47 protein-coding genes and 1 riboswitch (1 of these 48 running past the window's edge) are annotated in these 57671 nt (G+C 41.9%); of the genes, 27 read left to right on the top strand and 20 right to left on the bottom strand.

Annotated elements, in window-relative coordinates:
- A protein-coding gene (locus G327_RS0109715) for a pseudouridine synthase (RefSeq protein ID WP_019614579.1) crosses the window boundary here: on the top strand, positions 1-121 show its 3' end. The gene continues 509 nt to the left of window position 1, outside the view; 121 of the gene's 630 nt are visible here — the last part of the coding sequence; its start codon lies off the left edge, out of view; the stop codon is at positions 119-121.
- A gap of 577 nt (positions 122-698) precedes the next feature.
- Here the strand turns inward: G327_RS0109715 and G327_RS26015 are convergent.
- Positions 699-1787 carry a trypsin-like peptidase domain-containing protein gene (locus G327_RS26015; protein WP_019614578.1) on the bottom strand — a complete coding sequence of 363 codons (1089 nt, stop codon included), beginning with the start codon at positions 1785-1787 and terminating at the stop codon, positions 699-701.
- Positions 1788-2237: 450 nt separating this feature from the next.
- Here G327_RS26015 and G327_RS0109705 point away from each other — a divergent pair, with 450 nt between their 5' ends.
- From G327_RS0109705 to ribB, 6 genes are all read left to right on the top strand, one after another.
- Entirely contained in the window at positions 2238-4565 is a 2328-nt protein-coding gene (locus G327_RS0109705) for a methyl-accepting chemotaxis protein (protein ID WP_019614577.1), read from the top strand.
- A 236-nt stretch (positions 4566-4801) separates the two neighbouring features.
- Positions 4802-5188, top strand: a complete 387-nt coding sequence (locus tag G327_RS24365) for a hypothetical protein (protein WP_019614576.1) — start codon at positions 4802-4804, stop codon at positions 5186-5188.
- A 259-nt stretch (positions 5189-5447) separates the two neighbouring features.
- Complete coding sequence (locus tag G327_RS0109695; protein WP_019614575.1) at positions 5448-5840, top strand: hypothetical protein; 393 nt, start codon at positions 5448-5450, stop codon at positions 5838-5840.
- A 396-nt stretch (positions 5841-6236) separates the two neighbouring features.
- Positions 6237-7304: an efflux RND transporter periplasmic adaptor subunit gene (locus G327_RS0109690; RefSeq protein WP_019614574.1), complete on the top strand. Its 1068-nt coding sequence runs from the start codon at positions 6237-6239 to the stop codon at positions 7302-7304.
- The gene (locus G327_RS0109685) at positions 7304-10417 is read left to right on the top strand and encodes a multidrug efflux RND transporter permease subunit (RefSeq protein ID WP_019614573.1); all 3114 of its coding nucleotides are present in this window, start codon (positions 7304-7306) and stop codon (positions 10415-10417) included. The genes G327_RS0109690 and G327_RS0109685 overlap by 1 nt, the downstream gene beginning before the upstream one ends.
- Positions 10418-10533: 116 nt before the next feature.
- A riboswitch (FMN riboswitch) is annotated at positions 10534-10683 on the top strand.
- 103 nt (positions 10684-10786) lie between these two features.
- Positions 10787-11440: a 3,4-dihydroxy-2-butanone-4-phosphate synthase gene (gene ribB, locus G327_RS0109680; protein WP_019614572.1), complete on the top strand. Its 654-nt coding sequence runs from the start codon at positions 10787-10789 to the stop codon at positions 11438-11440.
- 12 nt (positions 11441-11452) lie between these two features.
- Here the strand turns inward: ribB and G327_RS0109675 are convergent, their stop codons facing one another.
- The 5 genes from G327_RS0109675 to rsmC form a co-directional block, all read right to left on the bottom strand.
- Positions 11453-12361: a M15 family metallopeptidase gene (locus G327_RS0109675; protein WP_019614571.1), complete on the bottom strand. Its 909-nt coding sequence runs from the start codon at positions 12359-12361 to the stop codon at positions 11453-11455.
- Between the two features lie 83 nt (positions 12362-12444).
- Positions 12445-13917 carry a glycogen synthase GlgA gene (glgA, locus tag G327_RS0109670; RefSeq protein WP_019614570.1) on the bottom strand — a complete coding sequence of 491 codons (1473 nt, stop codon included), beginning with the start codon at positions 13915-13917 and terminating at the stop codon, positions 12445-12447.
- 266 nt (positions 13918-14183) lie between these two features.
- Entirely contained in the window at positions 14184-15407 is a 1224-nt protein-coding gene (glgC, locus tag G327_RS0109665) for a glucose-1-phosphate adenylyltransferase (RefSeq protein WP_019614569.1), read from the bottom strand.
- Positions 15408-15440: 33 nt separating this feature from the next.
- A complete protein-coding gene (gene glgC / locus G327_RS0109660) occupies positions 15441-16721 on the bottom strand; it encodes a glucose-1-phosphate adenylyltransferase (RefSeq protein ID WP_019614568.1) in 1281 nt (426 codons plus the stop codon).
- A gap of 150 nt (positions 16722-16871) precedes the next feature.
- On the bottom strand, positions 16872-17903 hold the full coding sequence (rsmC, locus tag G327_RS0109655) for a 16S rRNA (guanine(1207)-N(2))-methyltransferase RsmC (protein WP_019614567.1): 1032 nt from the start codon (positions 17901-17903) through the stop codon (positions 16872-16874).
- A gap of 121 nt (positions 17904-18024) precedes the next feature.
- Here rsmC and G327_RS0109650 point away from each other — a divergent pair, with 121 nt between their 5' ends.
- The 10 genes from G327_RS0109650 (at position 18025) to G327_RS0109605 (ending at position 29764) form a co-directional block, all read left to right on the top strand.
- Positions 18025-19938: an EAL domain-containing protein gene (locus G327_RS0109650; protein WP_019614566.1), complete on the top strand. Its 1914-nt coding sequence runs from the start codon at positions 18025-18027 to the stop codon at positions 19936-19938.
- A 580-nt stretch (positions 19939-20518) separates the two neighbouring features.
- A complete protein-coding gene (locus G327_RS0109645; RefSeq protein WP_019614565.1) occupies positions 20519-21397 on the top strand; it encodes a hypothetical protein in 879 nt (292 codons plus the stop codon).
- Positions 21394-22005: a hypothetical protein gene (locus G327_RS0109640; protein ID WP_019614564.1), complete on the top strand. Its 612-nt coding sequence runs from the start codon at positions 21394-21396 to the stop codon at positions 22003-22005. Before G327_RS0109645 ends, G327_RS0109640 begins: the two co-directional genes overlap by 4 nt.
- Positions 22002-22667, top strand: a complete 666-nt coding sequence (locus G327_RS0109635; RefSeq protein ID WP_019614563.1) for a hypothetical protein — start codon at positions 22002-22004, stop codon at positions 22665-22667. Before G327_RS0109640 ends, G327_RS0109635 begins: the two co-directional genes overlap by 4 nt.
- Positions 22660-22986: a hypothetical protein gene (locus G327_RS0109630; protein WP_019614562.1), complete on the top strand. Its 327-nt coding sequence runs from the start codon at positions 22660-22662 to the stop codon at positions 22984-22986. Before G327_RS0109635 ends, G327_RS0109630 begins: the two co-directional genes overlap by 8 nt.
- Before the next feature lie 32 nt (positions 22987-23018).
- Positions 23019-24683: a pilus (MSHA type) biogenesis protein MshL gene (gene mshL / locus G327_RS0109625; protein WP_019614561.1), complete on the top strand. Its 1665-nt coding sequence runs from the start codon at positions 23019-23021 to the stop codon at positions 24681-24683.
- Complete coding sequence (locus G327_RS0109620) at positions 24680-25585, top strand: AAA family ATPase (RefSeq protein WP_019614560.1); 906 nt, start codon at positions 24680-24682, stop codon at positions 25583-25585. Before mshL ends, G327_RS0109620 begins: the two co-directional genes overlap by 4 nt.
- Positions 25582-26694: a tetratricopeptide repeat protein gene (locus tag G327_RS0109615; RefSeq protein ID WP_019614559.1), complete on the top strand. Its 1113-nt coding sequence runs from the start codon at positions 25582-25584 to the stop codon at positions 26692-26694. The genes G327_RS0109620 and G327_RS0109615 overlap by 4 nt, the downstream gene beginning before the upstream one ends.
- Before the next feature lie 8 nt (positions 26695-26702).
- Positions 26703-28544, top strand: coding sequence for a GspE/PulE family protein (locus G327_RS0109610; protein WP_019614558.1), 1842 nt, complete (start codon positions 26703-26705; stop codon positions 28542-28544).
- Positions 28544-29764 carry a type II secretion system F family protein gene (locus G327_RS0109605; protein WP_019614557.1) on the top strand — a complete coding sequence of 407 codons (1221 nt, stop codon included), beginning with the start codon at positions 28544-28546 and terminating at the stop codon, positions 29762-29764. Before G327_RS0109610 ends, G327_RS0109605 begins: the two co-directional genes overlap by 1 nt.
- A 67-nt stretch (positions 29765-29831) precedes the next feature.
- Here the strand turns inward: G327_RS0109605 and G327_RS0109600 are convergent, their stop codons facing one another.
- The 10 genes from G327_RS0109600 to G327_RS0109555 form a co-directional block, all read right to left on the bottom strand.
- Positions 29832-30818: a homoserine kinase gene (locus tag G327_RS0109600; RefSeq protein WP_019614556.1), complete on the bottom strand. Its 987-nt coding sequence runs from the start codon at positions 30816-30818 to the stop codon at positions 29832-29834.
- A 67-nt stretch (positions 30819-30885) separates the two neighbouring features.
- Complete coding sequence (manA, locus tag G327_RS0109595) at positions 30886-32076, bottom strand: mannose-6-phosphate isomerase, class I (protein WP_019614555.1); 1191 nt, start codon at positions 32074-32076, stop codon at positions 30886-30888.
- Positions 32077-32241: 165 nt separating this feature from the next.
- Positions 32242-33522 (bottom strand): hypothetical protein, encoded by a 1281-nt coding sequence (locus G327_RS27050; RefSeq protein WP_026339287.1) that lies wholly within the window; start codon positions 33520-33522, stop codon positions 32242-32244.
- Positions 33523-33614: 92 nt separating this feature from the next.
- Positions 33615-34754, bottom strand: coding sequence for a hypothetical protein (locus G327_RS0109585; RefSeq protein ID WP_019614553.1), 1140 nt, complete (start codon positions 34752-34754; stop codon positions 33615-33617).
- A 62-nt stretch (positions 34755-34816) separates the two neighbouring features.
- Entirely contained in the window at positions 34817-35749 is a 933-nt protein-coding gene (locus G327_RS0109580; RefSeq protein WP_019614552.1) for a DUF1861 family protein, read from the bottom strand.
- Between the two features lie 9 nt (positions 35750-35758).
- On the bottom strand, positions 35759-36823 hold the full coding sequence (locus G327_RS0109575) for a glycoside hydrolase family 130 protein (RefSeq protein ID WP_019614551.1): 1065 nt from the start codon (positions 36821-36823) through the stop codon (positions 35759-35761).
- Positions 36820-38391: an alpha-glucosidase gene (locus G327_RS0109570; protein WP_019614550.1), complete on the bottom strand. Its 1572-nt coding sequence runs from the start codon at positions 38389-38391 to the stop codon at positions 36820-36822. Before G327_RS0109570 ends, G327_RS0109575 begins: the two co-directional genes overlap by 4 nt.
- 9 nt (positions 38392-38400) lie before the next feature.
- Positions 38401-39228 carry a carbohydrate ABC transporter permease gene (locus G327_RS0109565; RefSeq protein ID WP_019614549.1) on the bottom strand — a complete coding sequence of 276 codons (828 nt, stop codon included), beginning with the start codon at positions 39226-39228 and terminating at the stop codon, positions 38401-38403.
- Position 39229: 1 nt separating this feature from the next.
- Positions 39230-40108, bottom strand: a complete 879-nt coding sequence (locus G327_RS0109560) for a carbohydrate ABC transporter permease (RefSeq protein ID WP_019614548.1) — start codon at positions 40106-40108, stop codon at positions 39230-39232.
- Position 40109: 1 nt separating this feature from the next.
- Positions 40110-41384, bottom strand: a complete 1275-nt coding sequence (locus tag G327_RS0109555; protein WP_019614547.1) for an ABC transporter substrate-binding protein — start codon at positions 41382-41384, stop codon at positions 40110-40112.
- A gap of 349 nt (positions 41385-41733) precedes the next feature.
- Here G327_RS0109555 and G327_RS0109550 point away from each other — a divergent pair, with 349 nt between their 5' ends.
- Genes G327_RS0109550 through G327_RS26825 form a run of 3 tightly spaced genes read left to right on the top strand, consistent with a single transcriptional unit; the run spans position 41734 to position 45247 of the window.
- Positions 41734-42768 (top strand): LacI family DNA-binding transcriptional regulator, encoded by a 1035-nt coding sequence (locus G327_RS0109550; RefSeq protein ID WP_026339284.1) that lies wholly within the window; start codon positions 41734-41736, stop codon positions 42766-42768.
- 16 nt (positions 42769-42784) lie between these two features.
- Positions 42785-44149: a phosphohexomutase domain-containing protein gene (locus tag G327_RS26830; protein WP_019614545.1), complete on the top strand. Its 1365-nt coding sequence runs from the start codon at positions 42785-42787 to the stop codon at positions 44147-44149.
- A gap of 27 nt (positions 44150-44176) precedes the next feature.
- Positions 44177-45247 carry an ABC transporter ATP-binding protein gene (locus tag G327_RS26825; RefSeq protein WP_019614544.1) on the top strand — a complete coding sequence of 357 codons (1071 nt, stop codon included), beginning with the start codon at positions 44177-44179 and terminating at the stop codon, positions 45245-45247.
- 249 nt (positions 45248-45496) lie between these two features.
- Here the strand turns inward: G327_RS26825 and lipA are convergent, their stop codons facing one another.
- The 4 genes from lipA to G327_RS0109520 all read right to left on the bottom strand — a co-directional run bounded on the left by lipA (position 45497) and on the right by G327_RS0109520 (position 48691).
- Positions 45497-46465, bottom strand: coding sequence for a lipoyl synthase (lipA, locus tag G327_RS0109535; RefSeq protein ID WP_019614543.1), 969 nt, complete (start codon positions 46463-46465; stop codon positions 45497-45499).
- Complete coding sequence (lipB, locus tag G327_RS0109530; RefSeq protein WP_019614542.1) at positions 46455-47108, bottom strand: lipoyl(octanoyl) transferase LipB; 654 nt, start codon at positions 47106-47108, stop codon at positions 46455-46457. The genes lipA and lipB overlap by 11 nt, the downstream gene beginning before the upstream one ends.
- A gap of 63 nt (positions 47109-47171) precedes the next feature.
- Positions 47172-47441, bottom strand: a complete 270-nt coding sequence (gene ybeD, locus G327_RS0109525; RefSeq protein WP_019614541.1) for a DUF493 family protein YbeD — start codon at positions 47439-47441, stop codon at positions 47172-47174.
- A 92-nt stretch (positions 47442-47533) separates the two neighbouring features.
- Positions 47534-48691 carry a D-alanyl-D-alanine carboxypeptidase family protein gene (locus G327_RS0109520; RefSeq protein WP_019614540.1) on the bottom strand — a complete coding sequence of 386 codons (1158 nt, stop codon included), beginning with the start codon at positions 48689-48691 and terminating at the stop codon, positions 47534-47536.
- 387 nt (positions 48692-49078) lie between these two features.
- On the opposite strand from G327_RS0109520, the gene G327_RS0109515 reads away from it, so the two are divergent.
- The 7 genes from G327_RS0109515 to fliG form a co-directional block, all read left to right on the top strand.
- Positions 49079-49417: a P-II family nitrogen regulator gene (locus G327_RS0109515; protein WP_019614539.1), complete on the top strand. Its 339-nt coding sequence runs from the start codon at positions 49079-49081 to the stop codon at positions 49415-49417.
- Between the two features lie 32 nt (positions 49418-49449).
- Entirely contained in the window at positions 49450-50667 is a 1218-nt protein-coding gene (locus G327_RS0109510; RefSeq protein ID WP_019614538.1) for an ammonium transporter, read from the top strand.
- Positions 50668-50842: 175 nt separating this feature from the next.
- A complete protein-coding gene (locus G327_RS26485; RefSeq protein ID WP_019614537.1) occupies positions 50843-53671 on the top strand; it encodes a bifunctional diguanylate cyclase/phosphodiesterase in 2829 nt (942 codons plus the stop codon).
- Positions 53672-53774: 103 nt separating this feature from the next.
- Complete coding sequence (locus G327_RS0109500) at positions 53775-54350, top strand: LPP20 family lipoprotein (protein ID WP_019614536.1); 576 nt, start codon at positions 53775-53777, stop codon at positions 54348-54350.
- A gap of 109 nt (positions 54351-54459) precedes the next feature.
- Positions 54460-54789 (top strand): flagellar hook-basal body complex protein FliE, encoded by a 330-nt coding sequence (fliE, locus tag G327_RS0109495; RefSeq protein ID WP_019614535.1) that lies wholly within the window; start codon positions 54460-54462, stop codon positions 54787-54789.
- 35 nt (positions 54790-54824) lie between these two features.
- Positions 54825-56546: a flagellar basal-body MS-ring/collar protein FliF gene (gene fliF, locus G327_RS0109490; protein ID WP_019614534.1), complete on the top strand. Its 1722-nt coding sequence runs from the start codon at positions 54825-54827 to the stop codon at positions 56544-56546.
- Between the two features lie 73 nt (positions 56547-56619).
- Positions 56620-57671 (top strand): flagellar motor switch protein FliG (fliG, locus tag G327_RS24355; RefSeq protein WP_019614533.1); only part of this gene is annotated, 1052 nt, incomplete at its 3' end.

Below are 57671 nucleotides of genomic sequence, written 5' to 3'. Positions count from 1 at the left end.
TGCTGTGGGCTTTGCTACATTAAGACTGGTAAGAGTTCGAATTGGTGACATCCATATCGATAGCATGATTGCCGGTGACGTTGTCACGCTAACAAATTTTGACGCTACACTTAATCACTAACGCTTCAAGCATTAAACCCGTACCAATCTTTGGTCGTGTAACACCCTCAATGAGAGTAGTGCCTTTGCAAAAAATGCCGGGCTCACGCCGAGACCAGAATTAACGAAAAAATTAATTAAACCCCATAAGAGATATGCTGATGTATATCAGGGGACTCTGATAGTGAACATTTTAGCTGTCGCCATATTTCTTTTCTATCGAAAACGAGTAATGCTATGAACCAGTGGAAACGTTATTTCTAATATACTTCTGACCTTAAAAGGAGCGTACTAAATTCAGCCTGATTTTTATCGTTGAGGTATTAATGGGGGGGGCGTAAACCTGCCTAAATCGTATTAAAATCAAAATAACCAAAGCCAACTGAAACAATGTATTAAGTATACAACACTAGCGGTATAACCAGCGGCATTGGGATTCAAAATCGCTTTTCTTCGGAAGTGACGGTTCAAGTCCGCCCTCGGGCGCTATGCATTAATAACTTGATTTTGCAGTTTTTTGTATGTGCAGTTTGATAAATTTATCTGTTTAATAGCCTCTTTCCCGGGTTATCTTGTAGGTGATACATTAGCTTTTTACTTTAATTCACCTCATCAGCAAATTCACTCTCGACAATTGATACCGGAATAGCATAACCAAATACTTCAGATCCGAGCGTACTACCTGCGCGATAAACTGCAGTATTAATACCGACCACATCGCCTTTGGGCGTAATTAACGGGCCTCCGCTGTTTCCTGGGAGTATCTGGGTATCAGTGACAATATTTCCACTTTCCCGGCCCATGATTATTCCTTTACTGACATAGTCTTTAAAACCCAGCGGGCTGCCGATTGCATAAACGTCCATCCCTTGAGTGTAGCTATCCGAATTTTTAAGAAACGGGGTCTTGTAGTTTCCGGTTAACTGAAGCAGCGCTAAATCAAATTCAGGGCTTAGCTTGATCAGCTTAGCCTGCAGCTCGGTATTGTCTTTGAGAATAACTTTAAAGGTACTGGCTGCTCTCGACTGTCTGATATTACTTTTCTGCTTCGATAATGCTTTTTTGGCTTTGGTATAGTCATCAGTAATTTTATTCTGTTCTTTTTCCTGATCATGGTAACGTTTTAAATAATAATTGTATGTTTCGTGCATATCAGCTTTATCTGTTTTATGTGCCCCGGCAATGCGTTCTTTGTAATCATCCAGCTTTTTTTTGTAGTTTTGCATTTCTAATTTTTTTTGTTTTAAGTATTTCCCGGCTTCTTCTATTCTCTGCTCATCGGATTTTATATTTTTCTGTTCTAACTTCCAGTATTTTGTCGCAGTAATACGTACAACATGTTTGTTAGTAATAATATGACCCTGCTCGCTGATGAAAAATCCAGAGCCTGATCCTGTCAGCGTTTCTATTTTCACAACGGAAAGGGTTGCTTTTTCGATATCATTATTCGGCTTAATTAAATCGCTTAAATGAACCAGTAGATCTTGAGCTGTTTTTTTTCTGCTCGACACAGCAGTTGTTTCTGCCTGGTCAACGTCAAGCTGTTCAGCATTTTTATCTTTGCCGGGAGGCACGTCTGTAAAATGCCATTTACCTTGTCCATCTTGATAGCGGTATATTTCAGCATGGCTGCTTACTGTGTATAAAGAAATCAATATTAATAAGGCTGATACAATACGCTGGGGCATTTTAACTCTTCTCAAATTCATTCCGGCTCAATAAAAACATATTAACTTTCCTCGGTTTTTAACCAATATGGAACATTATCAACCAATATATGCTAATAAGACAAACAAATAATAATCCAGCTGTTTCCTGCTTCTGTAAAATCACATTCATTGATGAATCAAGTACCTTAAAAACAATCATGCCTGCCGGATAAAGTTAATATAAAAATTCACTGTTACGGCGAACAGCTGCTCATGTCTGAATTTATACAAAAACTTGACTTTTGATTTACATAACTAAAAGTGTTTGATTTTAAAGCTTAATTATTAAATCTTAAAGAAGAGTTAAAGAGTAGTTGTGGGTAAGGAGCAATTATTTTACGTATTACTCTAGGTGTTTTTAACAATTCACTAACAATGTCTCAGCATTATCCTACATTTACAGATACGTACAATTGAAGGATAATGCTCATGAAACTTAAACAAAAGGTGATCATTGGTGCCGGCACATTGGCGGCAGTTCCGGTGATTATTGCCTGTGTTACGATTGGTATTACTGCATCGAATAATAGTGAAGATGCTTTAAAAGAGGCTGCGCAGGAACAGCTTGTTGCTGTTCGGGATCTGACTAAAGGGCGTATCGAAGATTATTTCAGTACCATTCGCAAACAGGTACAAACACTGTCCAATAATGGGATGACTATTGATGCGATGCAGTCATTCAAAGAAGGCTTTGTTAATTATAAATATGAAGTCCCTGTGGATCTGTCTGACTTTAAAAAACAGTTATCGGCTTATTATCAGAACGACTTTTCGAACGAATATAAAAAACGTAATAATAATCAACGCCCGGATGTCTCTTCCTGGCTGGCAAAACTAGATGATGATTCGCTTGTCCTGCAGTATAAAATGATAAAAGCGAATCCGAGTCAGCTAGGAGAAAAAAACAATCTTAACGATATGGGAGATAACTCTTCCTATAATCAGGCTCATAAAAAATATCACCCTGTTTTTAATTATTTTCTGCAGAAATTCGGTTATTACGATGTATTTCTGGTTGATTCCGATTCCGGGGATATTATTTATTCTGTATTTAAAGAGCTTGATTATACGACCTCTTTGAAAAACGGCAGCTATGCGGATAGTGCGATTGGTGAAGTATTCCGCAAAGCTAATCAGGCGACGTCCAGTGATTTTGTTGCGATTGCTGATTTTGCATCTTACCCGCCTTCTTATCAGGATCCTGCTTCTTTTATCGCCTCTCCAATATTTAATGACGGTGTCAAAAGCGGTGTATTAATCTTTCAGATGCCCATTGATAATATCAATAATATTATGACTCATCATCAAAAGTGGGCTGAAAGTGGTTTAGGAGAATCAGGTGAAACCTATCTGGTTGCGCAGGATAAAACATTACGCTCAATGAGCCGTTTTTTAATTGAAGATAAAGCGGGATATGTTAAGGCATTATCTGAATCCGGTGTAGCACAGAGCACGCTTGATGCTATTTCAACTAAGGGGACTAGTATCGGATTACAGCCTGCCGCTACTCCCGGAGTGACTAAGGCACTGTCTGGAAATTCCGGTTTTGATATTTACCCCGACTACCGGAATGTGCCGGTACTTTCAAGTTATGCGCCGGTTCAAATTGAAGGGCTGAACTGGATTATTATGAGTGAAATTGATGAGGCGGAAGCATTTGCCCCGGCTTATGTGCTTACTAAAAGCATATTTATGTTGTCAGTCACCATTACAGTGCTGCTGGTCGCCGTAGGCCTGGGTATTGGCATTGCTTTTGCAGTTGCTACTACCAAACCGATTATTAAACTTAGTCAGATGATTAATGAGATTGAGAAAAACTCGGATCTGACCAAAAGAATTGACATTAAATCGAATGATGAAATTGGTATGGCTGCCGAATCATTGAATCTTATGATGGAAAAGTTTCACACCGGTATTCTACAGGTCTCTCGTGCCTCTCTTGATATTGCCAGTGCATCGGAACAAACTTCGGCGGTAACCAGTCAAACCGGGCAGATTATTTTTGAGCAGAAGAACCAGACCGAGCAGGTTGCCACCGCGATTAATGAGATGAATGCTACTGTGCAGGAAGTCAGCGTAAATATAACCAAGACAGCTGAAGCCGCTGGTGAAGCAAATGATGAAACGGTAGCCGGCAGCCAGATGGTGAATCAAACGGTTGCGGATATTCAGGAGCTTTCTGATTTTATTGAAAATGCAGCCGGTGTGATTCACCAGCTTGAAAAAGACAGTGAAAATATAAGTACGGTAATGGATGTTATTAGAGGTGTTGCAGAGCAGACCAATCTGTTAGCGCTGAATGCGGCCATAGAAGCGGCCCGTGCGGGAGAGCAGGGACGGGGGTTTGCAGTTGTCGCCGATGAAGTGCGCACACTGGCCGGGCGCACCCAGCAGTCTACTGAAGAAATTCAGCAGGTGATTGAGAAGCTCCAGTCTGGTTCGCTTAAAGCGGTTGAAGCAATGGATGTCAGCAGTACTAAAGCACTTGCGGTTGTTGATCAGGCTAATCAGGCCGGCAACTCATTAACAGTGATTGCCAGTGCCGTAGCGCGTATTAATGATATGAGTACGCAGATAGCTAGTGCAGCGGAAGAGCAGAATGCTGTTAATGAAGATATTAATCGTAGTATTGTCAGTATTAATGATATGGCGGAGCAGACATCAGAGGGGGCTGTGCAGACAACGGCTGCCAGTGAAAAACTTGCTGAACTGGCTGGTGATCTGAAACTGCTTGTGGATCAGTTTAAAGTTGACTAAAAATTATATTGTAACTTTTATACTCATCCATGCTTACTAAATTACCTGATCTGTAGTCGCGTTATACTGCTGCCTATGACATTATCTTTTGATTTTACCTCTATCACTCTTAATTATTGAGCATAATTAAGAGTACTATCTGTTACGTAACTCCTATTGATTGATCTGCCATAGATGTCGGGTTGATTCCTGCATGGTAAACTGTCTTTCTGATTGGAAAAGGAATTCGGATTGAGATGAAGGATCATGGCGTTTTTAAGTTAGCTCTAGAAAATAACATTTTAATTGTGGAAGGTCGCGGACCATGGAATAAAGAAGCGCTGAAAATTTCTTTTGATAATGCGAAGATGATGCTTAATAAAAAAGAGAAATGGGGGATCATTGCTGTTATGTATGGCGAACCTGTGTATACACCTGATGCTGCTGAGATGCTTATTGAGCGGATAAAATATGAAAAAACACACGGTCGTACAGCCACCGCGTTTATTTTAACTAACTCCATTTCGCCAGAACTGGGTAAGCGCCATCTTTCTGACCTATGTTCTAAAGCTGATGAAACCTTTCAGTTTTTTAATCGTGTTATAGACGCCGAAATATGGATGAAATCTCTGCTTTCAGAGTGACTGTATAATAATCAGCGGTATCTATCCTCTTAACATTTCACTTTTTAATTTGTAAGTTCAATAAATGCTCGCTGCTGCTTCAGAAGTGAATATGATGTAGAGATGCTTTGGTTTGAGAAGTTACTTATCCTTTTCATTATTTACTTATAATAAAAGTGACATATGTTACATAACTCCCATTGACTGAGCAGCTATAGGTGCCGGGCAGTTTTCTGCATGGTAAGCTTTATCCCTGTTTGTAAAAAGGAATTAGAGTGACATGAAGGATCATGGCGTTTTTAACTTAGCTTTAGAAAATAATATCTTAATTGTGGAAGGGCGTGGTCCATGGAATGAAGAGGCCCTGAAAATTTCATTTGCTAATGCAAAGATGATGCTGCAGCTTAAGAAAAGGGGAAAGTGGGGGATCATTGCGATTATGTATGGTGAACCTGTGCATACGCCTGATGCCGCTGAGCTGCTTATTGAGCAGATTAAATATGAAAAAACACACGGTCGTACGGCCACTGCTTTTATTTTAACAGAATCCAACTCACCAGAGCTGGGTAAGCGCCACCTTGCAGATCTATGTGTTAAAGCGGATGAAACTTTTCAGTTTTTTAATAATGTAACGGATGCCGAAACATGGATGATACCTTTACTTTCAGACTGATTTTTCAGGCCGTATTTTTACTGTCAATAATTTTTGTGTCTATAAATTTGTATTCCTTGTAACCTGTTATTATTCCGTACACTCTCTACCCTGTTCAATACCATAAATTACCTTATTTAAAACCACAACCGCAGTGAACGTTTAGTCTTTTTACCTGTCTCTTAACCCTAGTCTTAAGAACACTAATGTCAGTAATAAATATTTGACAATTGTATTTTTTAAGATCGTTATAATCGCCTGCTGCAGACCTTACATTACTTTACACTGCTTTACTTAGTGTTGAAGAAATAAGAGGCAAAGTTTGAATATAATATACCCGTTATCATTCAAGATGCCGATAAATACATTTTGACTAGAAGCGGATGTAAATCTCAATCTCAACATATGGAATAAAAAATGAATAAACGTGTTTCCCTGACACTATTAGCTAGCATGATCTTAAGTATATCCGGTTACAGCTCAGTGCTTAGCGCTAAATCTTCCCAGATGTCTGAGCGGGCCGTTGCTGTTTACAGCGAACAGGTTGAATATCATGAAGTCTCACAGTCTATTTCGCTGATCGGTAAACTGCAGTCGGATCAGTTTGTCAGTATTGCCCCTGAGGTAGCGGGCAAGGTAAATTCCATTAATGTAAAGGCTAATCAAAAAGTACAAGCGGGGCAGCCGCTGCTGCAGTTAGATGATTCTAAAGCTCAGGCTGTTTTACTTGAAGCTTCTGCTTATCTGCTTGATGAGCAGCGCAAACTGAATGAATATGTAAGTCTGGTAAAAAAAGGTGCCGTCACTCAGACGCTGCTTGATGCCCAGTATGCTTTTGTTGAGATTGCTGAAGCACGTTTACTGGCGGCTCAAGCTGAAGTAGATGATCATCATTTAACGGCGCCATTTTCCGGTACTATCGGTCTGATTGATTTTAGCCGCGGCAAGATGGTTTCTGTGGGCACTGAGCTGCTGACTCTGGACGATCTGTCTGTTATGCAGCTGGATCTTCAGGTGCCTGAATCTTATCTGTCGATGTTATCCGAAGGTCTGAAAGTAACTGCCTCCAGCAGTGCATGGCCGGGCACTGTTTTTCATGGGGAAGTCATTGCTATTGATTCCAGAATCAATGCCGAAACACTTAACCTTCGTGTCAGAGTACAGTTTAATAATCCGCATAATAGATTAAAACCGGGCATGATGATGTCGGCAACCATGACTTTTCCTGCAATTAATGAACCGATTATTCCAGTGCAGGCATTAGAGTATTCCGGCACCAAACGTTTTGTATATGTTATCAACGAGTCGGGTTTTGTTAAACGTACCGAGGTGCTTCTAGGCGCGCGTATCGTTAATCAGGTTCTGATTGAAGAAGGTGTTGAGGTCGGCGACAGAATTGTTGTGCAGGGACTGGTGAATATGAAAGACGGATTAAAAGTGAAAGATCTTGCTGACGGTACTAAAGCAGATAAGGAGCTTAACTAATGTGGCTCTCCGATACTTCGGTTAAACGTCCCGTTGTTGCAATTGTTTTAAGTTTATTGCTGTGTGTTTTTGGTGCGGTTTCTTTCAACAAACTATCTATTCGGGAAATGCCGGATGTTGAAAGTCCGGTTGTTACGGTTATGACTATCTATGACGGTGCTTCAGCTTCTATTATGGAAAGCCAGGTTACTACTATTATCGAGGAGCAGATCACCGGCATCAGCGGTATTGATGAAATTTCTTCAGTAACTCGTAATGGAATGTCTCGTATCACTGTTACCTTTGATCTTGGCTGGGATCTAACCGAAGGAGTCAGCGATGTGCGTGATGCGGTTGCTAAGGCGCAGCGCTCCCTGCCGGAGCAGGCTGACGATCCTGTCGTTGCAAAAGATAACGGTACGGGTGAGCCGTCGCTTTATATTAACCTTAGCTCCACTGAAATGGACCGCACGCAGCTGACCGATTATGCACAGCGTGTATTAGAAGATCGTTTCAGCCTTATTTCCGGTGTCAGCTCAGTGAGTCTTTCCGGTGGTTTATATCAGGTTATGTATGTCAAACTTTACCCGGATTTAATGGCGGGCAGGGCGGTGACCACCAATGATATTGTGGCCGCTTTAAATGAGGAGAATGTAGAAAATCCCGGTGGTGAAGTACGTAATGATACGACGGTTATGTCAGTGCGCACCGCGCGTTTATATGCGCAGCCGCAGGATTTTGAATACCTGGTGGTGCGAACTGCCAGTGACGGCACACCTGTTTACTTAAAAGATGTTGCTAAAGTGTATGTTGGTGCAGAGAATGAGAATTCATCCTTTAAAAGTGACGGGGTGGTTAACTTAAGCCTGGGTGTTATTACTCAGTCCGATGCTAATCCTTTAGAGGTGGCTGGTGCCGTACATAAAGAAGTAGAAAATATTCAGCAGTTCCTGCCGAAAGGAGCGCGTCTAGCGGTTGATTATGACTCAACGGTATTTATCGACCGCTCGATCAGCGAAGTATACAGCACGCTGTTTATCACCGGTGCTTTAGTCGTACTAGTCTTATATATTTTTATCGGTCAAGTTCGAGCTACCATTATTCCTGCTGTGACGGTACCTGTATCGTTGATTTCTTCATTTATAGCCGCTTATTACTTTGGTTTTTCAATCAACTTAATTACCTTAATGGCGCTGATTCTGTCGATTGGTCTGGTGGTTGATGATGCAATCGTGGTGGTGGAGAATATATTCCACCATATAGAAAAAGGAGAAAAACCGTTACTGGCTGCTTATAAAGGAACGCGTGAAGTAGGTTTTGCGGTTGTTGCAACCACGCTGGTATTAGTGATGGTATTTTTACCTATTTCATTTATGGACGGTATGGTCGGATTGTTATTCACGGAGTTTTCGGTGCTGCTCGCCATGTCGGTGATTTTTTCATCCATTATTGCATTAACACTGACACCTGTACTGGGCAGTAAGATCTTAAAGGCAAATGTCAAACCTAATCGTTTTAACCGCGCGATGGAGTCCCTGTTTTTACGTTTAGAGGCGGCTTATCGACGTCTGCTGGTTAAAGCTGTTAAATTTAGATTAGCCGCGCCGGTTATTATATTAGCCTGTATTGCCGGCAGTTTCTGGCTGATGCAGATGGTACCTTCTCAGTTGGCTCCTAAAGAAGATCGCGGGGTAATTTTTGCCTTTATAAAAGGGGCAGAAGGTACCAGTTATAACCGTATGAATGCCAATATGGATATAGTGGAAGAACGTATTCTGCCGCTGGTTGGTCAGGGGGTTATTAAATCTTTCAGTACGCAGGCACCTGCATTCGGCGGCATGGCCGGCGATCAGACCGGGTTTGTTATTATGGTGCTGGAAGACTGGGCAAACCGTACTGTTAATGCACAGCAGGCATTGGGCATGGTAAGTGAGGCGTTAAAGGATATTCCCGATGTAATGGTCCGTCCTCTAACGCCGGGATTCAGAGGGGGATCCAGTGATCCTGTACAGTATGTGCTGGGCGGTTCGGACTACAGTGAGCTGCAGAAATGGGCAGAGCTGCTGCGTCAGGAAGCGGAGGATGCCGGGATCTTGGTCTCAGGTGACCTTGATTATTCAGAAAAGACACCTGAGCTGGTAGTTAGTATTGATAAAGAACGTTCAGCTGAACTTGGCATCAGCGTTAATGAAGTTTCAACTACATTAGAGATAATGCTTGGCGGACGCAGCGAAACGACCTATATCGATCGTGGTGAAGAGTATGATGTTTATCTGCGCGGGGATGAGAACCGCTTTAATAACGTGGCGGATTTAAGCCAGATTTATATGCGCAGCGCAAGCGGTGAGCTGGTTACCCTTGATACCATTACGCATATCGAAGAAGTCGCATCGGCGCAGCGCTTATCGCATAATAATAAGCAGAAATCTATTACCTTGAGCGGCAGTGTTGCGCCGGGTTATACACTTGGAGAAGCACTGGACTTTTTAGATGCTCAAGCGGTACAGCTGCTGCCAAGTGATATTTCAGTGAATTACAGTGGTGAATCGAAAGATTATAAAGAAAATCAAAGCAGTGTGCTGGTTGTTTTTGCGCTGGCGCTGCTGGTGGCCTATTTAGTACTGGCCGCTCAGTTTGAAAGCTTTATTAATCCGCTGGTGGTGATGCTGACCGTGCCTATGGGCGTATTAGGTGGTTTCTTAGGTTTATACTTTATGAATCAGGGGCTCAATATCTACAGTCAGATTGGTATGATTATGCTGATTGGTATGGTGACCAAAAACGGCATATTAATTGTTGAGTTTGCTAATCAGCTTCGGGATCGGGGCATTGAGTTTGAGCAGGCGATTATTGACGCATCGGCTCGGCGTTTACGTCCGATCTTAATGACCGCATTTACTACGCTTGCCGGCGCTGTTCCTTTGATTTTGTCAACCGGAGCCGGATCTGAAAGCCGTATTGCTGTGGGTACCGTGGTATTCTTCGGCATGGCTTTTGCGTCGCTGGTAACGCTGCTGGTGATCCCGGCAATGTACCGTTTAATTTCCAGTGCAACCCATTCACCGGGTTATGTGGAAGATCTCTTAGAGGAAGAGCTTAAGAAGGATGTCAAAATTCGGGTGGCTCACCCTTAGGGGCATACCTTTTTTAGAGATTAACCTTTTATCAAAGCCGATCTGCTTAAGCAGATCGGCTTTTTTGTTTCCCAAGTGACTGATTAAACGTTAATATGTTCCCGCTAAATTAACTTAGCAATTCTCAGGGCGGGGTGAAATTCCCCACCGGCGGTAAGCCTTTGGCAAGCCCGCGAGCGCTCTTTATGTTTTCTTACATATTGAGGTCAGCAGATCTGGTGTAACTCCAGAGCCGACGGTTAGAGTCCGGATGGAAGAGAATAAAGCGGACTTTTGTTCGCTGCTTTTACGTATTCTAAATCGAAAGATACAGAAAACGCACTTCCCTATGCCCTGATTCTGGTAACTATTAATTATTAAGGAACTACCATGAGTCAGTCTTTATTAACACAATTCGGTGATGTTTCACAACGTGTCATTAATGCAGTTGAATCTATTAAAAACGGCCAGGGGGTCTTAGTTGTTGACGATGAGGACAGAGAAAATGAAGGAGACTTTATTTTTGCCGCCGATTCACTGACAACTGAGCAGATGGCGATGATGATCCGTGAAGGCAGCGGTATTGTCTGCCTTTGTTTAACGGAACAAACCACCAGGCATCTTGATTTACCGCAGATGGTTGGCTGCAATACCAGTCAGAATAACACCGCTTATACGGTCAGTATTGAAGCTGCGTCGGGAGTTACTACGGGCGTATCCGCTCAGGATAGGGTGACTACTATTAAAGCTGCGGTTAAATCTGGCGCGCAGGCGCAGGATCTCTCCCGGCCTGGCCATGTTTTCCCGCTTAAGGCACATCGAGGCGGGGTTTTATCGCGTCGAGGTCATACGGAAGCTGCTGTTGAGCTGGCAAAACTTGGCGGAAGAACAGCCGCAGGTGTTATCTGTGAGCTGACTAACCCGGACGGCACGATGGCACGTTTACCCGAGGTGGTAAAATTTGCCAAAGCGCACGGCATGCCGGTGGTCAGTATTGATGATCTGGTTAATTACATTACGCAGTTACAGGAACAGGCAAGTTAGTCTGACATGTGTTTATCCTGAACAATTTTCAGGGGAGCTGTTAAGCTGCTGTGTGATTAAATTCAGCAGCTGCTGTTTATCTGTTTTAAGACTTGTATGTAACGATTTTGTTTTTAATCGTTTTTTTAGATATGAGGCATAATCGTTTACGGCAAACAGCTGCGCCTGTGTGGTTAACCCTGTGGAACACTGACGATACCAGTTTACATAATTTTTAAAAAACAACCCGGCAGAAGCACCATCTAAATCACTCATTAAATAAGCCATATCCCGACTAGTTTGAAAATGCTGAAAATCGATAGGTGTATCCCAGTATCCTCCCCAGTAGATAAAACCGTTTTGTGCGAACACAGCTAATACCTGCTCAGCAAAACCGCGGCTGTTTTCTTTATTCAGACGGCTGTGCATACGGTTTAAATATTGATGACCTTTAAGCGGCTTAAAGGTGGCTGTTCCCCATGAGGTAAAGGATACAAATGGATTCTGCAGCGGGTTAATATCAACCGCCGCACCATAGGCATGCAGTGACAGACTTTGTTGTCCAGTTATCGCGCGGTAATTAAAGCCTGAACTGTTATTAGCCTGCATTGATTTATCGTCATCTCCGGAAAAGTGCTCGATGGTGACAGCCTGGTGAATCGGAAATTTTTTGTGCAGCAGCTGCGTAAAAATATTTTCAACATAGGGGGCCACAGCATCGAGTACTACTATCTGCCCGGTTTTCTCGATACCTTGAAAATCAACATGCGTGAAAGAGACGTTTCGTAAACGTCCGCACTGCACTGGAGCGTGTTTGTCCATTACTCCTGTTTCAGACATTTTTAGGCACTGAGTTTCACTAATCCGGCTGATATCAGCAAGTGCAGATAACGGGTATAATAAAACACTGATATACATTAACCGGCGCAAAGTTTTGTTCATCGTAAACCTTATATTTCTTGTAAAAAAAAACCAACTTCGTAATGAAATTGGTTTTTATGCAGGATGCTTTACATCAGCGCTTTTTACCAGTTATGGTGATGATGCAGCGCATTATAGTATACACGCTCATAATGCCTAGCCGCATCAGACCAGTAAAAGTGTGAGCGCATTGCCTGTGTTTTCAGACGATACATCTCTTCCGGGTGCTCGGTGTAGAGCAGTACTACGCGGCGTAAGATATTCAGCAGCTGATTCGGGTTAGTATCGTAGAACACAAAACCGTTAGCATGATCCGGGTCCTGATCGTAATCCAGTACTGTATCTTTAAGACCGCCTACCGCACGAACTATCGGCAGAGTACCGTAGGCCAGGCTGTACAGCTGGTTTAAACCACAAGGTTCAAAGAGTGACGGCATGACAAAGAAGTCTGAACCGGCTTCAACCAGATGCGCGAGATCGGTATTATAAGCGTCAATAAACTTAAATTTATCCGGAAAGTGGTTAGCAATGGCATTAAGCTGACCTGTAATGGACGGATCACCCGATCCGACAATCACCAGCTGTACATTATGCTTTAAAAAACGTTCTAACATTGGCACTATCAGACCAAAGCCTTTCTGCTCTGTCAGGCGGCAGACCATACCGAAAACCGGATCATTATTTACCGGCAGCCCGACTTCTTTCTGCAGCGCTTTTTTACAGATTTCTTTTCCGCTGAGATCGTCTGCGCTGTAGTTAGCTGGAATGTGGGAATCGTTTTCAGGATTCCAGTCATCGTAGTCACAACCGTTTAAGATACCTTCAAAATCTTGAATACGTTCAATAAAATGATGTGACATGCCGTGAGAACCAAGAATAGTAAGCAGTTCACTGGCATAGTTCGGGCTTACTGTATTGATTTTATCACTGTAAGTTAAGCCGACTTTAAGGTAATTAATATAGCTGTAGTTTTCTAATACACGTTCATCCATACATGAGCTGACTTCTGGAATAAGGTTCAGCTGCGACTTATCGTAAATTCCCTGATAACAAGCGTTATGAGTTGTTAATAAGGTTTTAGTATGGGTAAAACGATTATGCTCATGGTAGCGGGTTTTAAGCAGATAAGGGATCAAACCTGTATGCCAGTCATTACAGTGAATAATATCCGGTGTGAAGTCTAATGCATCACAAGCCTGTAGTGCCGCCAGGCTGAAAAAAGCAAAACGCTCGCCGTTATCCTGATAAGCATGATTGTCTTCGCCGTACAGACCTTCACGGTCAAAATAGTGTGTATTATCAATGGCTAGAACAGGGATGCCGTCTAAACTTAATTCCTGCACCTGAAAATTAACGCTCGGACGGGAATGATCTGTATGCAGTGTTAAATTTAAACGCTGCTGCGCATGTTCTCGATGCTTGATGGTACGGTAAAAAGGAGTAACAATTTTAACTTCGTGACCAAGATTACGCAGTTCGACCGGCAGGGCTTTGGCAACATCAGCCAAACCTCCCGTTTTTGAGAATCCTTCGACTTCTGACGATACAAAAAGAATTTTTAGTTTTCTATTATCCAATGAAAGACTCCTGTGGCAGTTCTGCCCATGCTGTAAAAAGTTAATTTAATAATACTGGACGAATCAAAAAGTGCTCCGTCCCGCTAATTAAAATAAGCACTATCCGTGTGATAAGTACTGCCGAAAAATTAACCGTTAGCAAAATTCGCTAAATGTTAATTTTTACTCTGTAGTACATGCTTAATTAATACATCTGATATAAGTAAAAAGCCACAAAAAACTGTGGCTTGTAAATATTATGCTGACTGCAATATCAATGTTACTGCTTAAAAGCCGATTTTAGCACCTTTAGGGATAACAACGATACCGTCATCTGAAACAGTAAAGCGTTTTTTATCTGCTTCTAAATTAACGCCAATCTGTACGTTATCAGCGATCATTACATCTTTATCAATAATAACTTTAGTTAAAATACAGTTTTTGCCAATTTTGGTGTCGCCCAATAGTACAGATTCAAAAATTTCAGTGTCCTGACCAACAAAGCACTTGAAGCCCAGTACTGATTTTTTAATCGATGCGCCGGTAATATGACAGCCGTCGGAAACTAACGATTTACGAATCGTACAGTTAGACTCATGACTGTTTTTAAAGTGTGCAGCCGGCAGTGCTGGATAATGTGTATGCATCGGCCATTTTCGGTTGTACAGTGAAATTGGAGGCTCAGACTTAATCAAATCCATATTGGCTTCCCAGTATGATTCGATAGTACCTACATCGCGCCAGTATGCATCACCCTGTTCTCCCGGGATGGTGTTTTGGGTAAAGTCATAAACGAAGACTTTGCCCTGTGGATATAGATGCGGAATAATATCTTTACCGAAGTCATGGCTTGATTCTGTTAGCGCCGCATCACGAATCAGCTCGGCCTGCAGTTCTTTTGATTTAAATACGTAATTGCCCATTGATGCTAATACATGATCCGGATCGCCCGGGATGGTTTTTGCATCTTCAACGGCTGGTTTTTCATCAAAACCAATCATACGGCCTTCCTCATCGACTTCGATAATACCGAAGTGGTAAGCCTGTTCTTTGGGCAGTCTAATAGCAGAAACTGTTAATACTGCATCTTTTTCGTGATGGAATTCAATTTTCTGGCTGATATCCATTTTATAGATATGATCGCTGCCGAAAATACAAACAGTTTCAGCCTCATCGGATTCGATAAACTGTAAGTTCTGATAAATAGCGTCAGCTGTGCCGCTGTACCAGTGCTTACCGGTACGCATCTGCGCTGGAATTGCATCGATAAAGGTATCGGTAATACTATTTAATCCCCAGGCTTTGTTAAGGTGCTCATTAAGAGACTGAGACTTAAATTGTGTTAATACATAAATACGAAGCAGTGATGAGTTTACAAAATTGTTTAAAACACAATCGACCAGACGGTAGCTGCCGCCGAATGGTACAGATGGTTTAGTACGAGACTGCGTTAGCGGGTAAAGACGGGAACCTTCACCTCCCGCTAAAATCATAGAGAGAACTTTTGCCATGTTAGAAACCTATATATTTAGAATAAAAAATCGTTAAAGAACTGAATCTGCTAATTCTTTTACGTCTTCAATAACCGCTGCCGGCTCTTCAAAACCGACTCTGCGGTCTTTCGCGATCACAACAACGCCATTATCGGAAACGGTAAATCGTTTGCGGTCTTCTTCTAGATTTTCTCCAATGATGGTACCTGGGGCGATTTCTACATTTTTATCAAGAATTACTTTTGTTAGTCGGCAGCCTGCACCAACTTTCGCGTTTCCTAAGAAAACAGAATCTTTTATAAGTACGTTTTTACATACATGACTGCGGAAACCGAGAATAGAGTTGTCTATTTTTGCACCGTTAATATAAGAGCCTGCACCGATAAGAGATTGAGAAATATCGCTGACTGAATCACCGTGATCACGGAATGTTGCCGGCGGCAGAGGCGGATGATAGGTGTGTAACGGCCAGTTTTTGTTATACAGCGAAAACGGCGTTTCATGCATCAGTAGATCCATATGCGCTTCCCAGTATGAATCAATGGTGCCTACATCGCGCCAGTAAGCTGTTTTCGGCTCGCCGGGAATATAGTTATCACTTAATTTATAAATAAATACATCACCTTTAGGGTAGAGTTTAGGGATGATGTCTTTGCCGAAGTCATGGCTGGAGTTATTATCCGGCGCATCGTCATATAGTTCTTTAAGTAATACATCTGATTTAAAAATGTAGTTACCCATTGAAGCTAATACATGATCAGGATCACCAGGAATAGTTTTTGCATCTTCAACAGCCGGTTTTTCAGCAAAACCAATCATGCGGCCTTCCTCATCGACTTCGATAATTCCGAAATGGTAAGCCTGCTCTTTAACGACTCGGATTGCCGCTACTGTCAGAGAGCCGCCTTTAGCTTTATGATGTTCAACCATCTGCTGCACATCCATTTTGTAGATGTGGTCACTGCCGAATATACAAACGTGTTCCGGTTCGCTTTTTTCAATAAAACGTGCATTTTGATAAATGGCGTCAGCGGTGCCTGAATACCAGTTTTTATTAACTCGCTGCTGTGCTGGAACTGCTTCAATAAAACGGTTGCCCATAACGCCTGATAAACGCCATGCTTTACGTAAATGGATGTTTAATGACTGGGATTTAAACTGGGTTAATACGTAAATTTTCATCAAGTCTGCATTAACAAAATTGTTTAGTGCAAAATCAACAAGACGGTAATTACCGCCGAAAGGTACTGCGGGTTTGGTGCGAGATTGTGTTAAAGGGAAAAGACGAGAGCCTTCTCCCCCAGCAAGAATCATAGCGAGTATTCCAGCCATAAATGTCTCCAGATAAAAAAAAGGGGGGGTGAATGTTATGATCTACCACATAACGTATTTGCTGCTTAAAAATGAGTCAGCAGCTTAGTCCTTTTGTAGTCTGGAAACGTTATCAAAAAACATAAAAAATTAACAGCGCTAATTTGATTATTACTTGAGGCATGTCAACACTTTGAACTTATTGTTTTCTTGAGGTTTTTGTGAACTAGTGAACACTTTTTCAATTAAAGGTTCATATCTCAAGAATTTATTGGCAACAATAGACATCCTACCATTGCTTTTTAGGTTTGCAGGTGCTTGATTAATAAATGTTTCTGCCGCAACGTAATCTGTTTTTTGACCGGAGTGAAACGGCGGATTGGAAATCAGTAGGTTATATTTTTTGTTGACATCAGAAAAAACGTCTGAAGGGTAAACGTTGCCACTTAGTCCGTTCTGCTGCAGTGATAGTTTGGCACTGGCTAAGGCATATGCGTTTACATCAATTAAATCTATCTCGGTGTGCGGGTGTTTCTTTTGAATGTAGCATGCAATAACACCGGCGCCGCAGCCGAAATCAAGCAGGCTTCCAGTGAGTTTTTCCGGTAGATTCTGCAGCAGCAGTTCACTGCCTTTATCTAATTCACCATAGCTGAACACGCCGGGTAACGAGCAGATCTGCAGTTCAGTATTATTGATATTAAGCGTATAGGTTTTTATCCACTCTGTCTGGTTAAAGGTTTTAACCGTCTGGTTTAACTCACAAAATAAAATGCTACAATGACGGGCAGAGTCAATGATATTGATATTCGATGAATAAGGTTTTAATAAAGAGTCTGCGCTCTTGATGCCGCATTTCTTTTCGCCGACCAGAATAACGGCTGCACCGTCTTGTAAATGCGGGGCCAGATTCGCCAGCAAATACTGGGTTTCCTGTTTGGCTTTAGGCAGAAATATCAACAGCAGATCGAATTTTTTGTCGCCCTGGTAGTTGTCGGTAAAGTGGACTTCTGACGAGGTTAATTTGTTTTTTAAGCTTCTGTAATAACGGTAGTCGCTAAAACAAAATGTTGCTGATGAGGCAATGGTCTGCAAATGTAACGGGTAGTCGTCATCAATGTTGCCGGCAACTAAGATGTTTTTATTATGAAAAAGCGTTTCATTACGCTGCAGTACTTGGCTTGGATTTGAGTAAGATGCCATTAGGTTTCCTATTGTTAACATTCACGGCCCTTCAGGCTGGTGAAATTGTTATAGCATTATATTATTGTTTTCGGGTATTAAGCTGAAATATTTAATAATTAAGTTGTGATTAAGGGATTAAATGAAATTTACGGATAAATTTACCTATATAACAACATCAGTTGTACTGATGTGTATCGCTTTAGTACTGGTCGGCGGTTTGTTCACGCTGCGCTCTCTATCACTTAAATACCATCAGCAGCGTATGGATGCCATTATTAACGTTATTGAACGTCAGCTGGATAAAGGCATAGAGAAGCATGAGTTTGAGGTCTGGCTGCCGGATCTGCTTAACGCTTCCGGGGTGGTGCGTTTACAGATAAAGCGGTCCGGCAAGGTCCTTTATCAGAGTTATTATGAAAGCCGTCACTATTACCCTAAGAACCGGCAGCTTAGCTATCAATATCAGTTAGAAAAATATCCCAAGATCTCCCTGCATTTAGATACCCGCCAGCCCTACGATGAGATTAAGTTTTCCATGAAACCTCTGGCTGGTATTTCACTGGCTGTTTTATTTAGCCTTACTCTGCTGATTTTTGCAATTCGCTGGATCAAAAAGCAGTTTAAAGGAGCTGAGCTTCTGGAAAGAAGAGCCAAATACCTGCTGCAGAATAATCCTACCGCTCGAATTCCCTATGAGGGAGAGTGGCCTAAGCTCGCCAGTAAAGCATTAGATGTACTTACCATGGAGCTGGAACAGAGTAAAAAAGAACGCAGTTATTTTGATGCGCATATTCGCGGGCAGGCGTTTTTAGATGAAAGTACCGGTTTGGGAAATAACCTCGCTTTTGAAAATCGTTTAGATGTGGTCGCAATGGAGCAGAATGTTTACTCCAGTGCTTTGCTGCTGATAAAATTTAGTGAATTAGATACGCTTAATCATCAGTTAGGCACAAACACCTACCAGAAAATGCTGATGCAGATTACGGAACTTTTGTCGGCATTTGTACAGCGTTATGACGATCGGTTTCACGGCCGTATTGATGTTTCAGAGTTTGTTATTATTATTCCGCAGATGTCTTATCAGGAGACTGAAGTGGCCGCGAAACAGCTTTGTAAACTGCTTTTTCAGCTGCAGCTGCCGCAGCCCTTTGTAATTGACGAGTTTTTTCATATCGGTGTGGTTAATTTTCATTACGGTGCAAAAACGGTTTCTATCATGGATGATTTAAATCAAGCATTGTTAGTTGCAGTGCATCAGAAAAGCAGCGGCTGGTTTTTGGCGGATCAGCAGGAAAAACCAGTGAGTCTGGCTAAGGGCACGGTAAGGTGGCGGACACTGTTGGAAAACCGCCTGGAGAATAACGGTTTGTTATTATACAGTCAGAAGGTGGTGCTCGCTGATGGTATTGATGAGCTTTATTGTGAACTTCTGCCGCGTATCAAAGACAGTAATCAAGAGATCATTGCCGCCGCAGCTTTTTTACCTATGGCTGAGAAATGCGGTCTGCACGAAAAGTTTGATCTGCAGATGTTAGAAAAAACACTTGCTTTACTTGTCTCTCGAGGTCAGTCGGCGATACCCGTTGCGCTTAATTTGAGTGCGCGGATTTTAACCGACAAAAGCACTCATAAATGGCTGATGTACGAGCTGATGCAGCAGCCCAAATATCTGCGTAATAACCTAGTGATAGAAGTCTCTGAGGATGCGTTAACGCAGAATTACTTTTCACTGCGTACGGCGCTGAATGCCGTTCAGAAAATCGGCTGTAAAGTAGCGGTTGATAATGTCGGTAAATCGATTGTTAATACTGAATATATTCTGGATTTTAATATTGATTATTTGAAATTACATCCGGGTCTGGTACGTGATGTTAATCAGCGCGCTGCTAATCAAATTGCTCTGCAGAGCTTAATGGCCAGCTGCCTGAACAGCCGTACTAAAATTATTGCTGTCGGTATTGAAAATAGTGACGAATGGGATTGTTTACTTAAACTGGGAATTTATGCCGGTCAGGGGCATTACTTTGCCGCCGCGCAGCCGACCGGGTTTTAATTGATACCCGTTGCCATTCAAAATGAATTTATCAGGAGCGCGCTCGGACACCAGAGCAAGGCGCAATATGAGTGAATGGTGTTCCCTTTACGATTGTTGCAACGAAGGGCTGGTTTTCGAGCGTGCTCCCCGAAGGGCAAGCCGAGAGGCAAGCATCTTCGTTGTCTTTCGAGCGATTCACTTCGTGATTCCTCTATCGACATTGATTAAATGCAAGCATTTAACAATTCGTTGTGAAGTCTTGATTTAACCCGTTAGATCTTCAACTTTATGCCTAGAATCTGCTCTTCAATTAAATTTTAATTTTCGTTACTTATTCCCTGAAATACCCCTATGGTTCAGAGCGTACCTTTTACTGAAAGCACACCTGATGCTCTCCCTTGATTGGATGCCGAATCCGCACCAAAGGAGAGGGGCTGATTAAGACTTTCAACCTGATTTTAAGGTCTTTGAGTGATTATTTCGACATTTTGCCGCCTTGTTTAATAAATATTGCAAATAAAAAGACATACTTTGAATTATTCGCTTATTATTCAATGTAAATTATCGGATATCTGCTGAAAAGAGAAAAAAATAATTAATGATTTTTAAAAATATTTTTACCAAAAAATCAAAAGCCCGGATCAGCCTGTATCTAGGTATTAACCGCATGGCTGTTTGTCATATGCATGAAGGTCGAGTCTGTCTGCTTGCAAAAGCCTCGATAAATTCTGAGTCACAGTGGGCAGAGACTTTTGATTCACTTGTGCAGGAGCATAAATTAACCGCTACTGAGGTTTCAGTCGTTTTAAGCCGGGATTTTTATCAAACCTTTGACATTGAAAAACCGAAAGTAGACAAAAATGAATTACTGGCAAGCCTGCCGTTCACTATCAAAGATCTTGTTGCCGACAGTATTTTTGATTTAGTGGTTGATTATTACGACATGCCCCTGCAGCAGCATAAAGGCGAACAGATTACTGCTGTATGTATTTTGAAAAAACGCGTTGTCAAAATACGCGATATGGTATTAAAGCATGCAATGACGCTAAAAGAGATAACCATTGAAGAGATGGCTGTAACTCGTTTGCTAGGCAATAAAGAAGAGGCTGATATTTTACTTTCACAGCAGAATAATGAATTAGTGCTGACGGTAGTAAAGCAGGGGCAGCTTTACTTTTCACACCGTTTACGCGGCTTTAACGAATTATTAGGACAGCCTCTGGCTGAAGTTGAAGGTCCGTTATTAGATAATTTGAGTTTAGAACTGCAGCGTGCACTTGATTATATTAATTCACAATTGCGGATTGCCACCATCGGACATTTATATTTAGCCGTTATCTGCCCTGATATTAACTTATTAGCGGAAAAATTAGGCAGTTATTTAGCGCGTAATGTGCTGCCCTTTGGTGAACCGGAACAGTATGATTTTAATAATATTCTTACTTACGGGTTGTTAATAGAGGCTGAGGGTATATGAAGAAGCAGATAAATCTTTATCAGCCAAGCTGTTATCCGATACGTGAAAAAGCCACTTTTAAACAATTTCTGCTGCTGCTGGGAATCTGCCTGTCATCGGCATTAATACTGCATCTGTTTTTAGCTGACCAGTACGCCGAAAAACAGAGCGCTGCGCAGGCGCATAAAAAAGTACTGGATGCAAAACAGAGTGAATTAAGTTTATTAATTACAGAGGTACAGAAGAAACGTACACCGGCACATAAAACGCGGGAACTGCTGGCTTTACAAGATGAAACCGCTGCTAAACAGCGTTTGTTAGGCAGCTTAGCGGGAATTGACATCGGAGTTGTAGTTAGTTTTTCTGAGTTGATGCGCGGTTTATCCCTAGCTGACACCAATAGCGTCAGTATTAATAGTTTTTCTGTTATGAACGGCCGTTTAAATATTGCCGGTGTGGCGAAGCAGAGTGATTCGGTACCTTTGTGGTTAAGTAAAATTCAAGAAACCGACGAGCTGGCGGATATTACATTTTCTCAGCTGCAGATATTAGGTGAAGCGGGGCGTTTTTCATTCCAATTAACCAATAATGGGAAGAAAAAAAGCACTGCTAAGGGAGGCGTAGAATGAAAAAGCTTAACTTTAGCGAGCTAGAAAAAGCCTTCAATCAAATGACTATGCGTGAACGTGTCATTATGTTCGGTGCTTTAATTATCTGTACCGCCGCGCTTACCTATTACTGGATGTTTGAACCTGCGATGATCAGACAGGGAAAAGCCGATAAAGCACTGCAGGCAGGTTATCAGCAGGAAAAAGAATTAAGTCATGAAATTGCCGAAATTAAAGCGCGGTTATTAAAAGATCCGCTCCAGGAAGTTAATAATAAGATAGCTTTTTCTAAACAGGTATTAGTCGCATTAGATAAACAGCTGGATGAAAAATTAGTCCGTTTTATTCATTCGCAGAAAATGCCGGCCGCATTAGCGAAGCTCTTGTCTTCAAGCCCTGGGGTAAAGGTAAAACTGCTGAAATCATTACCGCTGCAGTCATTCACCTCGGCAGTTGATGGTGCTGAAGGCGTATCTGCTGAAAATATCTTTTATAAGCATACATTAGAGATTCAGCTGGTCGGGAATTACAATGCCGTTTATCGTTATTTGCTAAACCTTGAAACACTTCAGGAAAAGTTTTACTGGTCTTCACTGGATTATCAAGTGGTAAAGTATCCGCTTGCTGAAGTGACAATTCAAATTTACACATTAAGCAGTCAGCAGGATTTAGTCAGTGGTTAAATATATTTTTTTATGTTGTCTAATAATTAGTTTTAATACGCTCGCGGGTGTGGAATCGTTAACGGATCCTACCAGGCCGTTAAATTATCATACTAAATCAGTAAAAAAAGCGGCTCGGGCCGCTTTACCGAGATTACAAAGTATACTGATTGAGGGAGACAGCCGTTCTGCTATTTTAAATAATAAATTATATAAAACAGGGCAGCGGGTAAACGGATATCAGATAACACGTATTGCTAAGGATTCCGTGTCGGTACGCTATAAGGCAAAGTCTTACAAATTAACCCTGTACACAGAACAAGAACGTTTTATTAATTAAATGACTCATTTTCTTTATGGAAACTATATAAAATGAAAAGAATTTTCGCTATAAGCTGCTGCCTCCTATTATTAACAGCTTGTCAGGTAACTAAAAAAAATACGGCTGAAAACCAGAAAGAGGCTCTGCAGGAAAATAATAATAAGCAGGTGCAGGAGCTGATTCTGCCTGAGGATATTGAAGCTGAATTATATGCTGATTTATCAGAAGAAAACAGTGCGGTTGTACAGGAAGAAAAACGTTTTAATATCACAGCAAGAGATGTTGATGCTTCTGTCTTCTTCGCATCTCTGATTAATGATTCAGCCTACAGTGCTGCCGTTCACCCGGGTGTTGAAGGTTCTATTACACTTTCTCTTAAGCAGGTAACACTCAGTGAAGCGTTGTCTGTTATCGAAGATATGTTTGGTTATGAAATTAAATTAAAAGGGCGTGTTTATCATATTTACCCTGCGGGAATGCGTATTGCCAGCTTTACGCTGGACTACCTGTTTATGAACCGCATGGGCGGCTCGCGTACCAGTGTATTATCCGGCCATTTAAGCGATCAGAATGACGACAATAATAACGACAGTGACAGTGATAGCTCAAGTTCATCAAGTTCATCGAATTCATCCCGTTCTTCGGGCTCTTCAGGTATCGAAGGGCAGGAGTTCAACGGAGAGTTTTCATCAAACAGTCTGCAGGACGGTACGAAAATAACCACAGTCACCAGCACTAACTATTGGGCTTATTTAGAGATGAAAATAAATAAGCTCTTAAATAATAAAAAAGATCGTGATGTCATTGTCAGCCCTATGTCCGGCCTGATTACCATTCGTGCTTATCCTGCTGAAATTCGTGTAGTACGGGAGTTCTTAAAAAAAGAATCGGATAATTTAAACCGTCAGGTGATTTTAGAAATTCAGTTAATTGAGGTTGTTTTAAGCGATGAGTATCAGCAGGGGGTCAGCTGGACTAACGCTGTAGAAAATACAACACTGGCATATAACAGTGTTCATAAAATTGCTGACAGTGTTATTCAGAGCACTATCGGCGGCGGCGGTGCATTGACTATTTCTGACGGTTCCTTTAATGCGGTTGTGTCGATGTTAGCAACACAAGGTGATGTTAATGTCTTATCTAAACCTCGTATTACGGCGATGAACAATCAAAAAGCGGTGATTAAGGTTGGCGGCGATGAGTATTTTGTGACTGATGTTTCAACTACAACGGTAACCGGCACATCCACAACTTCTACTCCAAATGTCGAACTGACTCCTTTTTTCTCCGGTATCTCTGTTGATGTCACGCCTAAAATAAATGACGATGACAGCGTATTGTTACATATTCATCCGTCAATTATTGATATTGAGGAGCAGACTAAAACCATCAACTTTGGCGCTGCTACCGGTAATTTGACTATTCCAGTTGCTAAAAGTGACGTGCGGGAATCGGATACCGTGGTGAAATCTCAAAGCGGTGATGTGATTGTTATCGGCGGATTAATGAAAAGCATCGAAAAAGATATCGTTTCTAAAGTTCCTTTTCTTGGTGATGTACCCTGGTTAGGTGAGCTGTTTACCAATCGTCAGAAAATGAACTATAAAACGGAGCTGGTTATTTTAGTAAAACCGCAGGTTATTAAGAAAAACACCTGGAAGCAGGAGATTCAAAAATCATCGGATTTAATTGAAAAATGGTACCCGTCTGAATGATATATTTACAACACTTTGGATTGCAAGCCGCGCCTTTTTCATTAACTGCGGATCCGCGCTTTTATATCGACTTTACTCCCCATAAGGAAGCGTTAGAAGTTATTACTACTGCGCTTTCTTTGGGAGAAAGTATTTTAAAAATAACCGGTGAAGTCGGGACCGGTAAAACCTTGTTATGTAATAAAGTGCAACTGGAACTTTCTGAGCAGTACCTGATCTGCAATATTGATAACCCTTACCTGACCGCCCATGAACTGCGCTGCGCGCTGGCGGATAAAATCGGATTGAAAAAAGAGACTTTTGAACAGGAGTTTTTATTAACCGGGCTGATTAAAGAACGTTTACTAACTCTGCTGGCGCAGGACAAGAAAGTGCTGGTGCTGGTTGATGAAGCGCAGGCTTTACCAGATTCAACGCTGGAAGCATTACGGCTGTTCTCTAATTTAGAAACACAGTCTCAAAAACTATTACAAGTGGTTTTATTCGCTCAACCGGAATTAGATGTGCGTTTAAGCGAGACTAAACTTAGACAGTTACGACAGCGGATCACCTTTTCATACCAGCTGCGCGCATTATCTGAATCGGAGATTGAACACTATATTTCACAGCGTTTAAATCAGGCTGGTTATCGGGGCGCATTACTGTTTGACCGTAACGTCTGTCGTCGAATAAGCCGGGCAAGCCGCGGCATACCGCGTTTAATTAATGTGTTATGCCATAAAGTACTGATGCTCAGTTACGGTAGTCAGCATTGTAATATTACCGTTAAATTAGTGAATGAGGCGGCAGCCGATACAGAAGATGCCTATCCGCTACAGAAGTTAAATTACTGGTGGGCTGTGTTGTTTTCATTTGTGTTGTTAAATGTGCTCCTATTACTCTGGTGGAAAGGATTAATATGAGTATTATTAATAAAATGCATCAGGATTTTGAGAAAAACCGGCATGATTCACCAGTTATATCCGGGCTCCCTGCAAAAAAAACGGCGCAGAAATCACTGCTGTTTATTTTAATCGTTTTATTGTTCGGTAGTGCTTTAGGGCTTTCTTACCTTATCTTTATTCAAGAAAAAGTGCCTGAACAAAGGCTGGTGCAGGCCGCAGAGATACCTGTTCCTACTGTTCCTTTAGCGGCTGAGCCAAAAGTTGCTGCCGAACAACCGTTAAAGACGCCCGTAGTCATTGAAGCGAAACAAACCATTATAAAAGAGCTGGCTGCACAACGAGAAAAAGTCCCGGCGCCGGCTTCCTTTCAAGCTGCCGAAAAAAATAAAAGTGACAGTCCCTTAAAGACGAAGGCGAAAGCGCCTGAAATGACTGCAAAAACAGTCCCTGTAAAAGAGAAAAAGAAACCAGCAGCAGAGAAAGCATTACTTAAAAAAGCAGATCCGGTTAAAAAAATACCTCATTTAGAGATTAAAAAAGCACAGTTAACTAACCCTCAGCTGGCACAGATTCATCTTAAAGAAGCTGAGAAAGCTAAGCTGAGAGGAGAGCTGGATGCGGCCGCCGATAAGCGCCTGCAGGCACTGAGTCTGCAGCCTGATTTAAATGAAGTTCGAAAATCTGCAGCACTTTATTACTACGGGCAGGGAGAGAATAACAAAGCAGTTCGTTTACTTAAAAAAGGTGCACAGGTATCGCCGGATTATCCTGACTTTAATTTAATGCTGTCGCGTATTGCCTTAAAATCCGGGGATGAACGTAAAGCCTATCTGTATCTGCACCAGCACCCTCCTAAAATTGAAGGTAATTTAGATTATTACGTCAGCTACGCTATTCTGGCGCAGAAGTTTAAAAAGTTTGAACAGTCTGAAAGTCTGTTTAAAAGTTTACTGTCGCAGCGTCCGGATAACGGGCGTTGGAGAATGTCACTGGCGATTGCACAGGATAAACAGGGTAAAACTGAGCTGGCTGTCAGTAGTTATAAATCGGCTTTATTACAAACCGATCTCTCCTCAAAAGCTAAAGCATATATCGATCAGCGTTTAACCTATTTAGCTGAAAAGTAAGGAAGTTTATGAAACCGCAACTGAAAAAGCGTTTAGGTGATTTACTGGTTGAAGAGCATTTAATCAGTGAAGCCCAGTTAGGCAATGCGCTCCAGGAACAGCGTAATTTAGGGCTGAAACTAGGGGCTACTTTAATTCACTTAGGTTATATCAGTGAAGATCAGATATTAACTTTCTTGTCCCGCCAGCTGAACATTGAAATTGTAGATCTGCTTAAAGTTAAAATTGATCATAATGCCGTGCAGTTAATTCCGGAGGTTCATGCCCGCCGTTTAAGAGCTCTGGCCATTCATGATAATGGAAAGACAGTAACCTTAGTTGTCTCGGATCCGGCTGATCTGCATAGCTTAGACGTTTTAGCCAGTCTGTTAAAAGGGCGTAATTTTGAACTGATGATTGCGCGTGAAGATCAGCTTATTGAGTCATTTGACCGTGTTTATCGCCGTACCAAAGAGATTGCTTCATTTGCGGTTAAACTGAGTGAAGAGCATGGTGAAGCATCTGCTTTTGATGCGGCCGCTGTCGATATTGGCGGTGACGGTTCGGATGCGACTGTGGTTAAGTTATTACAGTCATTATTTGAAGACGCGGTGCAGGTCGGTGCTTCGGATATTCATATTGAACCCGACGAAAATGTTTTACGCTTAAGGCAGCGTGTTGACGGTGTATTACAGGAAACGCTGCTGCCGGAAAGCGGTATTGCCAGTGCCTTAGTCTCGCGCCTTAAATTAATGGCGCAGCTGGATATTTCAGAGAAGCGTTTACCCCAGGACGGACGCTTTAATATCAACGTAAAAGGGCGCAGTATTGATATTCGTGTTTCTACTATGCCGATTCAGGCCGGTGAATCCGTGGTAATGCGTCTGCTGGATCAGTCTTCCGGGGTTTTATCTTTTGAGGAAATCGGTATTCCGGCACATCTTCAGGAACGCTTAGAGCTGCAGCTTAAACGTCCTAACGGACTTGTTCTGGTGACAGGACCGACAGGTAGTGGTAAAACAACGACCCTGTACGCATCGCTTAATACGTTGAATTCGCCGGGCAGTAAAATTATTACTGTAGAAGATCCGGTGGAGTACCGCTTACCCCGTATTAATCAGGTCCAGGTTAACAGCAAAATAGGTTTAGATTTTTCCAGTGTACTGCGTACTGCGCTGCGTCAGGATCCCGATATTTTACTGGTGGGGGAGATGCGTGACAGTGAAACAATGGAAATAGGTATACGCGGGGCGCTCACCGGGCACCTGGTGTTGTCCACTCTGCATACCAATGATGCAGTCAGCAGTACCCTGCGTTTATTAGATATGGGAGCACCCGGTTATCTTGTTGCCAGTGCGTTAAGAGCAGTTATTGCACAAAGACTGGTTCGCCGTTTATGTGAAAACTGTAAAAGCAGCGCTCCGGCAGACTTTTCACAACAAGTATTACTTGAGCAGTTAAGCGATGAAAATCTGCAGTACACATCCTTTCATTCCGCCCCCGGCTGTCAGCGCTGCCAGTTTACCGGTTACCGCGGCCGTATCGGTGTCTTTGAATTATTAGAGATTGATGACAATATGGTTACGGCATTACGTTTAGATGATCCGGAAGCCTTTTCTCAGGCTGCTAAAAAAGCTAAATACTTCAAACCATTAGCATTAGCCGCACTGGAATATGCGAAGCAGGGCATCACTTCTCTCGAGGAGGTATTTAAACTGGTGGATCGTTTTGAGAAAGTTAAAAAACATCACGATGAAGTTGAAGTCAGTTTACCGGAAAGCGCGAAGCTTGAGCAGTCTAGTTTATCGCTGGCACCGCTTGATGAAGAAAAAACTCCGCTAAATGTATCACCACTGGATTTTTCTGAATAATGGCATTGTTTAAATACACTGGACGCGACGCTCAGGGCGCTGCCGTAAAAGGGGAGCTTGAAGCGGTTTCTAAAGAAAGTGCCGTAGATTTGGTGATGCAGAAAGGAATTTTACCCTCTGAGATAAAAGAGAAAACCTCCTCCGGGCAGGCGTTTGATCTTTCTGCTGTTTTTGCTTCGCAGATAAAACTGACGGATTTGATCGTATTTACCCGGCAGCTGTACTCATTAACCAAAGCGGGTATTCCGATTCTGCGCGCATTAAACGGTCTGGCTGATTCAACCCATTCAAAACTATTAAGTGACGCTTTATATGATGTATTAGATCGTATGCGCAATGGTTACTCACTTTCTGCCGCCATGACTTTACACCCGCGGGTTTTTTCACAGTTATATGTCTCTTTAGTTCAGGTGGGTGAAAATACCGGTCAGCTGGATCGTATCTTTTTACAGCTTGCGCAGTATCTTGAGCAGGAAGCCGAAACAATAAAGCGTGTTAAAGGGGCAATGCGTTATCCAAGTTTCGTATTAATGTTTCTGGCCGCCGCTATGGTCATTCTTAATATTAAAGTGATTCCGGTTTTTGCAAATATGTTTAATAAATTTAATGCGGAGCTGCCGTGGACCACTAAAGTTCTGCTCGGCACTTCTTCATTCTTTGTTAATTACTGGGCATATATGCTCGGAGCGGTAATCATTGTGGTGGTTGCTGTTAAGCTCTGGTTAAATACGGATAACGGTGCTTTGTTATGGGATAAATGGAAACTTAGGATCCCTATCGTCGGCTCGGTTATTGAGCGCTCATTACTGGCGCGTTTTTCACGCAGTTTTGCGATGATGCTCAGTGCCGGTGTACCTTTGAATAATTCCTTGTATTTAATCGCCTTTGCTGTTGATAACAACTATTTGAAACATAAAATGTTAGCGATGCGCGGCGGTATTGAAGCGGGTGAAACCCTGTTGAAAACAGCATCTGCAGCAGATCTGTTTACTCCGCTTGTTCTGCAGATGATTGCGGTTGGTGAGGAAACCGGTCAGGTTGACGAGCTGCTCAATGAAGCTGCTGATTTTTATGAGCGTGAAGTGGATTATGAACTTAAAAATATGACTGCCAGAATCGAGCCGATATTAATTTCAATCGTTGCTGCTATGGTATTGATTTTAGCGCTGGGTATATTCACCCCGATGTGGGATATGATGGGAGCTATGAAAGGGCGCTAGACGATTTTGGGGAGCTTTTTCGGCTCCCCCTGCTGCTTGCTGAGGCTATTCTTGAATATTTTAATTTTTATTGTTTATTTTCTGTAAACAGCGCCTGATAAAAACCTTCTCTTCCCAGTGAGTTAATTAAGTTTATTTTTTCCTTTTCATAAAAGCTGTTCACATCACCCCTTGCAAAATACCAGATACAGTCAAATAGAATACTTAGTTTGTATAAATCAAACAGATGCTGTTTTTCACTGTTATCTAAGGGTCTATAGCTCTTATATTTGGCGATAGTATCTCTGGCCTCTTTAAAGTCCAGCTGGCTGCTGTCGATTTTGCAGTTATACCAGTTGTCATGATTAAAAGCCGCTTTAAAAGGATCAATTAACCAGATCAGATCAAATGCTAGATAGGTGTAGTTAGCATCATCAAAGTCAATCAGGGCATTAAATTTACCATGATGGTAAAGCACATTGGTGAAATGAAAATCATTGTGACAGATCCCTTTGGCTAAGCTGTCCGGCAGCTGCAGTTCAGCCAGTTCTTTTTCAAACCATTCTAATTTTAGCGCCGCATTGATGGTGTTGATTTCGGCCGCCTGCTCAGCTGCTTTCTCTCTACAGCTGTTAATATCGTAATTGAACCTGTGCTCCAGAGCGCAGGGCTGGTAGTCTCTGGTGATAATCTGTAGTTCAGCCACTTTTTGAATGAGCTGATCTTTCTGCTTCTCAGTTGGTTTTTCTATATGCTCTCCGGGCATAAACTCAAAAATAACATAGGGCTTTTTGTTGTGCAGCCCGGTGTATTCTCCCCTGTGGTTTTTAAAAGGGGCCGGGCAGGGATAATGACGGCTGCTGAGATAGGCGCACAGGTGAGTTTCAAACTGTACCGCTTCGTTTGAGCGGTTTTGATAATGTCTTAAGACAAAGGCGCCTTTTGTCGTACGCATAAAGATATTAGTCTGTACAGTTCCCGTTAAAAAAAGCTGTGAATTTATCAATTCACCTAAATCATAATTGCTGAGAATGGTTGTTATTTCGTTTTCTGAAAGGTGTGTTTTAGCTGTCATCGGTTATTCCTGAAAAAGTAAAAAGCGCTGAAACGCGCTTTTCATTTAAAACTACAGCGGTGCTGGATTAATTAAAGGCTCTAACAAATTGTCCCTCGCCATGACACTGATAAGAGTGAGCGGCTGCGCAGATAAAAACGGATTCGCCGCGCTGCAGCTTGATACTCTGCTGCGCTGTTGAGATGGTTACATTACCCGCTAGACAAAGCAGTATTTCCGGACTTCTGACAAACTCGTCATGCCCCTCGGAGGTGACGCTGTGGACTTCAAAGTTAAAGTCATCAACGGGAACATGGAATACTTTTTTATGGTCAAAACATTGAGCCTGTATTTTCAGGTCATCAAATGTACTGGGCTGGAATTTGGTATTTTTAATTAACTCATCCACATCGATATGTTTTGGTGTTAATCCTGCACGAAGTACGTTATCTGAGCTGGCCATAATTTCTATACCGGTACCATGGATATAAGCATGCGGCGTTTGAGCATCTAAAAACATCGCCTCACCCGGTGCTAATTCAATGATATTCAGCATCAGCGGTGAAAATAACCCTATATCACCCGGATAGTCCTGATAAAACTGAGCAACGAGCTGAAAGGCTTCTTTAGCTTTATGTGTCTGTGCTTTTGTATCTAGGTTCTTGATAAGCTCCTCTATGGCCTGAGCTTTATCTGACGCATTCAGATTCATTATTACGGCAAAGAAGTTCTGAAGATGCTGTTCACCCGGATTTTCTTTCAAACATTTTAAGGCATCTGCAAGGGTGTTACAGTCTGCTTGTTCAAACAGGCTGATAATTTCATCTATTTTACGAAAACCATTCATCGCCTGGTAAAAGGTGACAGCGTATACAAGCTCTGGTTTATGGTTCGCATCTTTATAGTTTCGATCTGGCGCATCGACAGGAATATTTTGTGAGTTTTCTAATTTAAATCCCTGCTCAGCCATGGTTTTGCTTGGATGAACCTGAATTGATAATGGTTTTTCTGCTGCTAGTATTTTTAGCAGGAAGGGCAGAGAGCTATATCTTTTTTGTGTGTAGGCGCCTAATACCGCAGCCGGATCTTGATCAATAATCTGACTAAGCAGGGTTCCCTGCTGATTTTTGGAACAGCCGTTCGGATGGGCTCCCATCCATAGTTCAGCCTGCGGCTGCTGATCTGGATTAGGGATATTAAATAAAGAATGGATAGATGAATCGCTTCCCCAGGCATAGTTTTGTATTACATTGTTTAATTTGAATAGATGGTCTGTCATGGTCTTGTGTCTCTGATAAGCAGGCTGTTTCTCAGCTTAAATGATTTATTCAGTCCATTGAAAGTTATAGGGGGCTCGTTTGTTACGGTTAAAATTAATAATCGGGACAGAAGACAGGTTGACTGTCTCGGTCCCGATTTTTATAACAACAAAGAAAGGTAAAAATTATTTTGCTTTAACTTTTAAGGCTTTTAGTTTTTCTTGTAATAATTTTTTAGCTTTAGGAGACTTCTCAATCGCAGCTAAGGAAAGCAGAGCTTCAATAGTAGACTCTGCACCAGAGTTACGGTTATATTCTGTCGCTGAATTCAAACCGTCATAGCCGCGTCCTGTTTCTGGTGAGTACATCTGAATAGCGCCCGCATTATCTTTAAAGAACCACATTGCCAGTTTTACTGCCTGATCAATATAGCGGCTGTCACGAGAAATTTCAAAAGCTCTTAAACTAGCAAAGATCATCGGACGGAAGCCGTAAGCAATCTGGGCAAACTGATCTTTTTCTAAGAATTTAATCTCTTTACCTTTCTGCTCTGCACTGAACCAGTTCAGGTGACCCTGTTCAATAAGGTACGGGTAGAAATGATCCAGCTCTTCAAAGGCCGCTTTAACCATATCTCTGTCTTCCAGTGCCATACCGGCTTCTAATAATGCATAAGACTGGCTGTTTCCGTAAGCATGCCAGATGTTTTTCCAGCTCAGCATCGCACCGTATATTGGTGATTCAACATTCTTAACCTGCATCAGCATGATACCGTCAGCTAATGACTTCATCAGCTTAGCAATTTTTTCACTTGGGGCGATCTGGTAAGCTTTAGTCAAACCTAAAAGCAAAACTGACGCCTGATCGGCACCGTTACTTGGCAGCCATTCAGGTACATCAAAACCGTTCTGCTTAGTGACTGTCTGCTCAAAGTTAAAACCTTCGTAGGTAGTGTCAATGCTTTTAAATAATACCGTATGCATCTTCTCTGCTAACTCTTTATTGTCGGCAAGCACTTGTTCATAGGTGTATGAAAGCGCCCAGATTGCGCGCCAGGTCCACCAGTTTGCATTTGCTAAGCTGGTTTTATAAGTTGTATTCACCGTGTTGTCAGGGTAGATAAAGTTATTGAAATAACCGTTATCAGAATGCAGGAAAAGAATCGAATTAATTAGGCTGGTCATTTTCTCAAAATGTGCTTTCTCTTTTGTCTGCTGATAGGCATCAGAATAGACCACAATTGCTCTGGCCATATCATCAAGGGCCGATACGCCTTCAAGGGGATCTTTTACCCATTCATAATCAGGGTATTCGCTGTAGATATGAATAAGCCCGAGTTTTTCTCCACTCTCAATTGTGCGTTCCTCGTATAAATGGTCGAGGTGCTGCAGGTTAACCAGGCTGGCACTGGCCGCAAATGAGATTGTTAATGCCGCTATAGCGAATAAATTTTTGAAAATTTTCATATTAATTTCCTGTTGTCTTTTTAACTGCAGTTTAACGATAAAAAGCATTTTATAATTGCTTGTTTATCGTTAAACATGGTGTTGATTAAAAATTAGAAGACGAAGTTAAGGCCTACTTTACCGAAGTTGGTTTCACCATCCGGACCTGTGTATGCTGATCCGTCAACTTTTTTATCTGTTTCTGTGCGGTAGAAATATTCTGCGACAAAGTAGACATAAGGCGTTATTGGATAGCTGTAATTAACGATATATTTCATTGCCTCTGACTCATAAGAAACGCGTCCGTCAGCTTCGGTAATCGTTTTTTTCTGTGGTTCAAGCTTAAAGAATAGATTATGCTGATCTAAGCGCCATGATACCCAAGGGCGAATTTCTGTTTCAGTAAGATTTGAACCTTTAACGCCGTCATTATCGTAGTTGTCCCCGTCTTTATGGAAAAATTCAACACCGGCGGTCAGGTTATCTAAGATATTATAACGGACATTAAACAGTGCTTCGTAAAACACAAATTTACCCGCATCAGCGCCGTCGGCACTTTTATCTTCAGTCAGCCATTTAAGATCGGTATTAATACCAAAGTCATCGTTGAATTGATAACTGTAATAAGGACGGATACCATAACCGTCACCACCAATCAGGTAGCTGTCGTTACCACTACCCATCTTTTCATAACCCGTTTTACCCAGATAGGTGGCTTCAAGCATAAACCAATGTTTACCGATGCTTTTCGCGTAAGCAGGACGAAGCTCCATTTCATTCATACGAAAATCATTAACATCGCCGCTGCCGTCTCTTAAGTCATTTTCAAAGGAAACTTTCTTTAAGATATAACCTAAATTAAAACCGCTGTCGCCGAAATTAACACGCCCGTCTGCAAAAACCCATTCATGTACAGGGCGAGAGCTGGTGCTGGTGCCTTCGTTTTTAAAGTGCTCAACTTTGTATTCCGTTAACCAGTTGCCATGCAGCTTGAATTTCTTATCTTCCTCGATGCGCACTTGGTCATAATCGACACGCATGTATTTATCATTACCTAAGCTGATAACGCCTTCTGATAAATTAGCGTTAAGTACTTCTCCGTTCTCCTCTTTTACTTTAATGCGGCTTCCTGAATATACATTATTTTTGGCAAGAAGCTGATCGTCAGTTTCACTGATGCTGAAGTCTTCGGCCCACACGGTCGGCGCCAGGGACAGACATAAGCAAGATAATAAAATATTTTTAGTTTTCATGTTTTTTCCTGTTTATTAGTTTTTGTTAAACACAGCTGCAGACAGCAGCTGCAGGTCTATTTTTACTGTTGTAAAAAAGGTTGATTGATTTCAATCCACTGAGCTTCACAATCACTTGTACCTACATATAAACGGTATAAGTCATCTTTAATGTGGATAAGGCCGCCGGAAAATACGACATCGATTAGATCGGCGCGTTTACTTTCCCCTGCCTTAAACTGGCTTCTTTCGGCGATAATTCTCATGCTTGAATAACTGTGATCCGCAGGATCAAATAGAAAAGTCGACGGGTAGTAATGACGGCCGCCGTTATCATCAAAAGAGGCTACATGTGCTAATAATGCAATTTTTCCGTCTGCCTGCAGATAACCGGCATTAACACCTCCCCAGTCCTGCTCTTCAAAGTGATCATCAAGCAGTTTTGCATTATTAATGACTTCAATGGACAGATCTTCAAGCGTATCAATTTGAGTCACACCGATAGTACCGCGTCCGCCGATTTCACCCTGCGGGCGGGTAAAGACCATTATTTTATTATCGGCAGTAGCGCATAAACGGATATCTTTCATGCGCGCCGGGCCGTCAACAAAATGCGTTAATGAATAAATATCGCGGCCGCGGTAAAAGCATGTTTTCCAGATAAGGGCATCTGCATTCTCAGGATCCGGGCTTATCTCAACGCCGCCGAAAATAAACTCACCATTGATATAGGTATAGAAGGGGTCCTGCAGCTCAAATGTTGGTGCATCGCTGATCAGGGTAAACTGATTATCTGCTGTTTGTTCAAAAAACATTACCGTTGAATGTTCTGAATCTCGCGCTTCAACACGGCCGGCAATAATCTGCCTGCCGTCCAGCTCAAAGGGAGCCGCTATGTTATATACATCATTATCCTGTGCGCCGATAAACTGAATTTTTTCCGCCTTTGCTGTTGAGGTGCAGGTCGCTTTGAATTCAGAGTATAATGTTTGTACTGGTTTTTTTATTGCTAACATGACTAAGCCTTAGTTAAGTTGTAGGTGGTTCCAAAGTTCATCAACGCTGATCTGTGCAAGTGCCATATGCTCATCAGCCGCGCCGTAATAAATATTTAAAATATTTTCATCAATATAAGCACCACAGGTAAATACAACATTACCGAAGAAACCTTCAAGCTCGTAAGGGGCCTGCGGCTCAAGCAGCGGTGTGGCAGATTTTGCTAATATTTTAGTCGGATTCTCCAGGTCAAGAAGTAGTGCACCTAAGCAGTAACGCTGCTGTGCATCAACACCGTGATAAATCTGCAGCCAGCCTTTAGCTGTTTTTATCATAGGTGCGCCGCCGCCGAGTTTAAGGCTGTCCCAGTCATCTTCAGAGCTGCCTAGCAGGTGCTGATGTGCCCCCCAATGCACCATATCCGGTGATTCGGTTATCCATATTTCAGGTTTACCAAAATGTTTCGGTGCAGGGCGGTGCAGTGCCATATATTTTCCGTCTATCTTTTCAGGAAATAAGCATACGTCGCGATTATCCGGGCTGAATAAAATGCCGTGTTTAGTCACACTGTTAAAATCAGTGGTAGAAGCCAGCGCGGTAGTGATACCAAAAGGAGAAACTGCCGAGTAGTTGATGTAATACAGGTCGTCGATTTGTGTAATACGTGCATCTTCACAGCCGAACTGCTCATATTTGTTGTCCGGTGCAATAAACGCACTATCGGAAATATCGAAGTTAATACCGTCACTGCTTCGTGCGATACGCAGGTGTGACATTGATGTTAGAAAAACCACACTCGGATCGGCAACAAGCTTGATCTCACGTGGATCATCAAAACAGTAAAGCGGATCATTGAGATCAAATATTTTAATCTGCGGCAGCCACTGGCCGTTATCTTCAATCAAAAGAGGTACTTTGATCTGCTCATTCGAGTCGGAAATAATACTTTCAGCAATACGCAGCAGCAGTATTACTTCAGTGTCTGTTTTAATAACACCGGCATTAAATACACAGTCAACTTTAAAGCCGGGCTGTGAAGGTTTTACATCTTTAGGTGAAATAATCGGGTTGTTAATATAACGTGTAATTTTCATTTTGAGCCTTTTTTAATTAAAATTTCGTTTTTCTCAATATACTGCTGGTCTGTGCCGAACAATGTGTGCCCGCTGTCTGCAAATGTCGGGTTAACAGCTGCTTCACCAAAGTTGATTAGAACCTCTATATACTGATTATTAAGACTTCTTTGAAAGTGTATAATCTCGCCGTTTTTCTCAAAGAATTCATATTCCCCCTGCCATAGCACGGGTTCACTGTTTCGAATTAAGATCAGCTTCTTATACGCCGCTAGAATCGAGCTGCTGTCAGACAGCTGTTTTTCTACATTAACGTCCCTGTAATTTTTATTTATTTTCATCCACGGTAAAGCGGATGAAAAACCTGCATTCTGGCTGCTGTTCCATTGCATCGGCGAACGTGAGTTGTCGCGTGTTTCTTTAATTGCGGTCAGCAGTGCCTGCTCATCACTATGAGCTTTGTCTTTTGCTGTTTTATAGGCATTTTTTCCCTGAATATCACTAATCTCCTGTAATGATTCCGGAATAAAATCGGTCATGCCTATCTCTTCACCGTTATAAATAAACGGCACTCCCAGTGCGGTAAACTGCAGTGCACAGACTGCGGCCGCCCGTTTAATATCTCGTTGTGATTCGCCAAAACGACTGATCATTCTCGGCATATCATGACTTGAAAAAAACAGTGTCGGTACACCGGACATATCACTGTTCATTTTTTTCATTTCGCTATAAATTTTTTCTAAATCAAACTTCTCCTGGCTGCCGAGGTTGAAATTAAAAACAACATCTAAATGCTGCGCTGACTGATACTGAGTGAGCAGGGACAGATCTTCACTGCCCACTTCTCCCACTAAAAAATAATCCCCTTTTGCACGTATATGCTGAGCAATACGCGATACCGCATCTAAAACACCCGGCTGGTTTATATCGTGTTTGTGCTCCTGCTGATCTTCTTTGAACGGGTTGTCTAAACCTATTCCATCGGTTGTCAGAAAATTAATGACATCAAAACGGAAACCGTCAACGCCGTAGTCGATCCAGAAATCAATCACACTGAGGATCTCTTTCTCTACCTGGGGATTTGCCCAGTTAAGATCGATCTGCTCACTTGAAAACTTGTGATAATAAAAGTAGTCAGTGTGCTCCTCTTTTTCCCAGGCAGAGCCGGAGAAAAAGGACTGCCAGTTGTTCGGATTTTTAGAAAAAATAAAGTAATCACGATAAGGGCTGTCGACATTATTTAACGCATCCTGAAACCACGGGTGCTGTTTTGATACATGGTTGACCACCAGATCAATAATGACTTTTATGCCCCGTTCATGACAGGCATCCACAAATTTTCTGAATAAATCCAGATCCCCAAATCTCGGGTCGACATCACAGTAATTGCTGATGTCATAACCGTTATCAACCAGGGGTGAAGGGTAGAATGGCGTTACCCAGATCCCTTTCACACCGAGTGATGCAATATGGTCGAGGCGCTCAATCAGGCCGGCAAAATCACCCGTCCCGTCTTCGTTTCCATCTGCAAACGAAGGCAGGTAAACCTGATAAAAAACACTGCTGCGCCACCAAGGTAGTTGTTTCATATGACCATCCTATTTCAAAGAGAGTGACATTCCCTGCAGGAAGTACTTTCTGAATGCAATAAACAGGACCACAATCGGCAGAGTCTGTACCACTGAACCGGCCAGAACCGGGCCGACATATACACCGTATGATTTACTGAAGTTGGCCAGCAGTACTGATAAAGGCATCTTCTCTACTTCCTGCATAACGATTAACGGCCATAGGAAGTTGTCCCAGACACCGGTAAAGGTGAATAGTGCAACAATAGCGAGAATCGATTTGTTCAGCGGCATCATCACGTGCACTAGTATTTTCCACATATTTGCGTGGTCCAATTTAGCTGCGTGAATATAGTCATTCGGCGTACCTTTAAAACTCTGCGACACCATGAATATGCCCCAGCCGCTCATTAGGAAAGGAATGATCAAAGCACTGTAGGTGTTGATTAAATTAAATTCCCGGATAAGCAGGAACTGCGGAATAATGAACATAAATGCCGGAAAAACCATCTGAATAATCAGAAAGTTTTTAAACAGCCCCTGTCCTCTGAATTTCATTTTCGCCAGTGCGTAACCGATAAAAGCAGAACTGATTGTTACGCTTAAAGTAACGGTGATTGAAATAAAGAATGAATTAAATAACGTTCTTAAAAACGGCCTTTCTACACGTTCAGAGCCGTCAAAAAGAAAGATATAATTATCAAATGAAAACGGGCCTTCAAATAAACCTGTCGAATAGATATCGGCAGTATCTTTGAGTGAAGAGAGCACCATCCAGATGTAAGGGTATAACCATGATACGGCTAACAGCAGCATAACTGCATGAATAGCCATACTCGAAAGTGACATCTTTTTCATATTAAACAATCTCTATATTTTTTTCGAAAAGCTTTCTTAATACCCAGATAAGGGTAAAGCTGATGATCGCAACGAAAATGGACATGGTTGCCGCCCAGCTTGGTTCCATACGCTGGAAAGCTGCTTCATACATAACAACCATCGGAGTCGTAGTACTTTCTAACGGACCGCCGCCGGTTATCAGATAAGGTTCGGTAAATATCCCGAACGCCACTGTGATTGCCAGCACGACCACCATAATTATCTGTGCATTCATCAGCGGCAGTGTGATTTTGAACAGGCGTTTAACCGGACCTGTCTGATCGAGCTCTGCCGCGTCATAAATCTCTTTAGGGATAGAAACCAGACCGGAATAGAATATCAGGCCGTAATAGCCGACAAACTTCCAGGTGATAACAATGGCGATAGAAAACATCGCAAAATCAGGATTGGTAAACCAGGGAATGGTAAAACCAAACACAGAGTTCATAAAATCATTGATCGGCCCTGTATCACTGAACAGCTTAGAAAATACAATTGAGTAAGCTACCCCGGATGACACGTTAGCTAACAAGAAGCTGAGTGCGATAAAGCTTTTGCCGTATTTAATTTTCTTTAACCCTAAAGCAAAGAACAGGGAGGCAAAAATCACCATCGGCAGATAGTACATCAGGAAACGAAATACATTTTTCATCGATTTCCAGAACAGTGGATCCTGAATAACATTAAAAAAGTTATCCAGGCCGCTAAAGCTTGGTGTACCGATAAACTGCCAGTCGGAAAAGGTTAAAATCAGCAGCCAGACAAAAGGAAATATCCAGAAAACTAAGGAATAACCCAGATATGTCGAGGCAATCAGCCCTCCCTGCGCTGATTCTTTTATATTGAGTCCTTTAATCATGTTATTTACCTAATAGCTTGTTAACTTCTTCAACCGACGTATCTACTGAGTTCTTAATTTCACTGTCAGTAAAGATAAGGCGCTCCAGCATCTGGGTCATGCTGCGCTGTACTGCAACCGTTTCAGAAGTAGAAGCAGAAGGGATCGCAACATCCACATATTCAGCAAAACCTTTTGCTAACGGATTGTTTTTATAATAATCACTAAAGATCGGGTTACTGGTTAAATCACCGCGGGCTGGAGGCTGGCTGGTTGCTTTTATCCACTCTAAATCAAACTTAGGATTAGAATAAACCCAGTTGATGAACTTCCAGGCATCATCCTGCATCTCAGATGACTTGAATAAAACCAAGCCTTTGCTGTCTGCAAAAGTGGCTGTTTTCTTATCTGATGCACCGTCTTTAGTCGGGATTGGTCCTAATTTGATAGTTTTTAATATTTCCGGATGCTGCTGCTCATAACGAGAGATGTCCCAAGGTCCTCTTACCGCACCAATTAACTCACCAGTGGTCAGTGGATCATTGGCACCAAAGTCATAATTTGCCCATTTGTTGGCAAACATCTTATCTATAAAGCCTAATACTTCTAAACCGGCTTCATTGTTATAGGTCGCCTGGTTGTTTTCAACGTACTGCATACCATCAGACTGAGCGTAATAGAAAGTAACGAAATCAAACCAGCGGTCCCACCAGTTTTTGCCGGCTGCGACTTGAACAGCGTACTGTTTATTCGGAATGGTAAATTTTTCTGAAAGTGCATAAATTTCATCATAAGAGGTCGGGATTTTATCAAAACCGTTTTCTTTCAGGATATCTGTACGCCACCAGTACATTACCGGGTTAACATAAATTGGAATAACCGGTTTTGCACCGTCATAATCCCAGGAAGTCATGATATTGTGCATTTGACGTTGTTCGATAAGTTCGCTGTAACCTTCGAGTTTAGAGAAATCAACAATCTGGTTAAGTCCGTGCAGTTGAGCTGCAAAACCACTGAATATATTAGTGGTAATATCTGGTTCAGTACCCGATGCCAGTGCGCTCATTACCGCTTCTTCAGAACTTCCCGTGGCAGGGATGGTAGTGAATTCAACGGGTTTATTACCAGGGATACTATTCCACTCACTAGTCACTGCTGTCCAGAATACTTCCTGTGCTGCATTAGGTGCGACCCACATTTTCAGTGAAGCGCTTTCCTCTTTTTCTGAGCCGCACCCTGCGACTAGTGCCAACGAAAATAAACCGGCAATTGTTACTTTTACATTACTAAGTCTCATGACTGTAATCCTCTTTAATTTAATATCTATAAACACAAATATAGGGTAGCTCACATACTTTCTATTTTTAATCTAACACGAAATAAGTATTGTTTAACGATAAACACGTCACAAAAAATCACTTTTTGTTTAACGATAAACAAGAGAGCGGGAATTATTTTGTTTAACGATAAACACGTCACAAAAAACAGTTTTGATTATCGTTAAATATAGTAATGAGCACATTTTGTGTTTATCGTGAAACAAAGTGGTAATACAGCGTGTTTAACGATAAACTCCAGGTTAGTATTTATAAAAATATTAATCACAATAACGTAATTTTACGATCAATATATTGGACGATATAAAAATGACGAAAGTAAAAAAGGTAACGTTGAAGTCGATAGCAAAAGACTTGGGAGTCACGCATACCACGGTTTCGAATGCTTATAACCGCCCGGAAAAACTCTCGGTTAGTCTTAAGAAACGTATTTTTGAATATGCGGAGTCAGTTAACTTCCATGGCCCCGATAATATTGGGCGCAGTTTAAGAACCGGAAAGTCTGGGTCAATAGGTGTCATTTTTAATGATTCACTTAGTTATGTATTTACTGATCAGCACGATCTGCAGTTAATGGCTGGTATTGCCTCTCAGTGTGAGAAAGCGACTGTCAATATTGTACTTATCCCGCTAAAAAATGAGCAGGAATCTAAATCTAATGCCTTAAACGCATTAGTTGACGGTTATATTTTAAATGCGACTCACAATCAGGATATGGTTATTAAAAAAGCAATTGCCAAAGGCGTACCGATTGTGACAACCGATTTTGTCACTGAGCAGCACTCCAGTGTCTCAATCGATAATTTTAAAGCGATGCAGACCGTTTGTGAGCACCTGCTCAGCAAAGGACATAGGCAGTTCGGTATTATCTCTTTCCCGTCGCAGCAGAACAGCTGTGGCCTGAGTACCTTAAATAAGCCGGTAAGCGGTGATAATGATGTGATGATGACGCGTTTCAGTGGTTGTTTAGAGAGCTTTTCACAAGCTGATATCTCCCTTGAAAACTGCTGTCTGTATGAAATTGATCACGATGAAGAGCACGGCAGATTAGCAGCAGAAGCTATTTTGAAGCATAACCCGGATATTACCGCATTAGTTTGTTTTTCGGACCGTTTTGCTTACGGCGCCGCTGAGTATTGTCTGGCTCAGGGAATGAAAATTCCACAGGATATTGCTATTACCGGTTTTGATGATATTACCGTTGTTCAGCCGGTTATTCCGCTAACTACAGTATCTCAAAATCCAAAACAAAAGGGAGAAGTTGCAATCCAGCTGCTGCTGGATCACAAGTCAGTTGTTCATCACGATCTTGACTTCGAACTTATTGTTAGAGAATCAACTTAAAAATAAGAGGAAAATAATGACAAATTTGACATGTTTTAAAGCTTACGATATTCGCGGTGAAATAGGCGAAAATTTAAATGAAGATATCGTTTACCGTATCGGGCGTGCGTACTGCGAGTGGTTAAAACCTAAAACCGTTGCGGTAGGCGGCGATATTCGCAAGACTTCAGAGCTTTTTAAGCAGGCACTAGCAAAAGGTTTAATGGACGGCGGCTGTGATGTTATTGATATCGGTATGGTTGGTACAGAAGAGATATATTACGCGACGCGTTCATTAAACTTAGACGGCGGCATCGAAGTGACAGCCAGCCATAATCCGATTAATTTTAACGGTATGAAGCTGGTACGTGAAGATGCTAAACCGATCAGTGGTGATACCGGCTTAAATGCTATTAAAGCGCTGGCTGAAGAAAATAATTTTGCACCGGTAGAAAATAAAGGTCAGTACAAGCTTTTATCTAACCGTGACGCTTATGTCAGCCACCTTCTGAGTTACATAAATGCTGAACAGTTAAAACCGTTGAAAATTGTCGTTAACGCTGGTAACGGCGCTGCGGGTCCAACTATTGATGCGATTGAAGAAAGGTTTAAACAAACAGGTGTTGCGGTTGAGTTTATTAAAGTTAATCATGAGCCTGACAGCTCTTTCCCGAACGGTATCCCTAATCCGATGCTGTTGGAAAACAGAACAGATACACAGAAGGCAATTTTAAGTCACGGTGCTGATTTGGGTATCGCCTGGGACGGGGATTTTGACCGCTGTTTCTTTTTCGATGAAAATGCGGCCTTTATTGAAGGCTATTATATCGTTGGTCTGCTGGCGAATACTTTCCTGCTGCAGCATGCTGGTGAAAAAATAATTCATGACCCAAGGCTTACCTGGAATACCCAGGATCTGGTTGCTTCTTTGACTGGTACTGCAATTGAATCGAAAACCGGACATGCATTTATTAAAGAAAGAATGCGTAAAGAGAATGCTGTCTACGGCGGTGAAATGAGTGCGCATCATTATTTCCGAGATTTTGGCTACTGCGACAGCGGTATGATCCCATGGCTTCTGGTAATTGAATTAATCAGTAAGAAAAATGAAGTATTATCAAAACTTGTTGAGCAGCGTGTCGAGCTTTATCCTATTTCTGGTGAAATCAATACGTTAGTCAGTGATCCTGAAAAGACTATTGCCGCTATTTCTGATGCGTATCAGGCTGCTGCGTTGAATGTGACCCATATCGATGGTTTGAGTATGGAGTTTACAGATTGGCGTTTCAATCTGCGCAGCTCAAACACAGAAGCCGTGATCCGTCTAAATGTTGAATCGAGAGGCTCACAAGCGCTTGTTGAACAGAAAACACAAGAACTTTTAGTCATTATTAATTCATAATTTAACTTATCATAGGATTTACTTAGCATGAGCAATTTAACATTACGCAACATAAAAAAATATTACGATAAAACGCCTACTATTGAAGATTTGAGTTTAGACATTAACTCAGGTGAATTTTTGGTACTGGTCGGTCCGTCCGGCTGCGGCAAGTCTACTCTGCTGCGTATGATCGCCGGCCTAGAAGATATTACTTCAGGCACAGTTTCTATTGGCGGAAAAGATGTCACTGAACTGCCTGCCGGTAGTCGAGGCCTGTCTATGGTTTTCCAGTCGTATGCATTGTATCCGCATATGTCAGTGAGAGAAAATCTTGAATTCGGTTTAAAAAATATTAAAACACCAGCAGAAGAAATTAAAAAGCGTGTTGCGAATGCGAGTAAAATCCTACAACTTGATACCATGCTTGAGAGACTACCGCAAAACTTGTCGGGTGGTCAAAGACAGCGAGTGGCAATCGGACGTTCTATTGTCCAGCAGCCGAAAGTATTTCTATTTGATGAGCCGCTTTCTAATCTTGATGCATCACTGCGTGTACAGATGCGTCAGGAAATCAGCCAGCTACACGAAAAGTTAGATACTACCATGATTTATGTTACCCATGATCAGGTTGAGGCTATGACGCTGGCAGACCGTATTGTGGTGTTGAATAAAGGTAATATTGAACAGGTCGGCACACCGATTGAGTTATATAATTCACCTAAAAATATTTTTGTGGCTGAATTTATCGGTACACCAACTATTAATATTATTCCGGCACAATACAGTAAAGGTGGTGTGATCAGTATTGCAGGACAAGCGCCTATTCAGCTTAAACAGGAGCATGCGGCGCTTTCTGACGGTGAGCAACTGTTTATCGGTTTACGTCCTGAGCACCTTAGATTAAATGAGGAGAATGATTTTACCTTAACAGCAGATGCAACGCTGAGCGAGTTACAGGGAGATTCAACCTTAATCTATGCCGATCTGTCTGAAGCTTCTGTTAATGTAAAACTAAAGTCATCAAAGCAGTTAAAGTACCGTAAAGGGGATCCCTTAACGATAGGTTTTAACGAGTCTAATATTCTTATTTTTAATGAGGCCGGCGACGCAGTTTAAGCTTGTTTAATACCAAATCTACTAAATTTTATATTTATTGATTCTTGTTAAAATGGACGCTAGCTTCGCTCTTGATTTTGTAATTAGAATAACTAGTTACGGCAATCAACGCCTTGCTTCCATCCATTTTTCCTACGCCTAAATAGAGCACCTAATTAATGGAATTGGTATAAGCGAACATACAAAAAGACCGCCTGTTATGAATATATAACAGGCGGTCTTTTTTATATCAGAAATATAGTTTTAAACTTATTTAACTTCTTGACCCGACGCCTGTAAGTCTGCGTGGTATGAAGAGCGTACAAAGGGACCGCATGCGGCATGGTCAAACCCAATTGCTTTGGCTTTTTCCCCAAGCGCGTCAAATTCTGCCGGCGGCACGTAGCGTTCAACAGCAAGGTGCTGCAGGCTCGGCTGCAGATATTGACCTAAAGTCAGCATTGTCACGCCATGGTCGCCAAGATCTTGAATAACCTGCTCAATCTCCTGGTTAGTTTCACCCAGTCCCATCATTAGCCCTGATTTTGTCGGGATTTCGGGATGCTGTTCTTTGAATTTTTTAAGCAGCTGCAGTGACCAGTTATAATCGGCACCAGGGCGTACCTGTTTGTACAGGTGCGGCGCGGTTTCTAAGTTGTGGTTGAACACATCCGGCACATCAACGGCAAAACAGGCTAATGCTTTATCCATTCTGCCTTTAAAGTCTGGCACTAAAATTTCAATTTTGATTGAAGGATTGAGAAGACGGATTTCGCGGATACAGTCTGCAAAATGCTGTGCACCACCATCACGTAGATCATCTCTGTCTACCGAGGTGATGACCACATATTTAAGCTTCATATCTTTAATGGTTTCAGCTAATTTTTTTGGTTCATCGGCATCCGGCGCCAGTGGTTTACCATGACCGACATCGCAGAACGGGCAGCGGCGGGTGCAGATATCACCCAGGATCATAAAGGTGGCCGTGCCGTGATTAAAGCATTCATTAAGGTTAGGACATGATGCTTCTTCACAAACGGAGTGCAGTTTGTTTTTACGCAGAGCTGCTTTAATTTCACTGACTCGGGTATTGTCAGTAGAAAGTTTTATTTTCATCCATGCTGGTTTTTTCAGCATAGTGGTTTTGTCAGACGGAATAACTTTGATCGGGATATGAGAAAGTTTATCGGCATCACGCAGTTTTTTGCCTGCAGTTAATTGACTTGGTTTATTGCTCATGAAAAAAACTCTCTATCTGTGAATAATTTAATTGTTGATTCATTTTTTCAATTAATAACGGCGCTAATTGAGAAACTGAAAGTTTCAGGCCTTCAGTTTTACATTGAGTCATTTCTAACCCGGCGTAACCACATGGATTAATCTGCTGGAAAGGAGATAAATCCATATCGACATTCAATGCCAGCCCGTGAAATGAACAGCCTTTTCGTATTTTCAGTCCAAGCGATGCGATTTTTTTCCCTTTGACATAAACTCCCGGTGCATCTGCTTTGGCTATCGCGTGAATATTATAATCAGCTAATAAATTAATAATACTCTCTTCGATAATGGTAACTAAGCTTCTCACATTAAAATCTTTACGGCGAATATTAATTAACAGATAAACAATCAGCTGCCCGGGGGCATGGAAGGTTATCTGTCCGCCCCGATCGCTTTGTACAACAGGAATCTCCGTCTGCTGGAGTAGGTGCTCTGCTTTTCCTGCACTACCTTGAGTAAATACCGGCGGATGTTCAACCAGCCATATTTCATCAACCGTTGATGCATCACGCTGGCTGGTGAAATCACTCATTGCCTGCCAGGTGGTGAGATAGTCCTGCAAGCCCAGATAGCGTATTTTAAGCTGTTTATCTAATTCGTTCATCGCTGAATAATATTCCAAGCTTTATGACTTTTTAACTCGATTCTTTAATTCAATAGTTGAGGATTAAAGAATATAACGAACCAGTTCAAGATCATTTAAATCCGTGTAGATAGCTTCAATATGTTCTTTACTGGTGACTGTGACCGGGATAGATAATGAATGATAAGTTCCTTTTGAACTGGGCTTTACTTTCGGCGAATAATCGCCCGGTGCATGTTTTTGAATAACTGCAATTACGTCCAGCATCATTTTAGGATCAGCAACACCCATTACTTTAAATGCAAAGGTACAGGGGAACTCTAACAGTTCGTCAAATTTAGTGTTTAATGCCATGGTTAACTCCAGGGGCTATAATAGAATTCGCTAATAATAAAAAAGTGAGACAAAAGCCTCACTTTTATTTCACCCATTATATGGGGATAGAATTAACCAAACCAACCAATAAATAATAATTTGATGTAATCAATCAGACGACTGAATAAACCGCCTTCTTCAACTGTTTCCAGCGCGACTAAATCATAAGTTGCAACGGTTTCATCATCAACTGAATAATGTACTTCACCGACTTTATCGCCTTTCTGTACCGGGGCACGCAGCTCGCCTTCAATAACGAAATCAGCTTTTAGGTTTTTAGCCTGACCGCGAGGCAGTGTGATTGGAGTGCTTTGGCCTACACCTAAGCGGATATTTTCCTGAGATCCCATCCAGATACGTTCGTTAGCCAGCTGATCTCCGGCATTGTAAGGAGTCAGTGTTTCAAAAAAGCGGAAACCCCAGTTAAGCAGTTTTTTGCTTTCAACATTACGTGATGTTTCAGATTTTGTTCCCATCATAACACTGATCAGACGCATACCGTCTTTGGTTGCAGATGAAACAAGGCTGTAACCTGCCGCTTTAGTATGGCCGGTTTTCATTCCGTCAACATTTAAGCTTTTATCCCATAGCAGGCCGTTACGGTTGTACTGCTTAATACCGTTATACTCGAATGATTTTTCACTGTAGATTTTGTATTCTTCAGGCACATCGCGGATTAATGCTTTGGCGAGAATAGCCATATCCTGTGCCGTCGTGTAATGATCTGCTGCCGTTAAGCCGTGGCTGTTTACAAAATGCGTATTCACCATACCCAGCTGCACTGCCCATGAGTTCATCAGATCAGCAAATGCACTTTCACTACCGGCAATATGCTCGGCCATTGCTACACAAGCATCATTGCCTGACTGGATGATAATTCCGCGGTTAAGGTCTTCTACGCTCACCTCTTTACCTACTTCAATAAACATTTTTGATGAATCAGGGAAATTCTTAGACCAGGCTTTTTCTGAAATGGTTACTTTGTCTGTGGTTTTTAAGTTACCGGATTTAATTTCATGTCCGATGATGTAACTGGTCATCATTTTCGTCAGGCTCGCAGGGTTCAGTGACTGCTCACTGTTATTTTCTGCAATTACTTTTCCTGAATCAAAATCTATTAACAGGTAGCCTTTTGCCGCAATTGCAGGCGCATTCGGAATGACTCGGGGAGCTGCAAGCACATTGAAACTTAAAAAGAAAGTGATAAGCAACAGGCTTATTTTTTTCATGGGAGATACCTTTGAGTTATTAGAACAAAAATTTTGATACGCACTATAGCAGATGTCCTCTTGTTTGCTAGAGGCAGTGCAGGTATTTATCCGCAAACAGCGCTTATCAGAAACAATCCTCTGATTAGTCTTAATCTTTTGTTAAAAGTTCTAAGTAATATTTATCTATTGGTTTGTTTCGGTGCATAAAAGGGGGAATTAGCGCACTGTATTGGTGCGTCATAACAGTGTTTACTTCACGCATTATCTGTAAGTGTTTGTATTTTGGTTGTTTATTTTGTTGGCATGTTACTTGTAAACATAGTGTTAAAAGAAATGCTCCGGGGGGAGGTGTTTTGTTTATTAAAAGAATGCATGACATTAATTTACAACATAAGAGGAATTACCATGAAAATGTTAACCGCCATAATTAAACCATTTAAGTTAGATGAAGTAAGAGAAGCGATTATGGATGCCGGCATTGCCGGGGTAACCGTTTCAGAGGTAAAAGGGTTCGGCAGGCAGAAAGGCCATACCGAGCTTTATCGAGGCGCCGAATATCAGGTTGATTTCCTGCCTAAAGTGCAGTTAGAAATTGCATTGAAAAATGAAGATGTGGATCGTTTGGTGGAGGCTATTACTACAGCGGCTAAAACCGGCAAGGTTGGTGACGGGAAAATATTTATTCGCCCGCTTGAGCAGGTAGTACGTATTCGTACTGGTGAGCTTGATGAAGAAGCACTTTAAATCAGTCATAAATTTGTAACAAGGATCTTATTATGGAAAACACAGTAACGGAACTTAGATTTGCTCTCGACACCTTTTATTTTTTAATGTCTGGTGTGCTGGTGATGTGGATGGCCGCTGGATTTGCCATGTTAGAAGCGGGTTTAGTACGCTCAAAAAATACCACTGAAATTTTAACTAAAAACGTAGTTTTATATGCAATTGCCTGCACCATGTTCTTATTAGTCGGTTATAACATTATGTACGTGGATAATACCGCCGGCGGCTGGTTACCTTCATTTGGAGGGTTAATCGGTACTCAGGCTGAAGGTGCGAGTCACTCTCTTGAGTCTGATTTCTTCTTTCAGGTGGTCTTTGTCGCAACGGCCATGTCGATTGTATCCGGTGCGGTGGCTGAACGTATGAAACTTTGGTCATTTTTGATCTTTACTGTGTTTCTAACTGCATTTATCTATCCGATAGAAGGTTACTGGACTTGGGGCGGCGGTTTCCTTTCGGAAGCGGGTTTTAGCGATTTCGCCGGCTCGGGTATTGTACATCTGGCAGGGGCTGCAGCCGCATTAGCCGCTGTTATTTTACTGGGAGCACGTAAAGGAAAATACGGTAAAGATGGTTCAGTTCATCCTATCCCTGGTTCTAATATGCCGTTGGCAACATTAGGGGCATTTATCTTATGGATGGGCTGGTTTGGTTTTAACGGCGGTTCACAGTTAATGATTTCAGATGCTGAGAATGCAAGTGCTGTCGGCCTTATTTTTGTTAATACTAATGCTTCGGCAGCAACAGGTGCCATTGCTGCCCTGCTGGTAAGTAAGTTTAAATGGGGTAAAGCTGATTTAACCATGATTTTAAACGGTGCCTTAGCCGGTCTGGTTGCTATTACTGCAGATCCGTTATCCCCGTCTCCTCTTTTTGCCGCCGGTATTGGTGCTGTTGCCGGGGTGATCGTTGTTTACAGTATTATTACTTTTGATAAATTAAAGTTAGATGATCCTGTTGGTGCATTATCAGTGCATGGTGTGTGCGGGTTGTTTGGTCTGTTAGTGGTCCCTCTAACTAACAGCAGCGCTTCTTTCATTACTCAGTTATACGGTGCGGCAGTTATCTTCGGTTTTGTGTTTAGCGCATCACTGATTGTCTGGGCTGTTATTAAGACGGTGATGGGCATTCGTGTTACTGCGGAAGAGGAACAAACCGGTATGGATCTACACGACTGCGGGTTAGAAGCCTACCCGGAATTTACTGATTAATATTTTGTTTGGTTAAAAGAGATAAACCCTGTCTCTGCAGCCCCTGACTACTGGTTTAGTCGGGGGCTTTTTTATACTAATGAGCTGCGATAAAAAGGCTGCAGATAAGCTCAGTTTTGCTATTAAGAGTCTATTATTTATAAAAGTAAAACAAAAATAGCGCATAAGGATGTTGATGCCGGAAATTAAATATAAAAGCATGTTTTTAACATTTATATCCAGCAGTATTATACCTGTTGTGATTATGCTTATTCTGTTTTTGATCGGCATTTACGGCCAGTACCTGTTGTTTCATTTTTTTGCCGAGTTTTTTGCTGTTTTTGTTGCATTAAGTCTAGGTGTTATTGTTTATTACACTTATCCGTTTACCCGGAATCATTACCTGCAGTTTATCGGTCTGGGGTACTTTTCTGTTGCGTTCTTGGACCTACTGCATGTATTAACCTTCCCCGGTATGCCGTTTATAGCTTCACAGGCATTAAATACCACTCTCTCTATCTGGATTTTTACCCGCCTTTTTGAAGCCTCCGTTTTATTTGCTGCTGTATTTTTGTTTGAACATAAACTGAAGGGCTCTGTGATTATTGCTCTCTGCAGCCTTACCGTCATGATTATTACTGTTGTTTCTATATTCAGGCCGTTATCCCTATATAGTTCTGTGGATGGATTAAGCTTGTTAAAAACCGAGCTGGAATATATGGTTATGCTGATTCTTGGCGCAACTTTATTTGTCAATTACAGGAAAAAAAAATACTTTAATGATTCGCTGTACTGGAAAATTCAGGCCGCTGTTTTATTGACTATTTTTTCTGAATTTTGTTTTACCTTATATACAGATATTGACGGTTTTTTTAACCTTATCGGACACTTAAGTAAATTTTTATCCTTCTGGTTTATTTTTACCGCTGTAGTCAAAGGGGGATTAGAAAAACCTCTGGAAATGATGAAGAAAGGGGTCAGCAGCTATAACGCAATTCCTATTCCGGTCATTATTCTTTCCGCCGATGGAAAAATCGTGCAGATTAACAGAGCTGCTGAACATTTTATCGGCATCCCTGCATCTGCAGTTGTGGGTAAGGGGAATCATAACTTCCTGCACCCCGCTTATCTTGAAGAGGATGAATGTCCCGTCTGCTTAGCTGTAAAAGGGCATCGTTCTCTAACTAATATGGTGGTCAGCGATAAAGTAAAAGGGCGGAGTATTCGTTATTCCCTCAGTCCGGTGGGGGAAAACCAGTCATTGGGTATGATACAGGTAAGTAGGGATATTACCGAGGAACTGGCGAATAATGACAAGCTGAGCAGTCAGAATGCGGTTTTGAATTCAGTATTAAACGGCACACCAGATCTTATCTTTTATAAAGATTATTTAAATGCAGACGGTCGTTATTTAGGTTGTAATAAAGCCTTTGAACAGTTTATTGGTAAACCAAAAAAAGAGATTGTCGGGCGGACCGATATTGAAATATTAGGTGAAGAACTGGGCGCTTTTTTTCAAGCTAAGGATAAGAGTGTTCTCACTAAAAAACGTAATGTTATTAATGATGAATGGGTCACTTACCCGGACGGTCAGCGTGTATTGTTAAGTACATCAAAATCTCCCCTGTATAAAAATGCAGATCATATATTAGGCGTATTGGGTATTTCGCGTGATATTAGTCAATACATGCGTCTTAAAAGTGAAGTGCAGGAACAAAAAGAAACACTGGAATATCAGGCATCTTACGATCAGTTGACCAGCCTGCCTAACCGGACACTGCTGCTGGACCGGATTGAACAGACTATTAAGTTATCACTCAGAGCGAAAAATTCACTAGCAATTTTATTGATAGATTTAGATCATTTTAAAGAGATTAATGATTCACTGGGTCATCAGATCGGTGATCAGGTGATTAAAAAAGTTGCCGAACGCTTAACTGACAATGTTCGCAGTACGGATACCGTTGCCCGTTTAGGCGGGGACGAATTTGCCATCGTATTAAGTGAATTATATAACACTGAGATGGTGATCGATATCGTTGATAAGCTGCAGAAAACCATGCTTCAGGCTATCTGCATATCGGGGCAGAGTTTATACAGTACATTGAGCATAGGCATTGCGGTTTACCCCCAAGATGGAAAAAATGCCGATGAATTATTAAAAAATGCCGATGCCGCTATGTATAAAGCCAAAGATGAAGGACGCAATACCTCGCGCTTTTATACCGAAGAGATGACCGAAAAAGCTTTTGAACGTATTGTTATGGAAAGCAGTCTGCGCAGTGCTGTCAGCAAAGAAGAGTTTATTGTTTACTATCAGCCCCAAGTTGATGCCAAAAGCGGAAAATTAGTGGGTATGGAAGCATTAATTCGCTGGATGCATCCGGTTATGGGCATGGTATCTCCTGCTAAATTTATGACTCTGGCGGAGGAAACCGGTCTTATTATTAAGCTGGATCAATGGACCATGCGCAAAGCGATGAGGCAGTTAGTTACCTGGTATGAAATGGGCTTGAATCCCGGAGTGTTAGCGCTGAATCTTGCTATGAAGCAGCTGCAGCAGGATGATTTTATAGAAATGCTCAGCAATATGCTTAAAGACACAAATTGTAAGCCAGAGTGGTTAGCATTAGAGGTGACAGAGGGGCAGATTATGATTAATCCCGAGAATGCGATTCTGATATTAAAGCAGATCAGTGCAATGGGCATTGAACTTGCGATAGATGATTTTGGCACCGGTTATTCATCACTCTCTTACCTGAAACATCTGCCCATTAATAAATTAAAAATAGATCAGTCGTTTGTTCGAGGTTTACCTGAAAATGAGGATGATGCTGCTATTACTATGTCGGTTATTTCCCTGGCAAAAAACCTTCACCTTGATGTTATTGCAGAAGGAGTCGAAACTATTAAGCAGGTCAATTTTCTGGCAGATAACGGCTGTTTTAATATTCAGGGTTATTATTACGGCAAACCTATGCCTGCTCAGGATATGACGGATTATTTAAAAACGCAGAACAAATAAATCACTGATATATCCTTGAGTTAGCATCTTGCCGCAGAATGGGTATATACTCTCTGGTAGTTTTGCAGTACTTCCGTATCCTTTTCATTTCAGGGAAAATTTTATGTCATTTAAATTAAATATATTAAGTCTGTCTGCCATTGCTTTTTTAGCTGCTTGTTCTTCTAGCACCCCTAAAGAAGAAACTTCAGTGGGTGCAATCCCAAGCTGGATTTTAAACCCTCAAGTTGAAGATGGGATTGCTGTTTCAGAGTGCGTTTTATTCTCGGGTAACATGTCCATAGATAAGCAGCAGGCGCTTGCAAATGCGCGTACGTCTTTAGCTCAGCGTATTGAAACCCGCGTTAGTGCGATGGACAAAAGCTATCGCGACAAAATTGAAGTTGCATCTGGTGTCGAATCCGGTTCAACCTTTTCAAGTGTTTCTAAACAGGTTACGCAGCAGACTCTTACCGGCACTAATCCGGTCAAAACAGATGTTGTTAAAATCGCAGGTAAAGACAACTTATGTGTACTGGTTGCAGTCGGGCAGGATTCCACCAAAGATATCTTTGACGGTTTGATTAATGAAGCTAAACGCCCGATGTCTGCGCAGCAGCAAGATGTTTTATATCAGGAGTTCAAGGCTCAGCGTGCCGAGCAGCAGTTAGATGCAGAATTAGAGAAATTGAAAGGTTAATTTTAAAATTCATAATTTATTTTGATCTAAGAGCGCTGAATAATCAGCGCTTTTTTATGGCATAAATATTGCAGTAATCTCTATATGTGTCAATAAACGGATAAACATTATGAATCTTAATAATACCTCATCTTTATTTAATGAACTGCAGATGCAGGGGCTGAAGACTAAAAGTTTAGACAGTGATATTTCCAGTCAGTCTGTCAGTTCTTCACATTCTGATTTTTCGAAAATGCTCAAACAGGCTGTCGATAATGTGAACGGCCTGCAGCAAAACACCTCGGAATTACGTAATCGTTTTGAAATGGGTGATAAAGAGGTTAGTTTAGGTGAAGTGATGATTGCCGCCAACAAATCAAGTCTGGCGTTTGAAGCAACAGTACAAGTACGTAATAAAGTGGTTGAAGCCTATAAGTCAGTGATGAGCATGCCGGTTTAGTATATTGGAAGTATGAGTAATTAAAGGGAAATACAGTGGCTGAGTTAGATAACAATCAAGATATGCTGATGAGTAACAGCAGCTTTGAAGGTGATGAGACACTTGCTCCGCCGGAAAAAGGCGCGTTAGCTTCATTTTTTTCAAATGTTGATGTACTGCGTCAGATCAGCATGATTATTGGTTTGTTAATTGTTCTGGCAATTGTAGTCATTATCTGGTCCTGGGGAAAAGAAGCTGATTATCGTCCGCTTGGCACTTATCAGACCGATGAATTAATCGGCACCCTGGATTTCCTTGACAAACAGAAAATTCAATACAAGCTTGAAGGCAATTCAGTACTGGTGGTTTCCGATCAGTATCAGAAAATTAAACTGCTGATGACACGTGCTGGTTTAGTGAATGATGATACCGAAGACGGTGATAGTATTTTACTGCAGGATATGGGCTTCGGGGTTAGTCAGCGGGTGGAAAAAGAACGCTTAAAGTTAAGCCGTGAGCGTCAGCTGGCACTGGCCATTAAAGAGATGAAAAATATTACCAATGCGCAGGTTTTATTAGCCATTCCCAAAGAGAGCGTTTTCGCTAGAAAAGAGCGTAAAGCAAGCGCAACGGTTGTAGTGACAACCAGCCGCTCTTACAGCTTGTCCCCTCAAGAGATTGATTCTATTGTTGATATCGTTGCATCTGCTGTGCAGGGACTGTCGCCTAACAATGTTACGGTCAGCGATCAGCGCGGGCGTTTACTGCACTCCGGCAGTAAGAGCGGACTTTCTGCTCAGTCAAGTAAAGAGTTTGCTTTAGAGAGAGAGCGTGAAGAAGAGTACAAAGCTAAAATTGATGCAATTTTGATCCCTGTTTTAGGTTTAGCCAATTATACCTCTGAAGTTGATTTAGCAATGGACTTCACCATCGTTGAAGAGACGAAAAAAACCTTTAATCCGTCAAATCAGGCTGTTAGAAGTGAAATGCTGGTTGAAACAAAATCATCCAGTTCAGTTGCAGGCTCAGTTCCCGGCGCATTAAGCAACCAGCCGCCGGCTAACTCGGCCACTCCTGAGGAACTGAAAGAAGGCGGTGAGTTTTCAGACTCATCTGACGGTACATCGCATAATGAATCAACTAGAAATTATGAAGTTGATACCACGGTTACTCATATTAAACATAAAGTGGGTAAGGTAGACCGCCTGGCTGTATCCGTTGCGTTAGACTACAAAGCTACCACCAACGAAGCCGGTGAAGTGTCATATGCACCTAGGCCGCAGGAAGAAGTAGATAGTATCCAGCGGTTACTGGCGGGTGGTTTAGGTATCAATAAAGAACGCGGTGATATTCTGGAAATTGCAAGCGTAAGGTTTAACCGTCCCGACCTGGCAGCTGTTGCTGAAGAGGCGTTCTGGAAAACGGAAACTTTTCAGGGTTATGTTCGTTTCGGAGGCAGTATGTTAGTGATACTGCTGACGCTGTTATTAATTGTTCGCCCGATTATGAAAAAACTGCTTTACCCTGAAACGATTGAGCAGGTTGATGAATATGACTTAGGTGGTGCAATCGGTTCGGTCGGTAGTGACAACCTGCAGTTATTATCTGATGATGATGAAAATACCGGGGTTGAGTTTGGTATCAGTAACGGGCAGATCACACTGCCGGATCTGCATAAAGATGAAGATCTGCTTAAAGCCGTGCGTGCATTAGTTGCTAATGAACCGGGGTTATCTGCGCAAGTAATTAAAGAGTGGTTATTGACTGATGAAGGATAAAAATAAACTTTATCCGCAATAGATAAACAACTAAGGTACCGAGGTATCTGTACAAGCAATCAAAGAGTAGCTAATGGCTGATAAAAATAAAAAAGATCCTAAAGCGGCGGAGGGCAAAGGCACCGAGGTCGCTGCCGAGTTTGATGTTTCCTCTTTAACGGGGGTTGAAAAGTCAGCACTGCTGATGCTTAGTCTGACACCTGAAGATGCTGCTCAGATTTTTCGTAATTTAGAGCCGAAACAGGTTCAGAAATTAGGGATGCAGATGGCGGCTTTAGAAGATTCTTCACAAACTAAAGTCACCAGTGTACACCGTGCATTTATTGAAGATATTCAAAAATATAGTAATATCGGCTTGGACAGTGAAGATTTTGTCAGGGCGTCATTAATTGAAGCGCTAGGGGAAGATAAAGCAGGTAATCTGGTTGATCAGATTATTCTCGGCAGCGGCTCAAAAGGTCTCGACTCACTGAAATGGATGGATGCACGGCAAGTAGCGTCGATTATTCAGAATGAGCATCCGCAAATTCAGACTATCGTTTTGTCTTATTTAGATCCCGAACAGTCTGCGGAGATATTAACTCAGTTCCCTGAGAAAAACCGTCTGGATCTGATGATGCGTATTGCCGATCTGGAAGAGGTTCAGCCTGCCGCGTTACAAGAATTAAATGAGATCATGGAGAAACAGTTTGCCGGTCAGGCCGGTGCACAGGCCGCTAAAATGGGTGGTACGAAAGCCGCTGCGGATATCATGAACTATCTTGATACTGGTATTGAGGGGCCGTTAATGGACTCTTTACGAGAAACTGATGAAGATATGAGTCAGCAGATTCAGGATCTGATGTTTGTCTTCGATAACCTTATTGATCTTGATGACCGCGGTACACAGGCGTTATTACGTGAAGTACCCGGCGAGCAGCTGCAGCGGGCAATGAAAGGGGCCGATGAGCAGCTTAAAGAAAAAATCTTTAAGAATATGTCTAAACGTGCCGCTGAAATGCTCCAGGATGATCTGGAAGCGATGGGACCTATTCGTATCAGTGAAGTTGAAGCTGCGCAGAAAGAAATTCTTACCATCGCTCGCCGTCTGTCCGATGCTGGAGAGATTATGCTTGGCGGCGGCGG

Origin of the sequence: Psychromonas ossibalaenae ATCC BAA-1528 (assembly GCF_000381745.1) — a bacterium.
Taxonomy (GTDB): Bacteria; Pseudomonadota; Gammaproteobacteria; order Enterobacterales; family Psychromonadaceae; genus Psychromonas; species Psychromonas ossibalaenae.
Note: the sequence above shows the minus strand (reverse complement) of the source record. Positions and strands in the feature narration are given on the sequence as shown.

Coding starts and splice junctions, on each gene's coding strand:
- lipA (WP_019614543.1), bottom strand. CDS start 46,465: ATGAGCAATAAACCAAGTCAATTAACTGCAGGCAAAAAACTGCGTGAT.
- G327_RS0109605 (WP_019614557.1), top strand. CDS start 28,544: ATGGCATTGTTTAAATACACTGGACGCGACGCTCAGGGCGCTGCCGTA.
- mshL (WP_019614561.1), top strand. CDS start 23,019: ATGAAAAGAATTTTCGCTATAAGCTGCTGCCTCCTATTATTAACAGCT.
- rsmC (WP_019614567.1), bottom strand. CDS start 17,903: ATGGCATCTTACTCAAATCCAAGCCAAGTACTGCAGCGTAATGAAACG.
- G327_RS26485 (WP_019614537.1), top strand. CDS start 50,843: ATGCCGGAAATTAAATATAAAAGCATGTTTTTAACATTTATATCCAGC.
- G327_RS0109640 (WP_019614564.1), top strand. CDS start 21,394: ATGAAGAAGCAGATAAATCTTTATCAGCCAAGCTGTTATCCGATACGT.
- G327_RS0109645 (WP_019614565.1), top strand. CDS start 20,519: ATGATTTTTAAAAATATTTTTACCAAAAAATCAAAAGCCCGGATCAGC.
- glgC (WP_019614568.1), bottom strand. CDS start 16,721: ATGGCTGGAATACTCGCTATGATTCTTGCTGGGGGAGAAGGCTCTCGT.
- G327_RS0109550 (WP_026339284.1), top strand. CDS start 41,734: ATGACGAAAGTAAAAAAGGTAACGTTGAAGTCGATAGCAAAAGACTTG.
- G327_RS0109570 (WP_019614550.1), bottom strand. CDS start 38,391: ATGAAACAACTACCTTGGTGGCGCAGCAGTGTTTTTTATCAGGTTTAC.
- G327_RS0109575 (WP_019614551.1), bottom strand. CDS start 36,823: ATGAAAATTACACGTTATATTAACAACCCGATTATTTCACCTAAAGAT.
- ribB (WP_019614572.1), top strand. CDS start 10,787: ATGAGTCAGTCTTTATTAACACAATTCGGTGATGTTTCACAACGTGTC.
- G327_RS0109695 (WP_019614575.1), top strand. CDS start 5,448: ATGAAGGATCATGGCGTTTTTAACTTAGCTTTAGAAAATAATATCTTA.
- G327_RS27050 (WP_026339287.1), bottom strand. CDS start 33,522: ATGAAAATTTTCAAAAATTTATTCGCTATAGCGGCATTAACAATCTCA.
- ybeD (WP_019614541.1), bottom strand. CDS start 47,441: ATGGCATTAAACACTAAATTTGACGAACTGTTAGAGTTCCCCTGTACC.
- G327_RS0109650 (WP_019614566.1), top strand. CDS start 18,025: ATGAAATTTACGGATAAATTTACCTATATAACAACATCAGTTGTACTG.
- G327_RS0109675 (WP_019614571.1), bottom strand. CDS start 12,361: ATGAACAAAACTTTGCGCCGGTTAATGTATATCAGTGTTTTATTATAC.
- G327_RS0109515 (WP_019614539.1), top strand. CDS start 49,079: ATGAAAATGTTAACCGCCATAATTAAACCATTTAAGTTAGATGAAGTA.
- G327_RS0109600 (WP_019614556.1), bottom strand. CDS start 30,818: ATGACAGCTAAAACACACCTTTCAGAAAACGAAATAACAACCATTCTC.
- G327_RS0109565 (WP_019614549.1), bottom strand. CDS start 39,228: ATGAAAAAGATGTCACTTTCGAGTATGGCTATTCATGCAGTTATGCTG.
- G327_RS0109585 (WP_019614553.1), bottom strand. CDS start 34,754: ATGAAAACTAAAAATATTTTATTATCTTGCTTATGTCTGTCCCTGGCG.
- G327_RS26825 (WP_019614544.1), top strand. CDS start 44,177: ATGAGCAATTTAACATTACGCAACATAAAAAAATATTACGATAAAACG.
- G327_RS26015 (WP_019614578.1), bottom strand. CDS start 1,787: ATGCCCCAGCGTATTGTATCAGCCTTATTAATATTGATTTCTTTATAC.
- G327_RS0109520 (WP_019614540.1), bottom strand. CDS start 48,691: ATGAAAAAAATAAGCCTGTTGCTTATCACTTTCTTTTTAAGTTTCAAT.
- manA (WP_019614555.1), bottom strand. CDS start 32,076: ATGACAGACCATCTATTCAAATTAAACAATGTAATACAAAACTATGCC.
- G327_RS0109685 (WP_019614573.1), top strand. CDS start 7,304: ATGTGGCTCTCCGATACTTCGGTTAAACGTCCCGTTGTTGCAATTGTT.
- G327_RS26830 (WP_019614545.1), top strand. CDS start 42,785: ATGACAAATTTGACATGTTTTAAAGCTTACGATATTCGCGGTGAAATA.
- G327_RS0109580 (WP_019614552.1), bottom strand. CDS start 35,749: ATGTTAGCAATAAAAAAACCAGTACAAACATTATACTCTGAATTCAAA.
- glgC (WP_019614569.1), bottom strand. CDS start 15,407: ATGGCAAAAGTTCTCTCTATGATTTTAGCGGGAGGTGAAGGTTCCCGT.
- G327_RS24365 (WP_019614576.1), top strand. CDS start 4,802: ATGAAGGATCATGGCGTTTTTAAGTTAGCTCTAGAAAATAACATTTTA.
- fliE (WP_019614535.1), top strand. CDS start 54,460: ATGAATCTTAATAATACCTCATCTTTATTTAATGAACTGCAGATGCAG.
- G327_RS0109610 (WP_019614558.1), top strand. CDS start 26,703: ATGAAACCGCAACTGAAAAAGCGTTTAGGTGATTTACTGGTTGAAGAG.
- G327_RS0109500 (WP_019614536.1), top strand. CDS start 53,775: ATGTCATTTAAATTAAATATATTAAGTCTGTCTGCCATTGCTTTTTTA.
- G327_RS0109555 (WP_019614547.1), bottom strand. CDS start 41,384: ATGAGACTTAGTAATGTAAAAGTAACAATTGCCGGTTTATTTTCGTTG.
- lipB (WP_019614542.1), bottom strand. CDS start 47,108: ATGAACGAATTAGATAAACAGCTTAAAATACGCTATCTGGGCTTGCAG.
- G327_RS0109510 (WP_019614538.1), top strand. CDS start 49,450: ATGGAAAACACAGTAACGGAACTTAGATTTGCTCTCGACACCTTTTAT.
- G327_RS0109635 (WP_019614563.1), top strand. CDS start 22,002: ATGAAAAAGCTTAACTTTAGCGAGCTAGAAAAAGCCTTCAATCAAATG.
- G327_RS0109690 (WP_019614574.1), top strand. CDS start 6,237: ATGAATAAACGTGTTTCCCTGACACTATTAGCTAGCATGATCTTAAGT.
- G327_RS0109705 (WP_019614577.1), top strand. CDS start 2,238: ATGAAACTTAAACAAAAGGTGATCATTGGTGCCGGCACATTGGCGGCA.
- G327_RS0109620 (WP_019614560.1), top strand. CDS start 24,680: ATGATATATTTACAACACTTTGGATTGCAAGCCGCGCCTTTTTCATTA.
- G327_RS0109615 (WP_019614559.1), top strand. CDS start 25,582: ATGAGTATTATTAATAAAATGCATCAGGATTTTGAGAAAAACCGGCAT.
- G327_RS0109560 (WP_019614548.1), bottom strand. CDS start 40,108: ATGATTAAAGGACTCAATATAAAAGAATCAGCGCAGGGAGGGCTGATT.